This window comes from Nonomuraea rhodomycinica, assembly GCF_013363995.1.
Lineage (GTDB): Bacteria > Actinomycetota > Actinomycetes > Streptosporangiales > Streptosporangiaceae > Nonomuraea > Nonomuraea rhodomycinica.
Genome location: NZ_JABWGO010000008.1, coordinates 344302 through 401972, shown reverse-complemented (window position 1 = coordinate 401972; position 57671 = coordinate 344302). Strand labels below are relative to the sequence as shown.

54 protein-coding genes (2 of these 54 only partly in view) are annotated in these 57671 nt (G+C 74.2%); 28 read left to right on the top strand and 26 right to left on the bottom strand.

From position 1 onward, the window contains the following. Positions 1-23, top strand: the final stretch of a protein-coding gene (locus HT134_RS29945) for a sulfite exporter TauE/SafE family protein (RefSeq protein ID WP_175603785.1). 760 nt of this gene lie to the left of the window's left edge; 23 of the gene's 783 nt are visible here — the last part of the coding sequence; its start codon lies beyond the left edge, outside the window; the stop codon is at positions 21-23. Positions 24-70: 47 nt separating this feature from the next. On the opposite strand, the gene HT134_RS29940 is transcribed toward HT134_RS29945, so the two are convergent. From HT134_RS29940 to HT134_RS29930, 3 genes are all read right to left on the bottom strand, one after another. Continuing rightward, positions 71-250, bottom strand: coding sequence for a hypothetical protein (locus HT134_RS29940; protein WP_217708523.1), 180 nt, complete (start codon positions 248-250; stop codon positions 71-73). 39 nt (positions 251-289) lie between these two features. Beyond that, positions 290-955, bottom strand: coding sequence for an SDR family oxidoreductase (locus HT134_RS29935; RefSeq protein ID WP_312888543.1), 666 nt, complete (start codon positions 953-955; stop codon positions 290-292). 75 nt (positions 956-1030) lie between these two features. Then, a complete protein-coding gene (locus tag HT134_RS29930; protein WP_175603782.1) occupies positions 1031-1501 on the bottom strand; it encodes an ATP-binding protein in 471 nt (156 codons plus the stop codon). 133 nt (positions 1502-1634) lie between these two features. Between HT134_RS29930 and HT134_RS29925 the strand changes: the two genes are divergently transcribed. Together HT134_RS29925 and HT134_RS29920 are read left to right on the top strand one after the other, a co-directional pair. After that, a complete protein-coding gene (locus HT134_RS29925) occupies positions 1635-2525 on the top strand; it encodes a Sco1979 family transcriptional regulator (protein WP_312888542.1) in 891 nt (296 codons plus the stop codon). A 113-nt stretch (positions 2526-2638) separates the two neighbouring features. Beyond that, positions 2639-2872, top strand: coding sequence for a DUF397 domain-containing protein (locus HT134_RS29920; RefSeq protein WP_175603780.1), 234 nt, complete (start codon positions 2639-2641; stop codon positions 2870-2872). 225 nt (positions 2873-3097) lie between these two features. On the opposite strand, the gene HT134_RS29915 is transcribed toward HT134_RS29920, so the two are convergent. The 4 genes from HT134_RS29915 to HT134_RS29900 all read right to left on the bottom strand — a co-directional run bounded on the left by HT134_RS29915 (position 3098) and on the right by HT134_RS29900 (position 6726). Beyond that, on the bottom strand, positions 3098-3409 hold the full coding sequence (locus HT134_RS29915; protein WP_101784355.1) for a WhiB family transcriptional regulator: 312 nt from the start codon (positions 3407-3409) through the stop codon (positions 3098-3100). 101 nt (positions 3410-3510) lie between these two features. After that, the gene (locus tag HT134_RS29910) at positions 3511-4380 is read right to left on the bottom strand and encodes a sucrase ferredoxin (protein ID WP_312888541.1); all 870 of its coding nucleotides are present in this window, start codon (positions 4378-4380) and stop codon (positions 3511-3513) included. Between the two features lie 170 nt (positions 4381-4550). Further along, entirely contained in the window at positions 4551-6149 is a 1599-nt protein-coding gene (locus HT134_RS29905) for a glycerol-3-phosphate dehydrogenase/oxidase (protein WP_175603849.1), read from the bottom strand. After that, on the bottom strand, positions 6136-6726 hold the full coding sequence (locus tag HT134_RS29900; RefSeq protein WP_175603778.1) for a TetR/AcrR family transcriptional regulator: 591 nt from the start codon (positions 6724-6726) through the stop codon (positions 6136-6138). The genes HT134_RS29905 and HT134_RS29900 overlap by 14 nt, the downstream gene beginning before the upstream one ends. Before the next feature lie 16 nt (positions 6727-6742). Between HT134_RS29900 and HT134_RS29895 the strand changes: the two genes are divergently transcribed. Continuing rightward, positions 6743-8332 carry an FAD-binding oxidoreductase gene (locus tag HT134_RS29895; RefSeq protein ID WP_246365763.1) on the top strand — a complete coding sequence of 530 codons (1590 nt, stop codon included), beginning with the start codon at positions 6743-6745 and terminating at the stop codon, positions 8330-8332. Between the two features lie 3 nt (positions 8333-8335). On the opposite strand, the gene HT134_RS29890 is transcribed toward HT134_RS29895, so the two are convergent. Beyond that, positions 8336-8749: a tetratricopeptide repeat protein gene (locus HT134_RS29890; protein WP_175603777.1), complete on the bottom strand. Its 414-nt coding sequence runs from the start codon at positions 8747-8749 to the stop codon at positions 8336-8338. Positions 8750-8870: 121 nt separating this feature from the next. Between HT134_RS29890 and HT134_RS29885 the strand changes: the two genes are divergently transcribed. Continuing rightward, a complete protein-coding gene (locus HT134_RS29885; protein ID WP_175603776.1) occupies positions 8871-10379 on the top strand; it encodes a metallophosphoesterase family protein in 1509 nt (502 codons plus the stop codon). Positions 10380-10399: 20 nt separating this feature from the next. Beyond that, positions 10400-11968, top strand: coding sequence for a bifunctional 3'-5' exonuclease/DNA polymerase (locus HT134_RS29880; protein WP_175603775.1), 1569 nt, complete (start codon positions 10400-10402; stop codon positions 11966-11968). 55 nt (positions 11969-12023) lie between these two features. On the opposite strand, the gene HT134_RS29875 is transcribed toward HT134_RS29880, so the two are convergent. From HT134_RS29875 to HT134_RS47820, 6 genes are all read right to left on the bottom strand, one after another. Next, positions 12024-13190 (bottom strand): MFS transporter, encoded by a 1167-nt coding sequence (locus HT134_RS29875; protein WP_312888539.1) that lies wholly within the window; start codon positions 13188-13190, stop codon positions 12024-12026. Between the two features lie 225 nt (positions 13191-13415). After that, on the bottom strand, positions 13416-14249 hold the full coding sequence (locus HT134_RS29870) for an MOSC domain-containing protein (protein ID WP_175603774.1): 834 nt from the start codon (positions 14247-14249) through the stop codon (positions 13416-13418). 109 nt (positions 14250-14358) lie between these two features. Continuing rightward, positions 14359-16623: a serine/threonine-protein kinase gene (locus HT134_RS29865; protein ID WP_246365760.1), complete on the bottom strand. Its 2265-nt coding sequence runs from the start codon at positions 16621-16623 to the stop codon at positions 14359-14361. A gap of 208 nt (positions 16624-16831) precedes the next feature. Next, positions 16832-18229, bottom strand: a complete 1398-nt coding sequence (locus HT134_RS29860; RefSeq protein WP_175603772.1) for a YlbE family protein — start codon at positions 18227-18229, stop codon at positions 16832-16834. After that, positions 18226-19641, bottom strand: coding sequence for an AllF/FdrA family protein (locus HT134_RS29855; RefSeq protein ID WP_312888538.1), 1416 nt, complete (start codon positions 19639-19641; stop codon positions 18226-18228). Before HT134_RS29855 ends, HT134_RS29860 begins: the two co-directional genes overlap by 4 nt. Then, a complete protein-coding gene (locus HT134_RS47820; RefSeq protein WP_175603771.1) occupies positions 19638-20516 on the bottom strand; it encodes an oxamate carbamoyltransferase subunit AllH family protein in 879 nt (292 codons plus the stop codon). The genes HT134_RS29855 and HT134_RS47820 overlap by 4 nt, the downstream gene beginning before the upstream one ends. 131 nt (positions 20517-20647) lie before the next feature. Here HT134_RS47820 and HT134_RS29845 point away from each other — a divergent pair, with 131 nt between their 5' ends. From HT134_RS29845 to HT134_RS29810, 8 genes are all read left to right on the top strand, one after another. Beyond that, the gene (locus HT134_RS29845) at positions 20648-22330 is read left to right on the top strand and encodes a PucR family transcriptional regulator (RefSeq protein WP_175603770.1); all 1683 of its coding nucleotides are present in this window, start codon (positions 20648-20650) and stop codon (positions 22328-22330) included. 40 nt (positions 22331-22370) lie between these two features. Next, positions 22371-22574 carry an RNA-binding S4 domain-containing protein gene (locus HT134_RS29840; RefSeq protein ID WP_312888537.1) on the top strand — a complete coding sequence of 68 codons (204 nt, stop codon included), beginning with the start codon at positions 22371-22373 and terminating at the stop codon, positions 22572-22574. A gap of 139 nt (positions 22575-22713) precedes the next feature. After that, entirely contained in the window at positions 22714-24099 is a 1386-nt protein-coding gene (locus HT134_RS29835) for a uracil-xanthine permease family protein (protein ID WP_175603768.1), read from the top strand. Further along, entirely contained in the window at positions 24096-24971 is an 876-nt protein-coding gene (locus HT134_RS47815; protein WP_175603767.1) for an FAD binding domain-containing protein, read from the top strand. Before HT134_RS29835 ends, HT134_RS47815 begins: the two co-directional genes overlap by 4 nt. Before the next feature lie 91 nt (positions 24972-25062). After that, positions 25063-25653: a (2Fe-2S)-binding protein gene (locus HT134_RS29825; protein ID WP_312888536.1), complete on the top strand. Its 591-nt coding sequence runs from the start codon at positions 25063-25065 to the stop codon at positions 25651-25653. Beyond that, the gene (gene cutA, locus HT134_RS29820) at positions 25650-28013 is read left to right on the top strand and encodes an aerobic carbon-monoxide dehydrogenase large subunit (RefSeq protein ID WP_175603766.1); all 2364 of its coding nucleotides are present in this window, start codon (positions 25650-25652) and stop codon (positions 28011-28013) included. The genes HT134_RS29825 and cutA overlap by 4 nt, the downstream gene beginning before the upstream one ends. A gap of 117 nt (positions 28014-28130) precedes the next feature. Further along, a complete protein-coding gene (locus tag HT134_RS29815) occupies positions 28131-29273 on the top strand; it encodes a leucine-rich repeat domain-containing protein (protein ID WP_175603765.1) in 1143 nt (380 codons plus the stop codon). Between the two features lie 97 nt (positions 29274-29370). Continuing rightward, a complete protein-coding gene (locus HT134_RS29810) occupies positions 29371-29853 on the top strand; it encodes a hypothetical protein (RefSeq protein ID WP_175603764.1) in 483 nt (160 codons plus the stop codon). Positions 29854-29955: 102 nt separating this feature from the next. On the opposite strand, the gene cydB is transcribed toward HT134_RS29810, so the two are convergent. Both cydB and HT134_RS29800 read right to left on the bottom strand, forming a co-directional pair. Next, positions 29956-30852: a cytochrome d ubiquinol oxidase subunit II gene (gene cydB, locus HT134_RS29805; RefSeq protein WP_175603763.1), complete on the bottom strand. Its 897-nt coding sequence runs from the start codon at positions 30850-30852 to the stop codon at positions 29956-29958. A 10-nt stretch (positions 30853-30862) separates the two neighbouring features. Next, a complete protein-coding gene (locus HT134_RS29800; RefSeq protein ID WP_175603762.1) occupies positions 30863-32209 on the bottom strand; it encodes a cytochrome ubiquinol oxidase subunit I in 1347 nt (448 codons plus the stop codon). Between the two features lie 268 nt (positions 32210-32477). Between HT134_RS29800 and HT134_RS29795 the strand changes: the two genes are divergently transcribed. The 3 genes from HT134_RS29795 (at position 32478) to HT134_RS29785 (ending at position 34944) form a co-directional block, all read left to right on the top strand. Beyond that, entirely contained in the window at positions 32478-33197 is a 720-nt protein-coding gene (locus tag HT134_RS29795) for an SRPBCC family protein (RefSeq protein ID WP_175603761.1), read from the top strand. A gap of 151 nt (positions 33198-33348) precedes the next feature. Continuing rightward, entirely contained in the window at positions 33349-34197 is an 849-nt protein-coding gene (locus tag HT134_RS29790; RefSeq protein ID WP_312888535.1) for a hypothetical protein, read from the top strand. A gap of 78 nt (positions 34198-34275) precedes the next feature. Next, a complete protein-coding gene (locus HT134_RS29785) occupies positions 34276-34944 on the top strand; it encodes a DsbA family oxidoreductase (RefSeq protein WP_175603759.1) in 669 nt (222 codons plus the stop codon). A gap of 10 nt (positions 34945-34954) precedes the next feature. Here the strand turns inward: HT134_RS29785 and HT134_RS29780 are convergent, their stop codons facing one another. Further along, positions 34955-35590 carry a thymidine kinase gene (locus HT134_RS29780; protein WP_312888534.1) on the bottom strand — a complete coding sequence of 212 codons (636 nt, stop codon included), beginning with the start codon at positions 35588-35590 and terminating at the stop codon, positions 34955-34957. 112 nt (positions 35591-35702) lie between these two features. Here HT134_RS29780 and HT134_RS29775 point away from each other — a divergent pair, with 112 nt between their 5' ends. The 3 genes from HT134_RS29775 to HT134_RS29765 are packed head-to-tail and all read left to right on the top strand — an operon-like array spanning position 35703 to position 40058. Then, positions 35703-37706: a hydantoinase/oxoprolinase family protein gene (locus HT134_RS29775; protein WP_175603757.1), complete on the top strand. Its 2004-nt coding sequence runs from the start codon at positions 35703-35705 to the stop codon at positions 37704-37706. Beyond that, positions 37699-39507 carry a hydantoinase B/oxoprolinase family protein gene (locus HT134_RS29770; protein WP_312888533.1) on the top strand — a complete coding sequence of 603 codons (1809 nt, stop codon included), beginning with the start codon at positions 37699-37701 and terminating at the stop codon, positions 39505-39507. Before HT134_RS29775 ends, HT134_RS29770 begins: the two co-directional genes overlap by 8 nt. After that, positions 39504-40058, top strand: a complete 555-nt coding sequence (locus HT134_RS29765) for an NUDIX domain-containing protein (RefSeq protein ID WP_312888532.1) — start codon at positions 39504-39506, stop codon at positions 40056-40058. The genes HT134_RS29770 and HT134_RS29765 overlap by 4 nt, the downstream gene beginning before the upstream one ends. 33 nt (positions 40059-40091) lie before the next feature. Here the strand turns inward: HT134_RS29765 and HT134_RS29760 are convergent, their stop codons facing one another. Beyond that, the gene (locus tag HT134_RS29760; RefSeq protein WP_312888531.1) at positions 40092-40622 is read right to left on the bottom strand and encodes a uridine kinase family protein; all 531 of its coding nucleotides are present in this window, start codon (positions 40620-40622) and stop codon (positions 40092-40094) included. Positions 40623-40698: 76 nt separating this feature from the next. Between HT134_RS29760 and HT134_RS29755 the strand changes: the two genes are divergently transcribed. Then, positions 40699-41886, top strand: a complete 1188-nt coding sequence (locus HT134_RS29755; RefSeq protein WP_175603754.1) for a CaiB/BaiF CoA transferase family protein — start codon at positions 40699-40701, stop codon at positions 41884-41886. Positions 41887-41956: 70 nt separating this feature from the next. Further along, positions 41957-43447, top strand: a complete 1491-nt coding sequence (locus HT134_RS29750; protein ID WP_175603753.1) for a carboxyl transferase domain-containing protein — start codon at positions 41957-41959, stop codon at positions 43445-43447. A gap of 22 nt (positions 43448-43469) precedes the next feature. On the opposite strand, the gene HT134_RS29745 is transcribed toward HT134_RS29750, so the two are convergent. Genes HT134_RS29745 through HT134_RS29725 form a run of 5 tightly spaced genes read right to left on the bottom strand, consistent with a single transcriptional unit; the run spans position 43470 to position 47832 of the window. Next, positions 43470-43865, bottom strand: a complete 396-nt coding sequence (locus HT134_RS29745) for a UCP033725 family protein (protein WP_175603752.1) — start codon at positions 43863-43865, stop codon at positions 43470-43472. Continuing rightward, the gene (locus HT134_RS29740) at positions 43862-44308 is read right to left on the bottom strand and encodes a hypothetical protein (RefSeq protein WP_312888530.1); all 447 of its coding nucleotides are present in this window, start codon (positions 44306-44308) and stop codon (positions 43862-43864) included. The genes HT134_RS29745 and HT134_RS29740 overlap by 4 nt, the downstream gene beginning before the upstream one ends. 9 nt (positions 44309-44317) lie before the next feature. After that, positions 44318-45115 carry a carbon-nitrogen hydrolase family protein gene (locus HT134_RS29735; protein ID WP_175603751.1) on the bottom strand — a complete coding sequence of 266 codons (798 nt, stop codon included), beginning with the start codon at positions 45113-45115 and terminating at the stop codon, positions 44318-44320. Continuing rightward, entirely contained in the window at positions 45075-46037 is a 963-nt protein-coding gene (locus HT134_RS47810; RefSeq protein ID WP_175603750.1) for a DUF418 domain-containing protein, read from the bottom strand. The genes HT134_RS29735 and HT134_RS47810 overlap by 41 nt, the downstream gene beginning before the upstream one ends. A gap of 25 nt (positions 46038-46062) precedes the next feature. Then, on the bottom strand, positions 46063-47832 hold the full coding sequence (locus HT134_RS29725) for an alpha/beta hydrolase (protein ID WP_175603749.1): 1770 nt from the start codon (positions 47830-47832) through the stop codon (positions 46063-46065). Positions 47833-47890: 58 nt separating this feature from the next. Between HT134_RS29725 and HT134_RS29720 the strand changes: the two genes are divergently transcribed. Next, positions 47891-49057 carry a pyridoxal phosphate-dependent aminotransferase gene (locus HT134_RS29720; protein WP_175603748.1) on the top strand — a complete coding sequence of 389 codons (1167 nt, stop codon included), beginning with the start codon at positions 47891-47893 and terminating at the stop codon, positions 49055-49057. Between the two features lie 6 nt (positions 49058-49063). Here HT134_RS29720 and HT134_RS29715 read toward each other — a convergent pair whose 3' ends face one another. Next, complete coding sequence (locus HT134_RS29715; protein WP_175603747.1) at positions 49064-50233, bottom strand: FUSC family protein; 1170 nt, start codon at positions 50231-50233, stop codon at positions 49064-49066. Between the two features lie 160 nt (positions 50234-50393). Here HT134_RS29715 and HT134_RS29710 point away from each other — a divergent pair, with 160 nt between their 5' ends. Further along, complete coding sequence (locus tag HT134_RS29710) at positions 50394-50933, top strand: TetR/AcrR family transcriptional regulator (RefSeq protein ID WP_175603746.1); 540 nt, start codon at positions 50394-50396, stop codon at positions 50931-50933. Between the two features lie 125 nt (positions 50934-51058). Here HT134_RS29710 and HT134_RS29705 read toward each other — a convergent pair whose 3' ends face one another. Further along, positions 51059-51727, bottom strand: coding sequence for an alpha/beta fold hydrolase (locus HT134_RS29705; protein ID WP_175603745.1), 669 nt, complete (start codon positions 51725-51727; stop codon positions 51059-51061). 226 nt (positions 51728-51953) lie between these two features. Here HT134_RS29705 and bar point away from each other — a divergent pair, with 226 nt between their 5' ends. Continuing rightward, complete coding sequence (gene bar / locus HT134_RS29700; protein ID WP_175603744.1) at positions 51954-53048, top strand: barbiturase; 1095 nt, start codon at positions 51954-51956, stop codon at positions 53046-53048. 615 nt (positions 53049-53663) lie between these two features. Here bar and HT134_RS29695 read toward each other — a convergent pair. After that, complete coding sequence (locus HT134_RS29695; RefSeq protein WP_246365756.1) at positions 53664-54374, bottom strand: B3/B4 domain-containing protein; 711 nt, start codon at positions 54372-54374, stop codon at positions 53664-53666. An 881-nt stretch (positions 54375-55255) separates the two neighbouring features. On the opposite strand from HT134_RS29695, the gene HT134_RS29690 reads away from it, so the two are divergent. The 3 genes from HT134_RS29690 to aroC form a co-directional block, all read left to right on the top strand. After that, a complete protein-coding gene (locus tag HT134_RS29690) occupies positions 55256-55798 on the top strand; it encodes an SseB family protein (RefSeq protein WP_175603743.1) in 543 nt (180 codons plus the stop codon). A gap of 278 nt (positions 55799-56076) precedes the next feature. After that, positions 56077-56922: a prepilin peptidase gene (locus tag HT134_RS47805; protein ID WP_175603742.1), complete on the top strand. Its 846-nt coding sequence runs from the start codon at positions 56077-56079 to the stop codon at positions 56920-56922. A gap of 44 nt (positions 56923-56966) precedes the next feature. Continuing rightward, on the top strand, positions 56967-57671 hold the 5' portion of the coding sequence (gene aroC, locus HT134_RS29680) for a chorismate synthase (protein WP_217708522.1). The gene runs 477 nt beyond the window's last position; the window shows 705 of its 1182 coding nt (coding positions 1-705); the start codon lies at positions 56967-56969; its stop codon lies beyond the right edge, outside the window.

Below are 57671 nucleotides of genomic sequence, written 5' to 3'. Positions count from 1 at the left end.
ACCCGGCCGCCCTGAGCACCTGAACAGGCCCGGCGGCGAGGCTCGACGCGCCGGACGCCGACGAGTCGCGTCAGAAGCCGCTGAGCCGCCGCATCCGGGGGCGATCGCGGAGTTGAGCTGGAGCAGGAACGATCAGCAGGATGCTGACGTACGTGATGCTCGCCAGCAGCATCGCGCCGAGCAGCAGCAGCTCCAGCCAGTAGACGGCCAGCGTGGTGCCGCCCTCCCAGACGGGTCTCTGGTGGTGCACGGCCTCCAGCACCGGCAAAACGGGTGTAGAGGGCGGGCATCAGGCGGGCTGGCCGGTGGGACGCACCACGACGGTGTTCACGTCCACGCCCTCCGGCTGGGCCAGCGCCCAGGCGACGGCGTCGGCGATGTTGCCGGCGGTGAGCAGCGGCCCGTCGGGGCGGCCGTCCGGCCAGAACGCGGTGTCCACCCGGCCGGGCGCGATCAGCGTCACGCCGACGCCGTCGCCGGTCACCAGCAGGCGGGTGTTCTCGGCGAGCGCGGTCACCGCCCACTTCGTCACCGAGTACATGTTGCCCGGCGCGTGGCGGAAGCCGGCGACGCTGCCGATCAGCACGATCCGGCCGCGGGTCTCGCGCAGCGCGGGCAGCGCGGCCTTCACCAGCAGAGCGGGGCCGAGGACGTTGGTGAGCACCATGTCGCGCAGCCGGTCCGGGTCCGTCTCGGTGAACGGGCCGTGGGTGGAGAAACCGGCGTTGGCGACGACGTGGTCGAGCCTGCCGTACTCCTTGACGGTCGCCTCCACGGCGTCCCGCACGGAGTCGTGATCGGTGGCGTCGCCGGGCAGCCGCAGCACGCCGGGCACCTGGGCCAGCCTGCTCTCGTCGCGGCCGGTGACGGCGACCGCCTGCCCGTCGGCGACCAGCCGTCGCGCGAGCGCGAGCCCGATGCCGCTCGACCCACCCGTGATCAATGTCGTCTTCACCGGGCACACAGTAGGGGCACCACCCCCGAGGGGCCAATAAATGCTCTTATGGCAGGTCAGAAGTAATGCGATCCCTTACGCGGCGAGGACGGCCCAGACGACTTTGCGCCGGGTGCTGGAGACCACCCAGCCCCACGTGGTGCAGATCGCCTCGACCAGCCGTAACCCGCGCCCGAACTCCGCGAACAGGTCGGGACGGACCGCGACCGGCGCGGCCGGGCTGCGGTCGGTGACCACGCAGGCCAGCTCGGTGCCGTAGGCCAGCAGCCGCAGCTCGTCGATGCCGCCGCCGTGCCGCATCGCGTTGGTGACGAGTTCGGAGACCACGAGCTGCGCCTCGAACGCCACGCCGTCCGAGCCCCAGCCGGCCAGCGTGCGGTCGACGAAGCGCCGCGCCGAGGAGACGCACGCCGGCTCGACCAGCCCGTGGAAGGGGAAGACCGCGTCGCACGGCGTCGGCAGCCCGCCCAGCAGGACGGACGCCAGCCACTCCGGCGGCCGGGCCCCCGCGGCGGCGGCTTGTGGCCGTGCGTCGAAAGTCGTCATCGTGGCCCCCGATGCGCGGTCTGTTAAGTGATCCACAGCCATCTTTACGGGATGCGCTTTCCGATGCAAGACTTTTCGTCGTTTACGGATGCAAATCGCATCTGCACGTGCAGATGATCTAGGAGTGGACGGCGTGAGCGCACCGAGCGCGGAGGGAAGGGTCGTCGGCTTCACGCCGGGGAGCCCGACGGTCCTGCGGATCCTGCTGGGCACCCAGCTGCGCAGGCTCCGCACGGAGAAGGGTATCTCGCGCGACGACGCGGGATACGCGATTCGCGCTTCTCACGCCAAGATCAGCCGCCTGGAGCTCGGGCAGGTCAGCTTCAAGGAGCGCGACGTGGCCGACCTGCTCACCCTGTACGGCGTCACCGACGAGGCCGAGCGGGCCCCGCTGCTGGGACTCGCCCGGCAGGCCAACGCCCCCGGATGGTGGCACAAGTACGGCGACCTGCTGCCCTCCTGGTTCGAGGTGTACATCGGCCTGGAGGGCGCGGCCTCGGTCATCAGGACGTACGAGAACCAGTTCGTCCCCGGCCTGCTCCAGGCGCCCGGCTACGCCCGCGCGGTGATCCGGCTGGCGCACGAGGCGGCCCCGGAGGAGGAGATCGAGCGGCGGGTGCGGCTGCGCACCACGCGGCAGCGCCGGCTGGAGGGCGCGGGCGCGCTCACCCTGTGGGCGGTGATCGACGAGGCGGTCGTGCGGCGCGCGCTCGGCGGCCCCGAGGTGATGCGCGAGCAGATCGACCACCTGCTGGAGATGACCGCCCTGCGCAACGTGACCGTGCAGGTGATGCCGTTCGAGCGGGGCGGGCACGCGGCGGCCGGCGGGCCGTTCAGCATCCTGCGCTTCCCCGAGCGCGACCTGCCCGACGTCGTCTACATGGAGCAGCTCACCAGCGCCCTCTACCTGGACAAGCCCGCCGAGTCGGAGAACTACACGCGGGTGATGGACCGGCTCAGCATCCAGGCCGAGTCGCCGGCGCGGAGCAGGCGTTTCCTGGAGGGGCTCCGCTCGTCGCTGTGACCCACTCCATACGGGGGAATTTGGCCATCAGGGGAGTGGCCGGCCGCGCGCTGCCGTAATCTCAGCTCGCAAAGCACGGATGCACGTGCATTTGCAAGCGAGGAGCTTCTTCCATGCATGGGTTCCGCAACGGAACGCCCGCCGGCCGTCTTCCCGTCGTGTGGCGGAAGAGCAAGCGGAGCAACCCCAACGGCAACTGCGTCGAGGTGGCCACCCTTCCGACCGGGGAGATCGCGATGCGCAACTCGCGCTTCCCCGACGATCCCGCGCTCGTCTACACGCGCGCCGAGATCACCGCGTTCGTCCTGGGGGCCAAGGACGGGGAGTTCGATGACCTGATCGTCTGATCGCGGCGGCTGATCCGCTCGAAACGGGGGTTTCCGGAGACGACGAGAGCCCGGCGCCGAGGGAAGGCGCCGGGCTCTTTCGCGTGCTCGGGTTGAGAAGCCTGCCTGATCATGCAGTTGTCCCGACCGGGTTCGCCGGGGTCCGGCGGGGGGCCGGGCCCCGGTTCATCGGGACAACTGCGGGATCACGCGGTGCTCGTGGCGCGCTCGCGGCGGCCGGGCGGGTCAGGCGGCGGAGATGCCGGCGCTGGCGGCGCGGCGCATGCGACGGCGACGCTCGGAAGCGCGCTCGTCCTCGTTGAGGCCGCCCCACGTTCCGTACTTCTCCGGGCGGGACAGCGCGTAGTCCAGGCACTCGGTGCGGACCGGACACTGCGCGCAGATCGCCTTGGCCTTCCGCTCGCGTACGTCACGCTCGGGCTGGCGCTCCCCGTCGGGGCCGAAGAAGAGTACGAGGTCCTCACCCCGGCACGCGGCATCATCCTGCCAACCCCAGCTGGGGCGCGGGCGGGCGAGCTGCCGACGTACCTGAGACATGAGAAAACCACCTTCGTGAGAGGTATTTCGGTAATTGAGCCGCATTGGACGCTTTCGGCGTCACTGTTCCAACGCAAGGAGGGGCCGTGATGTTCCCACAGTCAGGTGAGCGCCGGCGTGGCGTACCGCACAGGCGAGAGCCTGTCCAGCGAAACCAGCCGGTAGGTGGTGATCGTCTCGGCGCAAACCGTGCCGCACGGCGCTCGGAACGCCGAGGGCGTGACCACAACCCGGAGCCGGACGTCGCCGCAGCGCACGATGGCGTCGGTGACGTCGCCGTCCAACCTGGAGGATTCCACGGCCACTGCGCCGACAGAGCACTCTCCCGTATGGGCTCGGGCGAAGTGCTCGACGGCTTGCAATGGCTCAGGGATGCCTGCGCGTCCCCGGTAGCGGTCGAGAATGATCTCGCCCGACCGGTACGCGTTCGCCGCTGCGATCGCAGCAGCCTGAGACATGCTGCCGTAGAAAATTCCGTGTGGCAAGCACACGAGGTTGGCGGCGTAGCGATCGCCGCCAACGTGTGACGTTTCCCATACTCTGTCCGGCCAAACCTCTGCCAGGTCACGAGCGAGGGGTAGTCCAATGCGGGCGCAGCACGCATTGCGCTTGGCGTGCGTGCAGACCAGAAATACCGGCTCGTCTTCAAGTATGCAGGACTCCGGGACCACTCCGGCCACCAGCGCGTCCAGGTCAAGATCGTCCGGACCTGCGACGACGCCCGAGGCCAGCCACGGTTCGGGGCCCGCGCCGTAGGCGACTAGCACACGCAGGCCCTGCCCCGCCTGGCGGGTCCGGCGGCCGGGGCGGCGGATCAGCTGGGGCCGTACGCCGCGTTCCAGGGCCCGCTCGACGAGCCGCGCGACGTCGTCCGGGAGCTCCAGATTTTCCAGGTGGGAGGGCCAGGCCCCGGAGTACTCGACGAGCAGCCACAGCCGGGCTCCCACGGTGGCGCTGGCCAAGGTGGGCACGGTGCCGGTGTGGCATCCGTCCGGATGTTCGCAGCCCCTGGCCAACGCTCCCCCTCCGCGCCTGTACGAGATTAGGTAAGACTAACCTAACGGTAAGACGGGGCGGATGCGGGGATTCCGCCCGACGTGTCCGCGCGGCGAGTCGGACACCCCCGCGCCGGCCCGCGACGTCAGGCGCCCGGCAGGTCCCCGGCGGCGGCGCGGGCCAGCATGGCGCGGGCGGCGGGCAGCGCGGCGGCCCGGTCGGCCGCGACCAGGCCGACGCGGGTGCGCCGGTCCAGCAGGTCGGCCTCGTCCAGGGCGCCCTCGTGCAGCGCCGACCAGAGCAGCTCGCCCGCCGTGACGCCCGCCCCCACCTCCTCGGGGTACGCGCGGACGAGCGGCAGCACGGCGGCCGCCTCCGCGCCGTAACGCTCCACCAGCCGCGCCGGCGGCCCGCCCTCGGCGCCGAGCGCCCCCCGCGCGGGCGGACCGTTCCCGGCGCCGGACGCCTCCCGCGCCGCCGTCGCGCCGACGAGCGGGAGGCGGGCCGTGCGGCACGGCCCCGCGCCGAGTCCGGCGGCCGACACGGCGCGGTCCACCGCGTCCTGCGCCATCCGCCGGTACGTGGTGAGCTTGCCGCCCACCACCGTGACCACCGCGTCGCCCCGATCGCCCCACCGGCCCCTCTGGCCCCCGAGGACCGCGTGGCGGCGCGAGAGGTCGGCCGTGCCGCCTTCGCCCGCCAGCAGCGGTCTCAGGCCCGCGTAGGCCCCTGCCACCGCCTCCCGGGGCAGCGGGACGTCCAGCACCGCGTTGAGAACGGCGAGCAGCGCCCTGATGTCCTCCTCGGGCGCCTCCGGCACGTCCGGAACGGGCCCGTCCACTGGCTCGTCCGTCAGCCCCGCGTACGCGCGCCCGTCGGGCTGGGGGAGCAGCAGCGCGAACCGGTTGCCCGCACCCGGGATCGGCAGGTGCAGCCCCGCCGTGAGCCCCGGCAGCGTCCCCGGCGCGAACACCAGGTGCGTGCCCCGCGACGGCCGCAGCCGCACCCGGGGGTCCAGGCCGCCCGCCCACACGCCGGTCGCGTTGACCACGACCCTGGCGCGGATCTCGAACTCCTCCCCGGTCAGCTCGTCGCGCGCCCGGGCGCCCCGCCCGGTCAGCTCCAGGACGCGGCACCGGGTCAGGATCCGCGCGCCGTGCGCGGCGGCCGTGCGGGCGAGGGCCACCACCAGCCGGGCGTCGTCGAGCAGCCGCCCGTCCCACGACAGCAGACCGCCGCGCAGGCCGTCCGGGCTGAGGAACGGCGCGAGCCGGCGCGTCCGGGCGGCGTCGAGCCGCGAGGGGCCGGGCAGCAGGGGCCGCGGGGTGCGCGCGGCGGCGCGCAACGCGTCGCCGAGCCGGTAGCCCGCCATGACCATGGCCTCCTGGGCCCGGGAGACGTCCCCGGTCAGCGGCAGCACGTACGGGTGCGCCCGCACCAGGTGCGGCGCCGTGTGCCGCAGCAGGACGCCGCGCTCCACGGCGCTCTCGTGGGCGATGCCCACCTCGCCCTTGGCCAGGTAGCGCAGCCCGCCGTGGATCAGCTTGGAACTCCACCGGGACGTGCCGAAGGCGAGGTCGTGCGCGTCCGCCGCGACCACGGACAGGCCGCGCGAGGCGGCGTCCAGGGCGGCGCCCGCGCCGGTCGCGCCGAGGCCCACGACGAGCACGTCGGCCGTCTCCTCGGCGCTGCGCGTCAGCTCCGCGCGCCTCCTGGAGGCGTTGAGCGAGCTACGGGCGTCGATCGAGCCGCCCCCGAGGCCGTCCCTCAGGCCGTCCTTCGAGCTGTCCTTCGAGCTGTCCAAGGTATCCCTCCAGCAGGGCCGCGAGCTCGGCGTCGAGGTCGTCCAGGGTGACCCCGCCGTCGCCGCCGGGGCCGGTCATCGCGGGCGCCGAGATCAGGAACGACTGCGCCACCAGCAGCACCGCCCGCGCCGCGCGCGGGTCGCCGGTGACGCGTTCGAGCAGGGTCAGGACGGCGTCGTGGGTGGCGCCCCTGCGGTGCAGCAGGTACGGCAGGAGCAGCTCCGGGTCCGCCTCGACGATCTTGACCCAGAGCGGGTGGGAGCGCAGCCGCCGCACCCCCTCCACCACGGCGGCCACCGGGTCGGACAGGTCGAGGTCCTCCACCGCGCGCAGCCACTCGCGCGTCATCAGGTCGGCGACCAGTGAGCGCACGTCCGGCCAGCGCCGGTAGAGCGTCATGCGCGAGACCCCGGCCCGGCGGGCCACGTCGGTGAGCGTGGTCCGCCGCACCCCGTAGGCCAGCACGCAGTCACGCGCCGCGTCCAGAACGCCGTCATTGTGACGAATCAACGTCATGTGTCACAGTGTAGACATGTCCGCTGAACCCATGCTCTGGTCCGGATGGGGAGACCCCGCTCTCGCCCGCGAGCTGCCCGAACCGGTCCGCGGCCTGCTGCGCGACCTGCTCGGCGTGCGCGGGCCCGGCGCGCCGGCCGTGCCGCTGGAGTCCGTACGGCTGCCCGGGACCGCGCTCGACGGCCGCGTGCTGGCGGCCCTGGCCGGGATCACCGGAGCCGGGCACGTGCTCACCTCCCACGAGGCGCGCGTCCGCCACACGCGCGGCAAGTCCACGCCCGACCTGCTGCGCATGCGCGCCGGCGACGCGCTCGACGCCCCCGACGCGGTCGTGCTGCCCGGCTCCCACGCCGAGGTGGCGGCGCTGCTGGAGCTGTGCTCGCGAGAGCGCGTGGCCGTCGTCCCGTTCGGCGGCGGCACCTCGGTCGTGGGCGGCCTGACGCCCGACCGCTCGCCCGGTCCCGGGGGAGCGGCGTTCACGGGGGTCGTCGCGCTGGACCTGTCCCGGATGAACCGGCTCGTCGGGTTCGACGCCGAGTCGCGCGTCGCCGAGCTGGAGCCCGGCCTGCGCGCCCCGGAGGCGGAGCGGCTGCTCGCCGCCCACGGGATGACGCTCGGCCACTTCCCCCAGTCGTTCGAGTACGCCACGCTCGGCGGCTTCGCGGCGGCCCGGTCCAGCGGGCAGGCGTCCGCCGGGTACGGCCGCTTCGACGACATGGTGGTCGGCCTCACCGCGGCCACCCCGACCGGCACGCTGGAGCTCGGCCGCGCCCCCCGCTCCGCCGCCGGGCCCGACCTGCGCCAGCTCCTGCTCGGCTCCGAGGGCGCCCTCGGCGTCATCACCTCGCTGCGCCTGCGCGTCCGCCCCGTGCCCGCCGAGAAGGTCTACGAGGGCTGGCGCTTCCCGACGTTCCGCGAGGGCGCCGCCGCGCTGCGGGCGCTCGCCCAGGACGGGCCGGCGCCCACGGTGCTGCGGCTGTCGGACGAGACCGAGACCATGGTCGGCCTGGCCCGCCCGGACGCCCTGGGAGGCGGCGGCGCCGGATGCCTGGTGATCGCCGGCTACGAGGGCGCGTCCGTCGCCGCCGCCCGGTCCGGGGCCGGCGCGGTGCTCGCGCGCCACGGCGGCGAACCCCTCGGCGAGGAGCCCGGACGGGCCTGGGAGCGGGGCCGCTTCTCCGCGCCGTACCTGCGCGACTCGCTGCTGGCCGCCGGCGCGACCGTGGAGACGCTGGAGACCGCCTGCTTCTGGTCGGGGCTGCCCCGCCTGTACGACGCGGTGCGGCTGGCGCTGCTCGGCGCGCTCGGCTCGCCGCTGGTGATGTGCCACATCTCGCACGTGTACGAGACGGGCGCGTCGCTGTACTTCACCGTGGTGACCGCGCAGGACGGCGACCCGGTGGAGCAGTGGGCGAAGGCCAAGCGGGCCACCCTGGAGGCGATCGCCGGCGCGGGCGGCACCGTGTCGCACCACCACGGCGTCGGCCGCGACCACCGGGACGCGTACGCGGAGGAGCTGGGGCCGGTGGGGGTCGAGGCGCTGCGCGCGGTGAAGGCGCGGCTGGACCCGCGGGGCGTGCTCAACCCCGGCGTGCTGGTCCCCTGACGGTCACGGGGGCGGCTCGGCGGCGGCCTCGGCCTCGCGCGCCGCCGCCGCGGCCTCGCTGTAGCGGTGCAGCGCCTCGTACGTCTCGGTCAGCGTCGCCAGGCACATCACCAGCGCCGGGCCGCCGAGCGGCCGGGCCAGCGCGACGGCCTCCAGTGCGTGCGGTAACGCCTCGTCCGGCTGCCCGCGCCCGAGCAGCACCCGGGCCAGCGCGCGCAGCGCGCGCACCAGCAGCGGCGTGTGCGTGAGCGGATCCAGGCCGGCCAGCGCGCGGCTGCGCTCGACCGCCTCCCTGACGCCCCGGACCCGCGCCCGGCTCCTGCGCCGGCGCGTGTGCGCGTACGCCAGTAACCCCTCGACGGCGGCCACCTCCGAGGTGTCGCGCCGGGTCGTATCGTCCGGACCGTTCCGGGCCATGGCAGCCCCTCCCGCGGCCGACAACCGCTTGCTTGGGGCGTGAGGCTACACAGGGGAACCTTCCGTGTCGAGAGCGGCACGGAGCGTTCGGGATGCGCGCCGGAAAGATCACGGTAAAGATATGGTCATGGTGGAAGCGGCGGCCGAACGCGGAAAGCAGCTCTCGTCCCGGGTGTCCGAAGAAGGGGCGGGCTGGACCTGTGCCCGGATCGGCACGTTCGACCGGCTGCGCCCGAAGACCAAGGGCTTCACCTGGCTCGATCCCCGCACCCTCTGGCGCTCCCGCAACGAGATCCTGGCCGGACTGTTCGGCGACCCGTCGCCCGAGGTCCGCGAGCGCTGGGTGAGCGGACAGCTCGACGGCGGCGCCGACCCCGGCTTCCGGATCCGGCCCGGCCTCGGCGGCTCCTACGACTTCCTGCTGCTCGGCGACACCGGCGAGGGCGACGCCTCCCAGTACGCGGTCGTGCCGGGCCTGCTGCGCGTCGGCCGGGGGACGGCGTTCGCGGTGGTGGCGAGCGACGTCATCTACCCGGCCGGATCGGGCAACGAGTACGGGGACAAGTTCTTCCGCCCGTACCAGGACTACGACGCCCCCATCTACGCGATCCCCGGCAACCACGACTGGTACGACGGGCTCGGCGGCTTCATGCGGGTCTTCTGCGACGCGCCCCCGCTCAAGCCCCGCCCGGTCACCGGACGGCTGCGCGGGCTGCTGTGGCGCCGGCCCGAGACCATCGACGAACCCCGCCTGGCCGAGGCCCGCAAGCTGCGCGCGCGCCCCTCCCAGCAGGCCGCCGGCCCGGCCGCGCAGCCGGGACCGTACTGGGCGATCGAGAGCGACAGCCTGCTCGTCGTGGGCGTCGACACGGGCATCAGGGGCCTCATCGACCGGCGGCAGACCGCCTGGTTACGCGAGGTGTCGCTGGACCCCCGGCCCAAGATCCTGGTCACGGGCAAGCCCATCTACACCCGCAACGTGTACAAGCCCTCACCGCTGGAGGAGGGCGGGACCATCGACGACATCGTGCGCGACCCCCGCCACCGCTACGTGGCCGCCATCGGCGGCGACGTCCACAACTACCAGCGCTACCCCGTCCGGGTCGGCGACCGGGTCATCCAGTACGTCGTCTCCGGCGGCGGCGGCGCCTTCATGCACGCCACCCACACCATCGACCGGGTGGACGTCGCCGGCGTCCACGAGGACGACTTCAAGTGCTACCCGCTGCGCGGCGACTCCCTGTCGTTCTACAGCCAGCTCTACGCCCGGCGGCTCGGCATGAAGTGGCTCTACCTCACGCCCGCCGAGGCGGCCTGCGTCATGTCGGAGCGCATCGGCGGCACGCCCGTACGGCCGGTCGCGTCACCGGTGCGGATGACGGCGCGGATCAGATGGGCGGCGCGGCTGCTGGGGGGCTGGCCGTGGCCGCTGCGGCTGCCGGTCGACCGGGTCTTCCACCGCTACCTGTCGGAGCTGTCCGACTGGGACACGCCCCCGTTCTTCAAGCAGTTCCTCCACCTCTCCGTCACCCCGGACACACTCACCCTCCGCTGCTTCGCCGCCACCGGCTGCCTGGACCAGGAGCTGGAGCCGCCGCTGGAGGACGAGGTGCGGATCGCTTTGTCGTAGGCGCCTGGCACGCTGGGGGCGTGTACGTGGTGGTTGCGGGGGACGAGGTGCTCCCCCTGGGGTCTTCCGGTGTCACGGCCTGCGCCGATCTCGCGGCGGCCGTCCGGGAGATGGAGCGCGAGCAGCCCCGCTGGGTGTGGGCCGACACCCGCGACGACTACGTGCCCCTGCTGCGCGCCGGCGTGCGCGTCTCCCGCTGCCACGACCTCGCCCTCACCGAGGGCCTGCTGCTCGGCTTCGAGGGCCGGCACGGCGAGCCCCGCTCCGTCCGCGCCGCCCACGCCCGCCTGCGCGGCCTGCCGGTGCCCGACGAGCGGCCCAGCGAGCCGGACACCCTGTTCGCCCCCGAGCCGCCGCCCGCGGCCATGGTGGCCGAGGTGCTGGCCGACCAGCGGCGCCGCATCGAGGCGCTGCCCGACCCCGGCCGCTTCCGGCTGCTCGTCGCGGCCGAGTCCGCCGGGGCGCTCATCGCGGCCGAGATGGGCCACGACGGCATGCCGTGGCGGCGCGATGTGCACGACGCGCTCCTCGCCGACCTGCTCGGCCCGCGGCCCGTGCACGGCATGCGGCCGGCCCGGCTCCAGGCGCTGGCCGACGAGGTGTCGGCCGCCTTCGGCCACCCCGTCAACCCCGACTCGGTGCAGCAGCTCGTCAAGGCGTTCAAGGGGGCGGGCGTCGCGCTGAAGAGCACCCGCTCCTGGGAGCTCAAGCAGGTCGACCACCCCGCCGTCGCGCCCCTGCTCGCCTACAAGGAGCTGGCCCGCCTGCACAGCTTCCACGGCTGGACGTGGGCCGACCAGTGGGTCCGCGACGGCCGGTTCCGGCCCGAGTACGTGGTGGGCGGCGTGGTGTCCGGACGCTGGGCCACCTCGGGCGGCGGGGCGCTGCAGATCCCCAAGGTGATGCGGCGGGTGGTCGTGGCCGACGACGGCTGGACCCTCGTCGTGGCCGACGCCGCCCAGCTGGAGCCGCGCGTGCTCGCCGCGATGGCCGGCGACGTCGGCCTGGCCAGGGCGGCGGGCGAGATCGACCTGTACTCCGCGCTGGCCCAGGCGTTCGGCGGCGACCGCGGCCACGCCAAGATCGCGATGCTGTCCGCCATGTACGGCGGCACCAGCGGCGACGCCCCCAAGCTGCTGGCCATGATGCGCCAGCGCTTCCCCCGCGCCTACCAGTTCGTGGAGGACGCCGCCAAGGCGGGGGAGGAGGGGCGGCTGGTGCGCTCCTGGCTGGGCCGCACCTGCCCGCCGCCGTCCGAGCGGTGGCGCGGGCTCGTCTCGGGCCCCGAGGGCGGCCGGGCCGCGCGCGACCGCGGCCGCTTCACCCGCAACTTCGTCGTGCAGGCCACGGCCGCCGAGTGGGCGCTGGCCCTCATGGCGGTGCTGCGGGGGCTGCTGCCCGACCCGGCCAGGCTGGTGTTCTTCCAGCACGACGAGGTCATGGTCCACTGCCCCCTGGAGCAGGCGCCGCGGGTGGCCGAGGCGGTGTCCGCGGCGGCGGAGGAGGCGACGCGGCTGATGTTCGGCCGCACGCCGGTGCGCTTCCCCATGGAGGCGGTGGCGGTCTCCTCCTACGCCGACGCCAAGTGATTCCTTGCGCGTCGTCCCCGCGCCGTGGGCGCGCGCGTGGCTCCTGCCGAGGCTCTTACGCCGTCGGCGCGTGGCGTCTGCTGAGGAGCAGCCAGAGGGCGGCCAGCGTCACCATCAGCCCCACCACCAGCCCCAGCACCCCGTACGACAGCCCGCCCACGATCGCGCCCGCCACGACGGTGCCGGTGGCGCCGCAGACGTTCATCAGCAGGTCCGACAGGCCCTGCACGGCGGGCCGGCGCTCCACCGGCACCGACTCGCTGAGCAGCGCCGACCCGGCGACCAGCCCGCACGACCAGCCGAGCCCGAGCAGCACCAGCGCCGTGGTGACCTGCCACACGCGGTGGCCGGCCGTCCCCGCCAGGCACGCGGCGCTCAGCAGCAGCGCCATGCCGAGCAGCAGCACCGGCACCTTGCCCGCCTTGTCGGACAGCCAGCCGACCACGGGCGACAGGACGTACATGCCGGCGATGTGCAGGCTGATCACCAGGCCGATGACGTCGAGGGCCGAGCCGTCGTGGTGGAGCTTCACCGGGGTCATCGACATCACCGAGACCATCGCGGTGTGGCTGACCGCGACCATGACGAGCGCCCGCCGGGCCATCGGCGTGGAGCGCAGCGTCTGCCACGCCGGGCCGATCGTCCGCACACGGCCGGCGGGCACGGGGCGGGCGCCGTCGCGCTCGCGGGCCAGCTCGAGCGGGTCGGGGCGCAGCCCGGCCGCCACGATGACCAGCGCCCCAGCGAACGCCAGGGCCGCGAACGCGAACGGCCCGGCCTTGTCCACCAGGCCCAGGTCGATGCCGATCCGGTCGGTGGGCTCGGCCAGGTTCGGCCCGGCGACGGAGCCCACGGTGGCCGCCCACACCACCAGCGACAGGTGGCGGGCGGCGTGCCCCTGGGGCGACAGGTCGGTCGCGGAGTAGCGGGCCGCGAGGTTGCCGGCGCTGCCGCCGCCGACCAGGACCAGGCCGGCGAGCAGGAGCGGCCAGCTGCGGACGGAGATGGCGGCGACGGACAGCAGGCAGCCGGCCAGCGCCGCCACGTACGCCAGCGACAGGCCCGCCCGCCGTCCGCCGCGCGCGGCGGCCTTGGCCGCGGGGAGCGCCAGCAGCGCCGCCCCGAGCACGGTGGCGGTGCCCGCGAAGCCGCTGATGACCGTCGAGCCGGACAGCTCGTCCACCACCACCGAGCTCAGCGCGAGGCCGACCGCGACGCCCACGCCGCCGACGATCTGCGCGCCCGACAGGACGGCCAGGGTGCGACGCTGAATTCGGCGAATATCCTCATCGGAGGAAATGGATGATGATTTTGTGGGGGCGCTGGTCACCCGTGAAGTCTCCCATAGCCCGCAAGATCCTCCCAAAGAGGACAAGGCGCCTTTCCCGCCCGGCCGGCCCCATTCCGTGTCGGCGTGACATCAGCCCGCGGTTTCCGGAGGAGTGGATCAGAGCACGGTGACCGGGTCGCCCTGGGTCAGGACGCCGGGGCCGTCCGGGATGAGGTTGACGCCGAACCAGACCTTCCCGTCCCACTTGCGGTGCCGGGCGAGCGTGCGCGTGGGCTCCTTGCCCTTGGCCAGCGTCACCGGGTCGATCGTCGGCAGCACGCAGCGGTCGCAGCCCTTGCTGACCCGGAAGCCCACCTCGCCGATCCGCACCCGCTTCCAGGTGTCCTCGTCGAACGGCTCCGCCACGCCGTCGATCACCACGTTGGGCCGGAAGCGGCGCATCGACAGCGGCGGCCGGGGCTCCTCGCCCCGCTCGGCGGCCGTCTCGGCGACCCAGGCGTTGAGCCGGTCGAGGGAGGCGGTGGTGGTGAGCAGCAGCGGGTAGGCGTCCGCGAGGCTCACGCGGTCCTCGGGCCGGCTGTAGAGGGGATCGACGGCACGGCCTCGCGGGTCGTCCTGCCAGGCCAGCCGGGCCGGCTCCCCGAGCAGCCCCGACAGCCACGCCGCCGCCTCGTCGCCGCAGTCGGCCAGGTCCAGGACCTCCCTGGGGTAGGCCACCGTGATCCTGCGCGGCTCGCGCGGGACGACGCGCAGGGGCGCCTCGTGCGGCCCGGTCAGCGTCAGCGCGCCGCCCGCCGCCGGGTCCCCGTCGAGCTCGGCCACACAGGCGAGCAGCCGCGCGTGCGTACGCGCCGTCAGCAGCTTGCCGTCCCCGCCGACCACGACGAAACGCCGGTCGCCGGCGAGCCCCCACGGCTCCACCTCGGCCCGGCGCACCTCGTGGCCGCTCGTGGACTTCACCGGGTAGAAATGGATGCTCGCCAGCCTCATGCGTGGACCGTACCGCACGGCCCACGGCACCCCGCGCGGCGCCCGGGGCGTCGGGCGGAGCGCCTTCGCGGGGCACCACGGCGTCGGGGCGGAGCCTCTCCCCGGGGCGTCAGGAGGTCGGGCGGAAGGTCTCCAGGAAGACCTTGCGGGTCTGGGCCTGGTCGTCCCAGTTCAGCTCCGGCATGTCGAAGGTGATCTTGAACGCGGTCTTGTCGTCGATCGTGACGTACCGGGTCAGCGCGTGCATCGGGACGCCGTTGGAGCGCGCGTAGGTGTACTCCCAGTCCGCGGCCTTCCACGTGCGGAACGGCGTCGCCTGGAGCTGCACCTGGATGTAGCCCTCGACGCCGCCGTCCGCCTCGGCCCGGCCCAGCTCGGCCAGGCCGCCGTCCTGCTGCGGCGCGACCGGCTCGACCGCGATCCGCATGCCCGAGTCCTTCGGCCCCGCGAACGTCGTCCCGTCGCCGGACGTGGCCGCCTTCCAGGCGGCGGGCACGGCGGCCTTGAAGCCGGGCGGCGTGTGCTCCTTGTAGCCCTCCGGCACGGCCGCCACCTGGAGCGGCGCCGCCGTGGCGGCGGGCTCCGAGGTCGTCCCCGAGGTCGCGGACGTCGCCGGCGCCGGGGGAGCGGAGCCGGAGCCGGACGCGAGCACCACGGTGGCCGTCACGACGGCGCCCACGGCGGCCACCGAGGCGAGGACGAGGCGGGCTGTCGGCCGGCCGTCGCGCAGCCACGGGCCATCGTCGTCGCTCGGCCGCCGCCGGCCCTTCCCCGGGCGCGCGCCGTCGCGGGGCGGCGCGGACGGGCGGCGCCGCCGTACGTCCGCCGACAGGTCGCGGGAGTGTTCGCGCAGGTGGTCCTCGGAGGCCAGCGGCCAGGGGGTGGCGCGGCTGTCGGTGGTCAGCGGCAGGATGGGCTGCGGCCCCCGGCGGGGGCCGGACAGGGCGTTCGGGCCCGGGTGGTCGCCGAAGAGAGCGGCGGCGTCCAGGCGCTCGTCCGTGCCCGCGGCGGCCCGCAGCCGCCCCGCGAGGCTCGACGGATCGCCGGCCCCGGCGACTCCCGCGTCCCCGCGGGCTCCGGTGGCTCCCGCGCCTCCGCCCGTTCCGGCGAGTCCTGCGACTCGGCCGGTCCCGGTGGCTCCCGCGGGGCCGCCGGTGGGGAAGGAGGGCCCCGAGAGGCCGGGTCTCCCGGAGAGCACGTCAGCGCCGAAAGCTCCTGAGGTCCCGGAAGTCTCCGGCGTGCGCACGGCATGCGGTCCCGACGTGCCGCCGAAGGCGTCGAACCCCTGGGGCGGCGCCGGGATCCGTTCGGTGCGGTGGCCCCCCGACGCGCCGCCCGGCGTGTCGGGGCCCCCCGCGTACGGCCCCGCCACGTCGCCCATGCCCGGGTCGTACGGCACGCGCACCGGCCCCGACGGCGTCTCGACGATGCGCGACGGCATCGGCCCGGACGGCGGGTCGAGCGACGGCATCGGCCCGGACGGCGGGTCGAGCGACGGCGGCCCGGCCGGCGTCGGGTCGGGCGGCGCGGGCAGGGGCGACGACGGCGCCTCCGGGTTGCGCGGCCGGACGGAGCCGTTGGCCAGCAGGATGTGTTCGAGGGCGTCGGTGACCTGTGCGGCGGTGAGCCGCTCGGCCGGGTTCTTGCGCAGCAGCCCCTCGATGACGGGCAGCAGCGCCCCGGCGCGCTGCGGCCGGACCGGGTTCTGCGTGAGCACCGCGCCGAGCACGGCGATCGCGTCCGGCCCCTCGTACGGCGGGCGTCCCTCGACGGCCGCGTACAGCGTCGCGCCGAACGACCACAGGTCGGCCGCGGCCGTGATGGCCTGGCCCGACAGCCGCTCCGGCGGCACGTAGGCGGGCGAGCCCATGAGCAGCCCCGTCTGCGTGATCGTGACATCGCCCTCGATGGCGGCGATGCCGAAGTCGGTGAGCACCACCCGGTCGGCGGTGAGCAGCACGTTGCCCGGCTTGACGTCGCGGTGCAGGATGCCCGCCGCGTGGGCGTGCCGCAGCGCGTCGAGCACCCGGATGCCGATCTCCGCCGCCTGCGCCACCGGCAGGGGGCCGCTCTGCCGTACGGCCTGCTCCAGCGACCACGCGCGGAACAGCTCCATGACGATCCAGGGCCGGCCGTCCTCCTCGACCACGTCGTGGACGGTCACGATGCCCGGATGCGTCAGCCGCGCGGCCGAGCGGGCCTCGCGCAGCATGCGCCGGTACGCCACCTGCTTGCCCGCGTGGTCGAGCCCGAACGGCAGGATCAGCTCCTTGACCGCCACGTCACGGTCGAGCAGCACGTCGTGCGCCTGCCACACCATGCCCATGCCGCCCCGGCCCACCGGCGACATCAACCTGTAGCGCCGGCCGATCAAGCGTCCCTGGCTCCGTGACACGTCCCCCTGTGTGCCGGGCCCGCCGAGCAAGCGGTCGGCTGCCATTTCCGCCCCCAATGTCTCCCGCCTCATCGGTCACATGCGTCGCGCCACGCTTCCAGATTATGAGGTTCGACACGATATAGGCACGCCATTCCGGAACGGAAGCAGCATCAAGTCCTGACAAATCCCATTACGTCCGGAAATATCACTGATCAAATGGATCAAGCGCTGATTCTGCCAGGGCCAGCAAAGCGCTCGTGAACGCCTCCACCGGCGGGCTCACCAGCCCCGCCCCGACCTGCCCCGTGCCCGCCACGCGCCCGGCGATGCCGGTGTTGACGACCGGCAGCAGCCCCGTCCGCGCCACCAAGGTGACGTCGATCCCGACCGGCGTCCCGCGGAAGCCGAGCGCCGGGATCTGGTACGCCGGGTGCTCGGCGAGCGTGATCTCGTACATGGACCGGGTCGCCGCCACGGCGTCGGCCACCTCGCCGCCCACGAAGCGCACGATGGCCGGGGCCGCCGCCATCGCGAACCCGCCCAGCCCCGCCGTCTCGGTGATCGTGGAGTCGCCGATGTCGGGGTTCGCGTCGGCCGGCCCGTACGCGCCGAGGTAGAGCCCGTCCGGCACCCCCGCCGGCCCCGTGAACCACCGCTCGCCCAGCCCCGACACCTGTACGCCGAAGTCGGTGCCGTTGCGCGCCATGGCCACGACCAGCGACGAACCCGGCACGTCGCGGGCCGCGTCGGCCGAGACCTTGGCGGCGGCCATGGCGGCGTTGAGGAAGAAGTGGTCGTTGCCGCCGACGAAGCGCAGCACCTCGGCGGCGTGCCCCGGCGCCGCGTTCACCACGTACGGCGCCAGCTCGCGCAGCAGCAGGGAGGTGGCCGCGCGGTTGCGGTTGTGCAGCTCGTCGCCCATCTGCAGCGCCTGCGCGGCCAGCGCCCGCAGGTCGATCGGCCCGGCCAGCTCCACCGCCGCCGACAGGACCGGCCCCAGCACGTGGTCCATCCAGCCGAGCCGGTCCAGCACCTCCGGGCCGTACGCGCCGTAGCGCAGCACCCGGCCGAGCCCCTCGTTCAGCGAGCAGTACGCGACGCCGCCGTGGACGTCGTCGCGCACCTCGAACATCCACATCGACGGGCTCACCACGCCCGCCATCGGCCCGACGGTCCGGTGGTGATGGCACGGCTCCAGCCGCACCACGCCGGACTCCAGCCGGGCGCGGGCGTCCTCCTCGTCGATCGCGTACCCCTCCAGCAGCATGGCGCCGACGAGCGCGCCGCGCATCGGCCCCGACGCGCGTTCCCAGTCGAGGGGCGGGCCGGCGTGCAGGAACATCGGCTGCGGCAGGTGCAGCAGCTCCGAGGCGCGGCGCACGCCGACCAGCAGCGGGCGGGACGACGTCAGCCGGTCCACGGCCCGCTCGTTGGCGGCGCGCCGGCGCGGGTCGGCCAGGACCCGCGCGAGGGCGCCGGCGGTGCCGGGCAGCGGCGGCCGCCAGTCCACGGGGGTGGTGGGAACGGCCTGGGCCTCCAGGGCCTCGCGCAGCAGGTCCACGCCTGCTGTGACCACGTGGGGCGGGCCGGAGAGCAGGGTCATCGCAGGTCCCTCGCGTACCGGGCGGCCTGGGCGTTGGACACGAAGACGGACGCGCCGGCCTCGCGGAAGGCGGCGGCCTGCCGGTGCAGGTCCTGCGGGTCGCCCTCGGTGCCGACGAGCGCGACGACCACGGCGGCGGCGGGGCAGCGGGCCACGGCGGGCGCCAGCGACGCGGCCGGGTCCGGGTCGGCGCCGTGGCCGAGGACGACGTCGAGCAGCGCCACCTCGTCCGGGCCGACGCGGGCGAGCGCGTCCAGGCGCAGCGCCGGGTCGATCAGGGGATGGGCGCGGCCCCGCGTGTAGGCGTCGTCGCCGAAGTCGACGAACTCCTTCCCCTCCGCGACGGCGGGGGCCCCTCCTGCGATGGCGGCGGCCTCGGCGCACAGGGTTCCGCCCGCGTACAGGCCCCTGACCGCGCCCGGCCTCGGCGGGCGGCGCGCGGGAGCGGGCCAGGAGGGCCAGCCGGGCACGGGCGCGCCGAGCGCGCGCAGCGCCCGTTCAGCCGCCTCGGTCAGGTCGTCGCGCCCCGTCAGCGCGGACACGACGGGTGTGCGCAGCGACTCCACCACCTCCTGCACGGCCCGCGCCACCTCCGGGTCCGGCGGCTTGGACACCAGCACGACCAGCTCGGTCGCCGGGTCCTCGTCGAGCAGCCGCAGCGCCCGTACCGCCGACAGCCCGCCCACCTCGCGCGACAGGTCCCTGCCGCCGACGCCGAGCACATGACTCACGCCCGCGCCGGCCAGGTCCAGCAGCGAGGTCACCTGCTGCGCCCCGGTGCCCGACGCGGCGACCACGCCCACCGGGCCCGGCCGCAGGACGTTGGCGAAGCCCAGGCCCACCCCCGCGATCACGGCCGTGCCGCAGTCGGGGCCCATGACGAGCACGCCGCGCTCGGCGGCCAGCCGCTTGAGCAGCACCTCCTGCCGTACGGGGACGCCGTCACTGAAGATCATCACGTCGAGGCCCGCCTCGATGGCGTCCACCGCCTCCGGCAGGACGTGCTCGCCGGGCAGCGAGATCAGCGCCACCCCGGCGTCCTCGCCCGCCCGCGCGGCGGCCGAGCGGGTGGTGCGCGGGGCCGGCCCCTCCGCCCCCGCCATGCCGTACGCGGAGGAACCGGACGGGCCACGCGCGGACGACACGGCCGCCAGGAGCCGGTCCAGCTCCCGCTCGGCCGCCGCGACGTCCCGGCCGCGCAGCGCGACGAGCAGGTCGGCGGGCCCGGCCGGGGGAGGGTCGAAGCCGAGGTCGCGGGCCATGGCCAGGTTCAGCTCGGTGGCCATGGCGACCAGCGCCACGTCCATGCCGGGCAGGTCGGACAGCGCCCGGCTGACGCGCATGAGCGTCACGGAGTCGTGGTACACCCCGGCCCGCACCACGACCGCCGCCTCACCGGCCGCCGGGCTCACGCGCACTCCCGGGACGGGAAGGACCGCCGCGAGGGGCGGCAGGACAGGACCGAGCGGACGCCGATCGCGATCCCCTGGGCGAGGTCCGACCCCGACGTGTGGCCGAGGCCGTGCAGGCGGCGCAGGGCCGGCTCCAGCGGCCCCCGGCCCGCCAGGGCCCGCAGCACCGCGGCCACCTCCGGGCTGGCCTGTCCCAGCGCCGCGCAGTGCAGCAGCGTCGCCGACAGCGGCGTGGTGCGGGCGCGGGCGTCGTAGGTGACCGTGGCCGCGAGCCAGTCCGCCAGCCACACCGCCCGGCCGGCGCCCGTGGCCGCGCCGAGCAGCCGCAACGTCACCATCAGCCCGGCCAGCACGTCGTCACCGCTGGGCGTCAGCCCCGGGCCGAGCCCGACCAGCCGCTCGGCCGCCGTCAGCACGTCCAGCAGCCTCCCGCTCGCGCACCCGGACGCCAGCAGCTCCACCGCCGGCTCACCCGCCAGCGCGGGCTCCCCGGGCGTCAGGCCGGCCGCCGCCTCCCGCAGCCCGGCCGGGTCCGCCGCGCCCAGCGGCGGCGCCGGATCCCACCAGCGCGACGCGCGCAGGCGCAGCCGTCCCAGGCGCACGGCGCCGTCGCCCACGGACGCGTCGTCACCCACCGTGAGCCGCGGCGGCTCGCCCGCGAGCAGCACCGCGTTCGGCAGCCGGGTCGCGCCCGGCGCGAGCAGCGCGATGACCGACGGCTCCCGGTCCGTCCTGACCTGGAGGTAGGCCCCGGCGGGGAAGGCGGCGAGCACGCGGGCCGCGCGGCGCGGCGCGTCGAGCAGCGGCCGGACCGCCGTGCTCGCGGCACCGGTCGCGTGGACGTGCGGCCGCCTCGGGCGTGTACCGACGGTCACCGGACCTCCTCACCGCCTCTGGGCCTTGACGGTAGATCGATCGTTCAATCACGCCGTACGGAGAAATTTGCCAACAGTGCGCGAGAAGGTTGGCTCTTCCTGACAGACGCGTCCCGGGTCACAATCACCCCATGGAACCCCCCGTCCGCCCGGCCAGCACGGGAACGATCATCCATGGTCTGTCCGTCGGGGAGGTGCTCGGCGTCTCGACGCTCGCCCAAGCCCGGCTGATCGCGGGCAGGAGCGGCCTCGGCCGGATCGTGCAGCGCCTGAACGTCATGGAGGTGCCCGACGTCCTCGCCTGGGTCAAGCCGCACGAACTGCTCCTCACCACCGGCTACCCGCTGCGCAACACCCCCCAGTCGCTCGGCCGGCTGGTCGCCGACCTCGACGAGCGCGGGCTGTCGGCGCTGGCCATCAAGCTCGGCCGGTACGTGGACGAGCTGCCGGAGGAGATGGTGGAGCAGGCCGACCGGCTGGGGTTCCCGCTGATCCAGCTCCCCGACGACGTCGGCTTCGACGACATCCTCAACCAGGTGCTGACCGACATCCTCAACCGGCAGGCGGCCGTGCTCGCGCGGGGCGAGGAGGCGCACCGGGCGCTGGTCCAGGTGGTGCTGGCCGGCGGCGGGCTCGACGAGGTGACGGACGGGGTGGCGGGGCTGCTCGACGTGGCCGTGGCGGCGGTGGACGGCGCCGGCCGCGTGCTGGCGACTGCCGGGCCGCCGGGCGACGTGACGGTCCTGCGCGAGTCGATCGCCTCCGACGGCCCCGCCGTCCCGCCGCAGACCGTCCCGCCGCAGACCGTCCCGCCGCAGACCGTCCCGCCGCAGACCGTCCCACCGCACACCGTCCCGCCGGTGGACGCGCAGGCCGGGGGACGGGACTTCGTCTCGGTGCCCGTCGTCGCCGGGGGTCACCACCACGGCCGGATCGTCGCCTACAGCCCGTCGGGCGCCATCCGCGACACCGACGTCGGCATCCTGGAGCGCGCCGCCACCGTCGCCGCGCTCGTCGTCATCCGCCAGGAGGCGGTCAACGCCGTCGAGAGCAAGTACCGCGCCGACTTCCTGCGCGACGTCCTCACCGGCCGCGCCGGCACGGCCGAGCGGGTCGTCGCGCGCGCCCGGGCGTTCGGCTGGGACCTCGAACGGCCGGTCACCGTGCTGGTGGCCGAGCTCGACCCGGACAGCGACGAGCGCACCGCCCAGGACCGCCTGGTCACGAGCTGGACGGCGGCGACCCGCCGCCACGACGCGCGCGGCGCCGTCGCCGGGTTCTCCCACGAGGTGGTCGCCGTGCTCGACGCCAGGGTGGACGCGGCCCGGGTCGCCAAGGACGCGGCCTCTGCCTTCTCCGACACGCCGCCGGCCACGTTCTCCACCGGCACCTCCCGGCCGTCGCCCGGCGTCGCGACGCTGCCCGAGGCGTACGCCCAGGCCCTGAAGGCGGCGCGCGTCGGCCGCCAGCTCCACGGGCCCGGCGCGGTCGCCCACTTCGACCAGCTCGGCGTCTACCGGCTGCTCTCGCTGGTGAACGACACGGAGGAGCTGCACGCGTTCGTCCGCGAGACCCTGGGCCCGCTGGCCACCGACGACGACGCCGAGAACGCCGACCTGCGCCGGACGCTCCAGGCGCTCCTGGAGACCAACCTCAACGTGGCCGAGACGGCGCGCCGGCTGCACTTCCACTACAACACGCTGCGCTATCGCATCGGCAAGCTGGAGCGCCTGCTGGGCAACTTCACCGACGACCCGCACCTGCGGCTCAACCTCACGCTGGCGCTGCACGTCCTGCGGATGCGCGGCATCTAGCCGCGCCCCGGCCCGGGGGCGCCGTCTAGGCTTGGGTGCCGTGGAATTCGAACTGCGCTCCGAGTACATCCCGCTGTGCGACCTGCTGAAGTACTGCGGCATCACCGAGACGGGCGGCATGGCCAAGCACCTGGTGGCCGAAGGCATGGTGCTGGTGGACGGCGAGGTGGAGCTGCGCAAGACCGCCAAGATCCGGTCGGGTCAGGTGGTGAGCGGCGAGGGCTTCACCATCCAGGTGCGCTGAACCGCCTGCCGCACGGGAACTGACCTCGCCGTTCAGGTGCGACGGCGTGAGTGCGGGGAATGCTGGTGCTGGACGTGAATTTGGCAGATCATGCCCGTGTGCGGCCGCTGCCCGACGGCCCGGCTGAAGAGGGGCTTCCATGGTTTTTGGCTGGACCAAACACGGCGACGGCAAGCATCTGGCTCCCGGCGAGGTGGTCAGGCCGGACGAACGGCTGACCTGGCCGCGCATGATCGGCTTCGGTGCGCAGCACGTCGTGGCCATGTTCGGCGCCACCTTCGTCTTCCCCCTGGTCATGGGGCTCGACCCGAACATCGCGATCATGATGTCCGGCGTCGCGACGATCCTGTTCCTGCTGATCGTCAAGGGCCGCATCCCCAGTTACCTCGGCACCAGCGCCTCGTTCGTGGGCGGCGTGCTCGCGATCCGCGCGATCGCCGGCGGCGACACGGCCGGGGCCGACGCCGTGGTCACGGGCGCCATCCTCGTCGCGGGCCTCGTGCTCGCCCTGGCCGGGCTCGCGGTGCACTTCCTCGGCGTCCAGGTCATCCACAAGATGTTCCCGCCCGTCGTCACCGGCGGCGTCGTCATGCTCATCGGGTTCGGGCTGGCGTACGTGGTGGCCGACGTGTACTGGCCGCAGGACCAGTGGATGGCGCTGGTCACGATGCTGGTGACGTTCGTGCTCGTGGTGGCGTTCAAGGGGTTCGTCGGCCGGATCGGCATCCTCGTCGGCCTGGTGATCGGGTTCGTGCTGTCGTGGGCCGCCGACAAGGTGTTCGGCCAGGTGCCCGCCTACACCGACGGCGCGATCCACCTCGCCCCCCACTACCGGGTGGACCTCGGCAAGGTCGCCTCGGCGCCGTGGGTCGGGCTGCCGGACTTCCACCTGCCCGACATCCGCTTCTCCGCCGCGCTCCTCGTGCTGCCCGCCGTCATCGCGCTGATCGCCGAGAACATCGGCCACGTCAAGGCCGTGGGCGAGATGACCGGTGTCGACGTCGACCCGTACGTGGGCCGGGCCATCGCCGCCGACGGCCTGACCACCGCGGTCGCCAGCGCGGTCGGCGGCTCGCCCACCACCACCTACGCCGAGAACATCGGCGTCATGGCCGCCACCAAGGTCTACTCCACGGCCGCCTACTACATCGCGGGCGTCATCGCGATCCTGTTCGGGCTGAGCCCGAAGTTCGGGGCGCTGGTGTCGGCCACGCCGTCCGGCGTGCTGGGCGGCGTCACGGTCATCCTGTACGGCATGATCGGACTCCTCGGCGCCAAGATCTGGGTCGAGAACCGGGTCGACTTCTCCGATCCGCTCAACATGGTGCCCATCGGCGCCGGCATCATCCTGGCGGTCGGGCCGGTGAAGTTCCTGATCAGCTCCGACTTCCGGCTGGAGGGCATCGCGCTCGGCACCATCGTGCTGGTGGCCGGGTACCACCTGCTGCGGGTGATCTCCGGTCGCCCGGTGCCCGTGCCGGCGCGGCCCGGTGCGGAGGGCGACGACGGGAGGGACGCCGGGTGAAGCCGCCGCCGTTCACCTACCACGCCCCCCGCGACCTGCGCGCGGCGCTGGACCTGCTGGCCGAGGTGGACGGCAAGGTGCTCGCCGGAGGCCAGAGCCTGATCCCGCTGCTCAACATGCGGCTGGCCGCCCCCGCCCACGTCGTCGACGTCAACCGCCTGCCGGGTCTGTCCGGGATCGAGGCGGGCCCCGGGGGTGTGACCGTGGGGGCGCTGGCGCGGCAGGCGGAGGTGGCGCGCGCGGGCGTCCACCCGCTGCTCGGGCAGGCGCTGCGGCTCGTCGCCCACCCGGTCATCCGCAACCGCGGCACCGTCGTGGGCAGCCTGGTGCATGCCGACCCGGCCGCCGAGCTGCCGGCCGTGCTGGCGGTGCTGGGAGGGTCGGTACGGCTGGCCCGCCGCGCCCCCGGCGGCTCCGGGGAGCCGGCCGTGCGGGAGGTGGCGGCGGACGCGTTCTTCGCCGGCCCGCTGGAGTCGGCCGCCGAGCCGGGGGAGCTGGCCGTGTCGGCGTTCTTCCCGGCGCTGCCCCCGAGGTCGGGGTCGGCGTTCGAGGAGGTGGCCCGGCGGCACGGCGACTACGCGCTGGCCGGCGTCTGCGCCGTCGTGACCCTGGACGAGGACCTGCACGTCGCCGCGGCCCGCGTCGCCTGCGTGGGGGTCGGCCCGGTGCCGGTCGTGGCCGACGTGAGCGAGGTGTGCGGGCGGCGGCCCGCCGCCACGGTCCCGTGGGAGGCGGTCACCGAGGCCGTCCGGCGGGCCGTGGAGCCGGAGGACGACATCCACGCGAGCGCCGCGTACCGGCTGCACCTGGTGGGTGTCCTCGCCGAGCGGGCCCTGCGGGAGGCGGCGGCCCGCGCGGCCGCCCCGCCGTGAGCGGCGGGCGAGGGGCCGTGAGCGGGAGGCGAGCAGGGGAGTACGGGCGGCGCGACGGTGAGCGCGCCGCGAGGCGCGGGTGAGGAGAGCGGTGGAGCACGAGATCACGCTGGTCGTGAACGGCACCGCCCGCCGGGCGCGGGTGCCGGGGCGGCGGCTGCTGTCCGACTGCCTGCGCCACGACCTGGGCCTGACCGGCACCCATGTGGGCTGCGAGCACGGCGTCTGCGGCTGCTGCACGGTGCTGCTCGACGGCGAGCCGGTGCGCTCGTGCCTGACGCTCGCGGTGACGGTGGACGGCCGGGAGATCACCACGGTGGAGGGGCTGGCCGGGCCGGACGGGCTGTCGCCGGTGCAGCGGGCGTTCGAGGAGTGCCACGCCCTCCAGTGCGGCTTCTGCACGCCCGGCTTCCTCTGCACGGTCACCGCGCTGCTGCGCGACAACCCCGCCCCGGCCGAGGACGAGGTGCTGGAGGGCATCTCGGGCAATCTGTGCCGCTGCACCGGCTACCAGAACATCGTCAAGGCCGTCCACCGCGCCGCCGACCTGCTCGCCGAGGAGCGGCGGTCCTCCGCCGGGCGGCCACCCTCCGCCGGAGAGCCGCCGCGGGACGGGAAGCCGCCGGGAGACGGAGAGCCGCCGAGGGCCGGAGAGGGGCCGAGGGCCGGGGAGGCGTCATGAGCACCAGGTTGTTCGGCGAGCCGGTGCGCCGGCGCGAGGACCGGCGGCTGCTCACCGGCCGCGGCCGCTACGTCGACGACCTGGGCCCGGACGCCCTGGCCGCCGCGTTCGTCCGCTCCCCGCACGCCCGCGCCCGCATCCGCGACATCGACGTCTCCGCCGCCCTCGACGTCGAGGGCCTGGTCGCCGTCTACACCTGGGAGGACCTGCCCGAGCGCGTCGGACGGCCCCTGCCGCTGCTCATCCCGCACCCCGCGCTCACCCACGGCCGCACCGCGTACCCGCTGGCCCGCGACGTGGTCCGGCACGTCGGCGAGCCGGTCGTCATGGTGGTCGCCGCCGACCGCTACCTCGCCGAGGACGCCTGCGCCCTCATCCACGTCGACTACGAGCCGCTCAAGCCGGTCGTCGGCCTGGAGGAGGCGGCGCACGGCGCCCGGCTCGTCCACGACGACGTGCCCGGCAACGTGGGCGCCCGCCTCCTCCAGGAGGTGCCGGGCCGCGACGGCAGGAGCGCCCGCGAGGCCATCGAGGAGGCGCCGCACACGCTGGCCTTCCGGCTGGACATCGAGCGCAGCGCCAGCATGCCGCTGGAGGGCCGCGGCGTCCACGCCCGCTGGGACGGCACCGACCTGCGCGTCCACTCCAGCACCCAGACCTCGACCAGCGTCCGGATGGCCGTGGCCGCCGCGCTCGGCCTGCCGCTGCCGCACGTGGAGGTCGTCGCGCCGGACGTCGGCGGCGGGTTCGGCGTGAAGATCGTCCACCCGTGGCCGGAGGAGATCCTGGTGCCGTGGGCCGCGATGACGCTCGGCCGCGAGGTCAAGTGGAGCGAGGACCGGCGCGAGCACTTCATCTCCTCGGCGCACGAGCGGGCGCAGGTGCAGTACGTACGGGTCGGCTTCGACGACGACGGGCGGGTGCTCGGGCTGGACGTGACGATCCTGCACGACCACGGCGCCTACACGCCGTACGGGATCATCGTGCCGATCATCACCTCCACCCAGCTTCTCGGCCCGTACAAGATCGGCGCCTACCGGGTCGAGTTCTCCTCGATCTACACCAACACCGTGCAGGTCACGCCGTACCGGGGGGCGGGCCGGCCGCAGGGCGTGTTCTGCATGGAACGCACCATGGACAAGATCGCCCGCCATCTCGGCAAGGACCGCACCGAGGTGCGCCGGGCCAACTTCATCGAGCCCGACGAGTTCCCGTACGACCAGGGCATGACCTTCCAGGACGGCCGGCCGCTCATCTACGACAGCGGCGACTACCCGCGGATGCTGGCCATGCTCAAGGAGCTGATCGGCTGGGAGGCGTTCGAGCGTCGGCCCGGGCGCGGCATCGGCGTCGGCTGCTACGTCGAGGGCACCGGCGTCGGCCCGTACGAGGGCGGCCACGTGCAGGTCACCTCCGACGGCTGCGTCCACGTCTCCACCGGCCTCACCTCGCAGGGGCAGGGGCACGAGACCGTGTTCGCGCAGATCGCCGCGAGCGAGCTGGGCGTGCCCATCGAGCGGATCTCGGTGGTGACCGGCGACACGCGCCGGTTCGGCTACGCGGTCGGCACGTTCGCCTCGCGGGCGGCCGTCGTCAGCGGCAACGCCATCGCGCTGGCCTGCCGCAAGGTGCGGGCCAAGGCGCTGCGCATCGCGGCCGACGCGCTGGAGGCCGACCCGGCCGACCTGGAGATCACCGACGGGACGGTCCACGTCGTGGGCGCGCCGTCGGCGTCGATCCCGCTGGCCACGGTCGCCGTGCTGGCCAACCCGCTGCGCTACGCCTTCGACGAGGAGGCCGCGCGGGCCACCCAGTTCGCGGGCTCGTCCGCGCCCGACCGGCCGCCGGTCGCCGAGGGCGACGAGCCGGGGCTGGAGGGGCGCGACTACTACTCGCCGATCCGCTCCACGTTCGCCGCCGGCATGCACGCGGCGATCGTCGAGACCGACCCGCTCACGGCCGAGGTGCGGGTGGTCAGGTACGCGGTGATCCACGACTGCGGGCGGCTGGTCAACCCGATGATCGTCGAGGGGCAGATCCACGGCGGCGTCGCGCAGGGCGTCGGCGGGGCGCTGTACGAGCGCATGGTGTACGACGGTGACGGGCAACTGCTCAACGCCTCGTTCATGGACTTCCTCATGCCGTACGCCACGGAGGTCCCGCGTATCGAGACCGGGCACCTGGAGACGCCGTCGCCGCTGAACCCCCTGGGTGTGAAGGGCGCGGGGGAGGCGGGGGTCATCCCGGTGTCGGCGGTCATCGCCTCGGCCGTCGAGGACGCCGAGGGCTTCCCCGTGGACCGGATGCCGATCTCCCCGTCGGAGCTGTTCGACCTGCGACGCCGGCACGCGGAGGGCTGACGGCGGCACGCGCACGGCTGACGGCGGCGCGCGGACGGCCGACGGTCACGCGCGGGGCGCCGCGGGGGCGCCCGGCCGCGCGAGACGACGGGAGCCGGCGTGAGATGATCGGCCACCATGGCGACACAGGCCGGGCACGACACACCCGCACGGGACGGTGGCAGCACGGGGAAGAGCCCCCTGGCGGGGCCGGACGACGACGGCGCGCCGACGGGGCTGCGCGCGCCCGGGGCGGGGCTGACCGAGATCCCCGCCACGGCCGGCGACCTGGCCGGGGCGCGCGTGATCGACCTGGCGTGGAACGAGCTGTCCGAGCTGCCCGGCTGGATCGGCGGCCTGACCGGCCTGCGCGAGCTGAGGCTCGACGGCAACCGGCTGACCTCCGTGCCCGACCTGACCGGCCTGGCCGGGCTGCGCGCGCTGCACCTCGACGGCAACCGGCTGAGCGCCGTCCCGGACTGCCCGCCCGGCCTGGAGACGCTGTTCCTGTACGGCAACGCCGTCGAGGCCCTCCCCGAACGGTTCGGCGGGCGGCTGCGGCACCTGTCGGCGGGCGGGAACCGGCTGACCGCCCTCCCGGCGGGCCTGTGGGAGGAGACCGGGCTGGAGTCGCTCAACGTGGCCGAGAACCGGCTCACCGAGATCCCGCCCGCGATCGGCCGGCTGACCCGGCTGCGCATGCTGGACCTCGGCCACAACCACCTCACCTCGCTGCCGTCCGAGCTGGGCGACCTGCCCCTGACCGACTACCTCTACCTGAGCGACAACCGGCTCACCGAGGCGCCCGCCTGGCTCGGCCGGCTCGACCGCCTCGCCTACCTGGGCCTCACCGACAACCTGCTGACCCGGCTGCCCGAGGAGATCGGCGGGATGGCGGCGCTGGTCGAGCTGCGGCTGTACGGCAACCGGCTGGCGGAGCTGCCCCGCTCCATCGGACGGCTGGGCCGGCTGCGGGAGCTGCACCTGCGCGGCAACCGGCTGACCGCCCTGCCCGCGACGATCGGCGACCTCGCCGGGCTGCGCCATCTCGACCTGCGCGACAACCGCCTCACGGGGCTGCCCGAGGAGCTCGGGCGGCTCGACCGGCTCGCCACGCTCGACCTGCGCAACAACCGGCTGAGGCGGCTGCCGGACGGCCTGGCCACGCTGCCCGCGCTGGAGAAGCTCGACCTGCGCTGGAACAAGCTGGACCCGGAGGGCGACGGCGAGCCCGAGCCGCTGCGCCGGCTGAGGGAACGCGGCTGCGTCGTCCTGAGGTGACCCGGCCGCACCACCGTCACGTCCTCATCGCGAAGCAGGGGCGATTTCGGGGCGGAACCGGCTGAACCACCCCCGCAAACGGTGCGTATCTCGGCACATGACGACACTTCCACGTCTGGCCGCCTCTGCGCTGCTGGTCGGACTCGTCGCCGCCTGCTCGTCCGGCGGGGCCGGGGCCGGCGGCGGCCAGTTCGCCGCCGGCGTCCAGCAGGGCGGCGCCAAGGCCGCCGCGCCCGCGAAGATCTACACGGTGGAGCAGCTCGCGGCCAAGGTCGGCTGCAAGCCCAAGATGCAGGTCGACGCCGCCGACATCCGCACCGGCTACTGCAAGACCAAGGTCGGCGAGTTCTTCGTCAACACCTTCAGCACCGAGGAGGGCAAGGACGAGTGGATGGACCGGGCGCCTGAGTACAACCCGCACCTGGTCGGGCCCCGGTGGACCGTGCTGTCCAGCCTCAAGGTGCTGCGCGCGCTCCAGAAGCCGCTCAACGGCGACCTGCACCTCAAGGACCACCGCACCAAGTCGCCGACGCCGTCGCCGCCCGCGGCGGACGACGGCGGCGACACCGGCGGCTACTGACGGCGGTTACCGACGGCGGCTACCAACGGCGCTCCGGGTGGCCGCGACGCGCGCGGCCACCGGCGGGGCGGCCACCGGCGGGGCGTCCACCGGCCGCGAGGGTCAGCGCGGCAGGGCGACCCGCTTGCGGAACACCCAGTACGTCCACGCCTGGTAGGCGAGCACGAACGGCAGCGTGATGAGGCCGATCCAGGTCAGCATGGTCAGGGTGTAGGGGGCGGAGGCGGCCTCGGCCAGCGTGAGGCCGGGCAGCGGCGCCTCCTTGAGGCGCAGGAACACCGCCGCCGAGGTCAGCGCGATGCCCGCGGCCGTGGCGGTGAACGCCCAGCCCTCGCGCCGCCGCCAGATCAGCGCGGCCGCCGCCGCCAGCGCCGCCATGGCCGCCAGCGCCGGCACCGTGGCCGCGCCGGACACCGAGGCCAGCGTGGACAGAGCCACCACGGCCAGCGGCAGCGCCGCCGCGCCCGTCGCCAGCGCCGCCACGCGGGCCCGCCGGCGCACCCGGCCCTCGGTGCGCAGCGCCAGGAAGACCGCGCCGTGCAGCAGGCTCAGCGCCAGCGTGAACGCCCCGCCGAGCAGCGCCGGGAGCGCGCCGTCGAGCAGCAGGTCGGCGAAGATCGCGCCCCACAGGAACGCCGGCAGCGCGCTGCCCACCACGATGCCGAGGTCGCACCACGCCGGGTTGGCGACCTTGCCGCGCCACTCCAGCCCGACGCCGCGCACGATGAGCCCGGCCAGCACGAGCACCACCGGCAGGTAGAAGGAGCTGAGCAGCCCGGAGTACCAGGCGGGGAAGGCGGCGAACATCGCCCCCACCGCCGTGATCAGCCACACCTCGTTGCCGTCCCACACGGGGCCGATGGTCTGCAGGCTCTGCCGCTGCTCGTCGTCGTCGCCGCCCACGAACGGCGCCAGCATGCCGACCCCGAAGTCGAAGCCCTCCAGCACGAAGTAGCCGGTCCACAGGAAGGCGATGACCAGGAACCACAGGTCGATCACGGTCTTCTCCTCAGTACATCAGGGACGGTTCGAGCCGCTCGGCCGGGACCTCGGCGGGCGCGGGCTCCTCGGGGCCCTTGCGGACGTGCCGCACGAGCAGCACGGCCTCGGCCACGGCGAGCCCGCCGTACAGGAGGGTGAACAGCGTCAGCGACAGGGCGACCTCGGTGAGGCTCACGCCGGGCGAGACGCTGGCGGCGGTCAGCAGCTCGCCCGCGACCGTCCACGGCTGGCGGCCGACCTCGCTCAGCAGCCAGCCCGCGATCACCGCGAGCAGCGGCAGGGGCAGCGCCAGCACGAACAGCCGGGCCAGGAGCCGGGGCATCGGCCGGCGGCGCCGGGTCAGCCACAGGCCGAGCACCGACAGCCCCACGGTGCTCAGGCCGAAGGCGAGCATCACCCGGTAGGACCAGAACACCACGCTCTGGTCGGGACGGTAGTCGCCGGGGCCGAACCGCTCCTCCAGCCTGCGCTGGATGTCCTCGGTGCCCTGGACGGTCGCGTCGAGGTCGCCGGTCGACAGGAAGCTGAGCACCTTGGGGATCTCGATCCCTGGCACGAGGGTGAACCCGGCGCCCGCGGTGTCACGCTCCAGGCCCTCGGCGGAGGCCAGCTTCATCGGCTGCTGCTCGTAGGCGAGCTTGCCGGACAGGTCGCCGCTGCCGGCCACGACGAGCCCGGCCACCGCGGTCATGACCAGCGCGGCCCGCGCGGCGCCGCGCCACATGCCGTCGCGGGTGCGCAGCAGCCACCAGCAGCTCACCGCCAGCACGAAGCCGCCCGCCACGATGAACGCCGCCCCGATCACGTGCGGCACCTGGGCCAGCGCGGTGGAGTTGGTCAGCACGGCCCACAGGTCGGTCATCCGGGCCCGGCCGTCGACCACCTCGTAGCCCACCGGGTGCTTCATCCAGGCGTTGGCCGCGAGGATGAAGTACGCCGACAGGTTGGAGCCGATGGCGGCGGCCCAGATGCACGCCAGGTGCACCCGCTTGGGCAGCCGGTCCCAGCCGAAGATCCACAGTCCCAGGAACGTGGACTCCATGAAGAACGCCAGCAGCGCCTCCATGGCCAGCGGCGCGCCGAACACGTCACCGACGAAGGTGGAGTACTCACTCCAGTTCATCCCGAACTGGAACTCCTGCACGATGCCGGTCACCACGCCCATGGCGAAGTTGATCAGGAAGAGCTTCCCGAAGAACTTGGTCAGCCGGAGGTAGTGCTCCTTGCCCGTGCGGTGCCACGCGGTCTGCAGCCCGGCCACGAACACGCCCAGGCCGATCGTCAGCGGCACGAACAGAAAGTGGTAGACGGTGGTCACCCCGAACTGCCACCGCGCTAGGTCTAGTGCGTCCATCTTCCCCTCGCCGGTCCCGGCGCTCTACAAGCCGTAGTACATCTACTTCAAGTAGTACTACAGGCCGTAGAGCAACGTGCTGCGATCTTCGTCACAGCGCGCTCACTCCTCGGTGTCCAGTGAGGATGTCGCAGCGGGCGGGGGCTTCGCGTCAGCCCGTGGGCTGATTCCCGGCTAAGCCCCGCGACGGACCCCGGGACGCGACGCGTACCGCTCTCTGGCAGGTGTTGCCCTTATCCCGGGGCGGGTCCGTGCTTAGGGTGGCGATGTGAAGGTCGCAGGTAGCGCCGTGATCGGCGTCGACAGAGATCGGGTGTGGGCCGCGCTGCGGGACCCGGCGGTGCTGGTGCGCACCATCCCGGGCTGCGAGCGGCTGGAGGAGAGCGGGCCCGACACGTACCGGATGACGGTGAACGCGGGCGTGGCCTCGGTCAGGGGCGTCTACCAGGGCGAGGTGGCGCTCGCCGACCCGCTCGCGCCGGAGAGCTTCGTGCTGCGGGCGCGCGGCCAGGGCGCGCCGGGGACCGTCGACGCCACGGTGCAGGTACGGCTGAGCGAGGTGGACGGGGGCACCCGGGTCGACTACGACGCCGACGCCGTGGTGGGCGGCATGATCGGCGGGGTCGGGCAGCGGATGCTGGGCGCGGTGGCGCGCCGCACGGCGGGGGAGTTCTTCTCCGCGGTGGACCGGCTGCTCAGCGGACCCGCGCAGCCGTCCGCCGCGCAGCCGTCCGCCGCCGTGCCCGTGGGGGCGCCCGGCGCGGGCGGGGCGGAGGCCGGCTCGGGCGCTGTCGCGGTGGCCGCGCCGGGGACGGCGGTCCGCGAGCGGCCGGCCGTCCACGAGCGGCCCGCGGGGGAGCGCGCCCCCTCGGTCCGCACGGAGACGCGGCCGTGGGTGATGCTGGCCTCGTTCGGGACGGGGGCCGGGGTGGCGCTGACGGGCGTCGCGGTGGGCTGGCTCCTCGCCCGCTCGGGCCGCCGCCACTGAACGGGCGGGCGTGGGGGCCCGCGGGAAAGCGGCGGGTGCGGGGCCTGCGGGTATGGGGGTTTCGGCTCTCGCGGAAAAGGATCTCCGGGCGTAGCGTGGCGGTATGCGGCAGGCACATGCTGAAGACGCGCGGACCGAGGCCAGAAGAGTCGTGAGCACCCTGTTGGGCACCGAACGCCCCACGGCCGAGGCGCTGGTCGGCGACGCCCGCGCCGAGCTCGGCGACGAGCGCGCCGGCCGCTGTCTCGACCTGGCGCTGGGCGCCGGCCTGACGCGGCGGTCGGCCGAGCTGGCCGCCATCGCCGCGCTGCTGGTCGGCACGCGCGACCTGGGCGCGCAGTGGTGGGGACGCCCGCGCGGCGGCAAGCTCCCGGCGCCGGACGAGGTGCTCGGCACGGCCGTGGCGATCGAGCCGTGGACCGACCTGACCGCCCTGGAGATGCTGGCCGCCTGGATGGCGGACGACGCCGCCGACGCGCTGTGGGGCTCACCCGTCGCCGAGGTGGACCTGAACTCGTGGCAGGCCGAGGATCGGTTCGACCTCCCCGGCGGGGTGCGGCCGGGAGATCGGCTGGTCGTGCACTTCGACGCCGGCGGGCGGCTGGACGCGGTGGTCACGCGCCGGCCCGACGACGAGCTGGGCTCCAACCTCGACTTCCAGTCGCTGCGCTACTCCCGTCCGGCCGAGGCGCAGTGGAGCTGGGGCGTGGCCGCCGGGCTGGGGCCGCACCGGCTGCCCGGCGAGGACCCCGACCCGTACGCCCGGGAGGTGGACGGGGACGCGGCCGAGATCCTGCGCGACTGGGCCGTGCGGCACGGGGCCACGCTGGAGCAGGTGGGCGAGCCGTGGCGGACGGTCGGCGAGGTGGTGGCGGCCATCGAGCGGGCCGACTGGATGTGGCGCAGCGGCGAGTGGTTCGGCTGGTGGCGCGGGGCGTCGGCGCTGGTGGACGACTCGGCGTACCTGCCGTTCCGGCTGGAGGAGCTGGCCTCCGGCTGAGCGGCTCCCGGCACGGCGGTGCCGGTCATTTCCGATTTTTCCGGAATGACCGCCGTCGCGGGGCGGTTGGCGATGTGCATGAAGGTGGAAATATTCTCCGACGTCGTCTGCCCGTGGTGCTACATCGGCCACACCCGCTTCGCCCGCGCGGCCGAGCGCTTCCGTGCCCGCGGCGGCACGCTGGAGATCACGATGCGGCCGTTCCAGCTCAACCCCGACGCCCCCGCCGAGGGCGAGCCGCTGCTGGACGCGCTGGCGCGCAAGTTCGGCCCGAACGCCGCCCAGATGACCGGCCGGGTCACGGAGGTGGCCGCCGGCGACGGCCTGGAGCTGCGCTTCGACGACGCGGTCAGCGCCAACACCTTCGAGGCCCACCGGCTGGTCGAGCTGGCCACCCGCCAGGGCCGCGGCGAGGAGATGGCCGAGCTGCTGTTCCGCGCCCACTTCACCGACGGGCTGAACGTCGGCGACCCCGACGTGCTCGCCAAGCTGGCCGCCGAGGCCGGGGTGCGGGACACCGGCGAGGGCGCCGACGAGGTGCGCGAGCAGCTCTCCCGGGCCGCGGGGCTCGGGATCAGCGGGGTCCCCCTCTTCCTGTTCGAGGGCACGTTCGCCGTGTCGGGAGCACAGCCGGAGGAGACGTTCGACGCCGCCATCGCCGAGGTGGCCGAGCGGACCGGGCAGACCCCCGTCACGCTGCTCGCCGCCCCCGCGGACGGCTGCGACGACGGCTTCTGCGCCGTCTGAGGACGAGCCCCTACGCGGTGCCCTCGCCCAGCAGGCCCGAGCGGTGGTGGCGGCGGCAGAGCACCTGGTAGCGGACCGGCGAGCGGTCCGTGTCGCCGATCACCACCTGCTCGCCCGTCCTCACCAGCTCGCCGCCCACGATCCGCCCGTTGAGCAGGCCCGGCCGCCCGCACCAGCACAGCACCTCGACCTGGAGCCGGCACACCTCGTCGGCCAGCTCGAACAGCCGCTGCGCCGCCGGGAACATCACCGACCGGAAGTCCGAGGCCAGCCCGAACGCGTACACGTCCACCCCGTGGTCGTCCACCAGGTCGGCGAGCTGCTCGATCTGCGCGACCGTGTAGAAGCACGCCTCGTCGCAGATGAGATAGTCGACGGAGTCGTGCGCGGTGACCAGCGCGACGAGGTCCAGGGAGTCCTCGACCTCGATCGCCTCCAGGCCGAGCCCTATCCTGCTGGTGACCTGGGGGCCGCCGGACCGGTCGTGCTTGGTGAGCACGAGGCCGCGCCTGCCCTGGCGGCTGTGGTTGTAGTTCATCTGCAGGGCCAGCGTGGACTTGCCGCAGTCCATGGGGCCGAAGAAGAACTTGAGCACCGCGTCGCGGGCACCAGGGGGAACGGGGGACAAGGCAGACAGGTCGGTCACGGGGTGCCACCTTAGCGGGCTTGGCGTGCTCCCTGACCTCATGGGAGATTTCTCCCCTGAACCTCAGGAGGAAGCGTGGTCACAGACAGGGGCCGGTCGGCGCGGGGCCGGCATGCGTAACGTGCGCATCGGCGTCGACACCGGCGGGACCTTCACCGACGTCGTGGCGGTGGACGAGGACACCGGTGAGATCGTCACCACGAAGACGCCCTCCACCCCGGCCAACCCGGCCGACGGCTTCGTCACGGGCGTGCGCAAGCTCGGCGAGCTGGACGTGACCTCGGTCGTCCACGGCACCACGGTGGCCACCAACCAGCTCCTGGAGGAGCGCGTCGAGGGGCTCGGGTTCATCACGACCGAGGGCTTCGAGTTCGTCCTGGAGATCGGCCGGCAGAGCGTCCCCGACGGCTACGGCAACTCCTACTTCTGGGTCAAGCCGCCGCGCATCGTCCCCGTGCACCTGGTGCGGACCGTCGGCGGCCGGCTCGACCACACGGGCGCCGAGGTGCGCCCCTTCGCCGAGGACCAGGCCGTCGAGGCGGCCCGCTGGTTCCGGGCCCGCGGCGTCACCGCCATCGGCGTCTGCTTCCTGCACTCCTACGCCAACCCGGAGCACGAGCGGCGCATGCGCGACGTGCTGGCCCGCGAGCATCCCGACGCGGTCGTGTCGATCTCCAGCGACGTGCTGCGCGAGTACCGCGAGTACGAGCGATCGGTCACCACCCTCGTGGACGCCGCGGTCAAGCCGGTCATGCGCCGCTACCTCGCCGAGCTGTCGCAGCGCCTCGGCATGCCGTTCTCCGTGATGAAGTCGAACGGCGGCGTGCTGTCGGCCCGCGAGGTCGTCAACCAGCCGATCACCACCGTGCTGTCGGGGCCGGCCGCGGGCGCGCTCGGCGCCGCGATGCTGGCCGCCAACGCCGGGCACCCGTCGGTGATCACGCTGGACGGCGGCGGCACCTCCACGGACGTCGCCGTGGTGATCGACGGCGAGCCGTCCGTCACCACCGAGGGCACGGTCGGCCGCTTCCCGGTCAAGATCCCCATGATCGACATCGTGACCGTCGGCGCGGGCGGCGGCTCGATCGCGTGGATCTCGCCCGAGGGCACGCTGAAGGTCGGCCCCCGGTCGGCCGGCGCCGACCCCGGGCCGCTGTGCTACGGCCGGGGCGGCACGGAGGTGACGGTCACCGACGCGCACGTCTTCCTCGGCCGCGTCCCGCCGCACCTGCTCGGCGGCGAGATCCCGCTCGACGCGGACGCGGCGCGGGCCGGCGTCGAGGCCCTGGCCGGCAAGCTCGGCCTCAGCCCCGAGCGCACCGCCACGGGCATCCTGGAGATCAGCGCCTTCAACCAGAGCAACGCGATCCGGCAGATCACGGTCAAGCGCGGGCTGGACGTGCGCGACTTCCCGCTCGTGACGTTCGGCGGGTCGGGTCCGCTGCTGGCCTGCCGGCTCATCGACATCCTGGGCCTGCCCGCCGTGGTGGTGCCGCCGGAGCCGGGCAACGTCTCCGCGTTCGGGCTGCTCACGGTGGACGTCAAGAACGACTACGTGCGCACGTACGTGACCCGCGACCTGTCGCTCCAGGCCGCGGCGCGGATCTTCGGCGAGCTGGCGGAGGAGGCGGCGCGGGCCCTGGAACGCGAGGGGTTCGACGAGCCGGTCCACGCCCGCAGCGCCGACCTGCGCTACCACGGCCAGGCGTACGAGGTGCGCGTCCCGGCCCCGCCGGGCCCGATCGACGAGGCGTGGCGCGCGCAGGTGGTCGAGCGCTTCCACGACGCCCACGAGCGCCTGTACGGCTACGCCTACCGCGACGACCCGCGCCAGGGCGTCGAATGGGTCAACCTCCGGGTGTCCGGCATCGGGCCGATCGCCCGGCCGCCGATCCGGCGCCGGCCGTACCCGCGGACCGAGGCGGTGAGCGCGACGCGGAAGGTGCGCTTCGAGGAGGAGCACGACACGCCGATCCTCCAGCGGGCCGCGCTGGAGGCCGGGGCCGTGGTCGAGGGTCCGGCGGTGATCGAGGAGTACGGCTCGACCATTCCCGTCCATCCGGGGTTCACCGCGACGGTGGACGCTTTCGGCAATGTGGAGGTGCGGCGTGGCTGACCCGATCCTCGTCGAGATCGTCGAGGGCACGCTCGCGTCGGTGGAGAGGGAGGTCGAGACCGCGATCGCCCGGACCGCCCGCTCGCCGATGATCCGCGACGCCCACGACTTCCGCGCGGGCATCCACGACGCGCGGCTGCGCAAGCTGACCGGGCGCTCCTACAGCGCGCTCGTCCAGCCGGTCGTGCGCGACTTCCCGGTGGAGACGATGCGGCCCGGCGACGTCTACTTCCACAACGACGTCTACCTGTCCGAGGGCGGCATCGGCCACCTGCCCGACCTGTGCGTGACCGTCCCGGTCTTCCACGAGGACGAGGTGGTGGCGTTCGTGCAGGCGTTCGGCCACCACGACGACATCGGCGGCTCCGTGCCCGGCTCGATGCCCTCCCACGCGCGCAGCGTGTACGAGGAGGGGCTGATGGTCCCGCCGATCAAGCTGCGCGACCAGGGCGTGCCGAACGAGGCCGCGCTGCGCATCATGACCCGCAACTCGCGCATGCCCGACTCGCTGGCCGGCGACCTCGACGCCGAGTGCTCGGCCTGCCTCATGGGCGCGCGCCGCCTGGGCGAGCTGTTCGACCGGTACGGCCGGGCCGCCGTCGAGGAGTGCTTCGACGCGATCATCGACAAGACGACCGAGACGTTCCGCCGGGAGCTGCTGTCGAAGATCCCGGAGGGCGTGTACGTGTGGGAGGACTACGCCGAGCACGACGGCGTGGACGAGCCCCGCCTGCACACCCAGCGGATCACGCTGACGGTGGACCACGCCGCGCGGTCCCCGCTGACGATCGACTTCACCGGCACCTCGCCGCAGGCCAAGGGGCCGATCAACCACGCGGGCGACTACGCCGACGGCGTCTTCCTCAAGAAGTGGCTCGCGCCGGTGCTGCGCAACCTCGCCGACACGCCGGAGCGGATGGCCGAGCTGGACGTCAACGAGGGCGTCGTCCCCCTCATCACGATGATCTTCCCGGAGAAGGGCACGCTGCTGACGCCGGTGTTCCCCGCCCCGACCAACGCCCGCACGTTCGTCATCCTGCGCCTGCTCGGCGTGCTGGCCGGGGTGCTGGCCAAGGCCACGGGGGGCCGCATGCCGGCCGACCAGGAGACGATCCGCTACACCGGCGTGCACGGCGTCGACGCCGACGGCGTGCCGTACCTCATGCGCGAGGTGCTGGGCGGCGGCTCCGGCGGCCGCTGGTACGCCGACGGGGAGGACACCGTCCACGTGGTGCCCGACTCGCGCAACATCCCGGTCGAGTTCGCCGAGGCGCGCTGGCCGTTCCGGGTCGAGCGGCTGGCGCTGGCCTGCGACTCGGGCGGGCCCGGCCTGTTCCGGGGCGGGCTCGGCTACGACAAGCACATCCGGATGCTGCGCGACGCCTCGTACATGTCGATCGCCGACCGGTCGATCTTGTCGTGCTGGGGCGTCAACGGCGGGCTGGCCGGGCGGCCGTTCCGGGTGGAGATCGCCGGCAAGGAGATGGACGGCCTGGTGGACGACCACCCGGTGCAGGCCGGCGAGGTGATCCGCATCCGCACGACGGGGGGCGGCGGCTGGGGCTCGCCGTACGACCGCGACCCGCGGGCGGTGGCGGCGGACGTGCGCGACGGCAAGGTGTCGATCGCCGGCGCGCTGGGCGACTACGGTGTGGTGCTGGACGGCGACCGCATCGACGAGGAGGGCACGGCTCAGTTGCGCGCGAACCTGCGGCCTCCGGCGGGCCGCTTCTTCGATCGCGGTCCCGGATACGCGCGGCTGTCCGGCGGCCGCACCCACGCGGAGGTGGACGACCTGTGACCGGCGCCGAGGGCTCCACGATCCGGCAGATCACCACCAAGATCGTCTACTCCAACCCGTGGATGACGGTCCGCGAGGACGAGGTGGAGCGGCCCGACGGCTCGCGCGGCCTGTACGCCTACATCGACAAGCCGGACTACGTGCTGGTCATGCCCTGGGAGAACGGCGGCTTCCACCTCGTCGAGGAGTACCGCTACCCGGTGCGCCGGCGCACGTGGAGCTTCCCGCAGGGCTCGGCGCAGGCGAGCACGCTGGAGGAGGAGGCCCGGCTGGAGCTGGCGGAGGAGACGGGGCTGCGGGCCGCGCACTGGCGCCGGCTCGGCGCGCTGGACAACGCCCACGGCGTGGCCACCCAGCAGATGCACGCCTACCTCGCGACCGGCCTCGAACCGGGGCCGCCGCGCCGGGAGCACACCGAGCAGGACATGCGCCAGCGGTGGGTGAGCCGGGCGGAGTTCGAGAAGATGGTCCGCGCGGGCGAGGTCACCGACTCGGGGTCGGTGGCGGCGTACACGCTGCTGCTCATGAGCGGCGAGCTCCCCGACTCCTGATCTACTTTGTAAAGGCGCCGGCCCGGACGCCGCTCACGTGCGGTGGACGAGGTCGGCGCGCTCGCGGGTGCCGTCCTCGGCGAACCACGCCTGCTCGGCCTTGAACCAGGCGTGCCACGCCTGCTCCAGGCCGGGACCGTCGCGGCGGAGCACCCGCCGCAGCCGTACGTCCGGCGGCGCCTCGACCCAGACGGTGAACGCGATGAGCCGCGCGGCGGAGCGGCGCGCCGTTCCGACGCCCTCGATCACGAGCGCGGGGGCGACGGGCACGGTGACGGTCTCGGCGTAGGCGCCGCGCGCCCAGTCGTAGCGGCGGTACGCGCCGGGCCGCCCGGCGGCCAGCGGGCGCAGCACGCTCTCCTCCAGGGCGGCGAACCAGGGGCCCGGCCCCTCCTCCCACGGCACGGGGAAGTCGTCGCTGTGGACGACCTGGCAGCCGAGCGCGGCGGCGAGCCGGTCGGCGTACGTGGTCTTGCCCGACCCGGCGGGGCCGTCGACGGCGACCAGCCGGACCGGCCCGCACGACGGTTCGAGCGCCCGGATGCGGCGGGCCAGGGATTGCACCCACCCAGGGTAGGTGAGGTGGGGTGGATGGGGGGAGAATGACGGTTCACCCCCGGAACGTGTGCTGGAGGATGACGTGCTCGGACCGCTCGACGACATCGTGGTCCTGGACCTGTCCAGGGCCCTGGCGGGTCCGCACGCGGCGCAGATGCTGGGTGACCTGGGCGCCAAGGTGATCAAGGTCGAGCATCCGGAGGGCGGGGACGAGTCGCGGCACTGGGGTCCGCCCTTCGTCGGCCCTGATCACGATATTTCGACCTATTTCCTGGCGGCGAACCGGAACAAGGAGTCCATCACCGTCAATCTGAAGTCGGCGGAGGGCAAGCGGCTCGTCGAGCGCCTCGTCCGGCAGAGCGACGTGCTGGTGGAGAACTTCCGCACCGGCGTGCTGGACCGGCTCGGCTTCCCGGTGGAGCGGCTGCACGAGCTGAACCCGCGCCTGGTCGTCCTGTCGATCACCGGGTTCGGGCACGACGGGCCGGAGGGCGGCCGGCCGGGCTACGACCAGATCGCCCAGGGTGAGGCGGGCCTGATGTCGCTGACCGGCCCGTCGCCGGACGAGCCGTACCGGGTGGGCGCGTCGATCGCCGACCTGCTGGCCGGCATCCACGGCGCGTACGGCGTGGCGGCGGCCCTGTACGAGCGGGAGCGCACCGGCAGGGGCCGGGTGGTGCGCACCTCCCTGCTGGCGGCGGTGACCGGGGTGCACTCCTACCACGGCACGGCCTGGACGGTCGGCGGCACGGTGCCGGCGGCGGGCGGCAACCACCACGCCTCCATCACCCCGTACGGCTCGTTCCGCTGCGCGGACGGCATGCTGCAGATCGCGGCGGCGAACGAGGGCCAGTGGCGCAAGGTGGCCGCGCTGCTGGGCATCGACCCGAACCAGCCGCGGTACGCCTCCAACCGGGAGCGGCGGGCCCACCGCGACGAGCTGGTGGCGGACATGGAGCAGGCGCTGGCCGCCCACGACCGGGGGCACTGGCTGGCGCTGCTGGCCGAGGCGGGGGTGCCGGCGGGGGCGATCAGGTCGCTGGACGAGGTCTACACCTGGGACCAGACCCGCTCGCAGGGCCTGGTGGTGGAGGTGGAGCATCCGGTGCTGGGCCGCATCGAGCTGCCGGGCCCGCCGCTGCGCTTCGAGTGGCCGGCGTCAGGCGGGCCGGAGCAGGGAGAACGCGGCGAGGCGCGGCACACGGCGCCGCCGCTGCTGGGCCAGGACGACGCGGCGGTGCTCGCCTGGCTCGAAGATCGCGAGAGATGACGGCCGCGCCGGGGCACCGGCCGGCCCGTTCGTGCGTCAACATTGCAGCAGTGCTTGACACGAAGGAGCCATGGTGAGCCGTCCGGACGCGCGCACGCTGATCGACACGGTCCTCGACAAGGGGTCGTGGACGTCGTGGGACGTGCCGCCGGTCGATCCGGCAGCCCCGGGGTCGTCGTACGCCGAGGAGCTGGCCGCCGCGCGGGCCAAGTCCGGCTACGACGAGTCGGTGATCACCGGTGAGGGGCTGCTGGACGGGCGGCGGGTCGCGGTGGTGGCGAGCGAGTTCTCGTTCATGGCGGGCTCGATCGGGGTGGCGGCGGCCGAGCGGATCACCACGGCGGTGGAGCGGGCGGCGCGGGAGCGGCTGCCGCTGCTGGCGGCGCCGGCCTCGGGCGGCACCCGGATGCAGGAGGGCGCGGTCGCGTTCGTGCAGATGGTGAAGATCACCGCTGCGGTGCAGGCGCACCGGGCGGCGGGGCTGCCGCACGTGGTGTACCTGCGGCATCCGACGACGGGCGGGGTGTTCGCCTCGTGGGGGTCGCTGGGGCACGTGACGGCGGCCGAGCCGGGGGCGCTGATCGGGTTCCTCGGGCCGAGGGTGTTCGAGGCGCTGCACGGCTACCCGTTCCCGGAGGGGGTGCAGCTCGCGGAGAACCTGTTCCGGCACGGGCTGGTGGACGCGGTGGTGCCGGCGGAGGACGCGCGGGAGATGGCGGCGCGGGCGTTGTCGGTGCTGTGCGCCGACACGTCGCGGCTGCGGCCGGGGGAGCCGCCGGAGGAGGACCTGCGTCCGGTGGAGGCGTGGGAGGCGATCAGCAGGTCGCGCCGGGACGACCGGCCGGGCGTGCGGTCGCTGCTGAAGCTGGCGGCGCGGGACGTGACGCCGTTGAACGGCACGGGCGCGGGGGAGAACGATCCGGGGCTGCTGCTGGCGCTGGCCAGGTTCGGCGAGGCGCCGGCGGTGGTGCTGGGGCAGGACCGGCGCAGCCAGCGGTCCAGCGCGCCGCTCGGCCCGGCGGGGCTGCGGATCGCGCGGCGCGGCATGCGGCTGGCGGCGGAGCTGGGGCTGCCGCTGGTGACGGTGATCGACACGGCGGGGGCGGCGCTGTCGAAGGCGGCCGAGGAGGGCGGCCTGGCGGGGGAGATCGCGCGCTGCCTGGCGGACATGGTGTCGCTGGACGCGCCGACGGTGTGCCTGCTGCTGGGGGAGGGGGCGGGGGGTGCGGCGCTGGCGCTGCTGCCGGCCGACCGGGTGCTGTGCGCGCAGCACGCGTGGCTGTCGCCGCTGCCGCCGGAGGGCGCCTCGGCGATCCTCTACCGGTCGGTCGACTTCGCCCCGGAGATCGCGCAGGCGCAGGGGGTGCGGGCGACGGACCTGCGCCGTGCGGGGATCGTGGACCGGGTGATCCCGGAGCGGCCGGACGCGGCCTACGAGCATCGGGCGTTCTGCGAGCGGGTGGGGCGGGCGCTGGAGCACGAGATCGCCGGGCTGCTGCCGCAGCCCGTGGGGGACCGGCTGGCGACCCGGCTGGCCCGCTACCGCAACCTGGGGCTCTGACGCTGGGGGACGGCGGGAGGGGTCAGGGCACCGGGATGCGTTCCACGCGGATGGAGAAGACCTCCTCGCGGGGCACCACGACCTCGTAGGCGCCGTGGTCGACCATCCAGTAGCCGAGGGCCTCGGCCTTCATGCCGCTGTGGCCGAGGTAGGCGATGTGCAGGCCGTCGTCGTCCTCGTCGAGCACGACGCACGGCTCGCCGCCGAACGCGCCGACGGTGCGGATGAGGACGAGCCACTCCAGCTCGTCGCGGCGGACCTCGCGCCGCCAGTAGCCGGAGGCCGCCTCGAAGCCGTCGAGTTCGTCCTCGCTGAACAGGACGACCTGGTCGCTTTCGGGGCCGAGGGCGGCGGGCAGGGTGTGCTCGCCGAAGCGGGCGATGAACCCCGACGCCACGGGGGTGAGCTCGTCGTTCATGCGGCGGGCCGCCAGGTGAGTCCGTCGTAGACGGCGAACGGGCGTTCGCCGTCGTCGGTGAGGTGCACGATCTCGGCGCCGGCGGGGATCGGCATGGGGATGGTGTGGAACTGCGGCACCACGTGGTGGGTCGAGGTGGTGAACCCGTTGCCGGCGAACGGCGGCACGTCGCTCCAGTCGCCGCCCATGTGCGGTCCGTACGGGACGACGTAGGTGTCGACGTCTCGCGCGTGCCACCGCATCACGTACAGCTCGGGCACGTCGGCGGTGAGCTCGGACCCGTCGAAGGACAGGTCGAGCCCGAGGTAGAGGTCGCGGGGCGTGGTCAGCCGCGCGCAGTCCTGCACGCGGTAGACGTACCCGGAGATCACCGTGCGCTTGCCCGACAGATAGGGGACGAGCAGACGCGGTGGGACCACCTTCTGCATGTGCGTTCTGCTCACCCGTTCATTTTACGATCTGTTGACCCCTAGAACGCGATGTTCGAGGCAGGGGAGTGTGGCGCGTGCGGCGGCGGTGGTCTCGGGGTCGATCGTGACGAGCTGGACGCGGGGGGCGGTGCCGAGGTCGGCGCGGGCGACGCCGAGGGGGTCGACGAGCATGCTGCGGCCGACGCCGAACCCGTCGGACGACTCGGCGGGGTTGGGCGCCTGGCCGACGGCGACGGTCCACATGGTGTTCTCCAGGGCGCGGGCGCGGACCAGGGTGACCCAGTGCTCTTCCTTGAGCGGGCCGGAGCCCCAGGCGGCGATGACGGCGAACAGGTCGGCGCCGCGGTCGACCAGCGCCCTGGTCAGCTCGGGGAAGCGCAGGTCGTAGCAGGTGACCAGGCCGACGCGCAGCCCGGCCAGCTCGGTGACGACCGGTTCGGAGCCGGGGGCGACCAGTTCGGACTCGCGGGCGCCGAAGGAGTCGAACAGGTGGATCTTGCGGTAGGCGGCCGTGAGCCGGCCGTCGGCGTCGATCGCCACGGCGGTGTTGTGGACGCGGTCGCCGGCGCCGCCGGGCTCGAACACCCCGGCGATCACGGCGGTGCCGTGCTCGCGGGCGGCCTCGGCCAGGCCGGTGACGAACGGCCCGTCGAGCGGTTCGGCCAGCTCGGTGATCCGCCTGCCGTAGCGGGTGAGCGTGGCCTCCGGGAAGACGGCCAGGTCGGCGCCCTCGGCGCGGGCCAGCGCCTCGCGTACCCGCTTGAGGTTGGCTCCCGGGTCAGGGGAGACGGGGATCTGGCACAGCGCGATGGTGGTCACGGCCCGACTCTAACCGGTTGGGCACCAGTCGGGCCCAGGTCAGGCACCGCCAGACCCACTCCAGCGGGCCGTACCGGTGGCGGGCGAGCCACCAGCGGCCGAACAGCGCCTGGGCGGTGACGGTGAGGGCGGCGACGGCGACGACCGACCAGCGGGTGGGGTCGGCGTGGACCAGCGGAGAGGTGAGGACGACGACGGCGGTGCCGGTGAGGTAGTTGGTGAGCGCCATCCGGCCGAGCGGCTCCAGCACGCCGGACAGGCGAGCGCCGGGCCGGGTGCGCAGGGCCAGCAGGACTCCGGTGGAGAGGGCGGCGGCGCCGGTGAGCGCGGCGACGGTGTAGACGGTCCAGACGCGGGGGTCGCGGGGGGCGGCCCAGCCGTCTCTGGTCGCCCAGGCCAGGACGAGCAGCGCGGAGGCGAGGGCGCTGACCGCGAAGAAGGGCAGGAGCAGCCGCGCGGGCGGCCGCAGCTGCATGAGGGCCATGCCGAGCACGAACATGCCGGGGATGAGCAGGACGCCGCCGCCCGCCCACACGCCCCAGCCGGTCACTCCCGCGGCGAGCAGCAGCAGCGGGATCCCGGCGGACAGGAACGAGGCGGGCAGCAGCAGGACGACGCCGTAGAAGGCGTAGTCGGTCAGCACCTCGCCCTCGTAGAAGGTGTGCTGGGCGAGGCCGAGGCAGAACAGCCAGAGCAGGCGGGCCAGCAGCCTCAGCCGGCCGGCGCGCCGGAGGAAGAGCACGAAGCTCATGCCGAACAGCAGCGAGAAGATCGGGTAGAAGCGGCTCTGGAACAGGGCCTCGATCGTGGTGTCGATCCCGGTGCGCGGCTGGTGGGGGCCGTGCTGCCAGGTGTTGACGAGCATGATCCCGGCCACCGCGAAGCCGCGGAGGGCGTCGAGGGCGCGGATGCGGGGGGTCACGGCGGCCAGGACAACTCACCTCATGTCACAGGAACCAGGCGAACCACCATACGAGGAATCCCGCTCCGGTGAGGGCCGCTCCGGCCCGCCACCAGGTCCGGCGCAGGGCGAGGTCGGCGAGCGTGAGCGCCACCGCCCCGGCAGCGAGCCAGCCGTACGCCGTGACGACCGACGGCAGGCCGACGGCGAGCGCGGTCTCGTTCTCGCTGACCAGCCCGTACGCGGCCTGGACGAGCAGGCCGGCCGCGGCGGCGCCGGCCAGGCCGGCGAACGCGGCGAGGGCCCGGCCGCGCAGCGCGCCCGCGACGAGCTGGACCAGCGCGACGAGCGCGAACAGGGCGAGCGGGGCGGCGAGCCAGGGGGAGCGGGAGATCACGTACGGGGAGCCGGTCACGTGCAGGTCGCCGGCCGCCAGCCGGGGCGGCACGCCGCCGGGTGCCGCGCAGTCGCCGCCCGTGGCGGGGGAGGCGGCGGTGGGGGCTTCGACGAAGGCGGCCATCAGCCGGCGGGCGCACGGGTTGGACAGGAACACCGCGTGCCCGGTGCCGTCGAACTCCGCGAAACGGGCGCCCGGCAGCGCCTCGGCGGCCGGGCGGCTGGTGCGGGGCGGGGTGGTGGGGTCGTACCGGCCGCCCACCACGAGGACGGGGGCCTTGGCGGTGGCGGCCGACGGCTGGGCGGCGGGCAGCTTCCAGGCGTCGCAGACGGCCTTGTCCATCTCCACGGTGAACAGCCGCGACGGGGCGGCGAAGGTGTTGGCGGGGATCTCGTCCTGGCACTGCACCGCCTCGTACAGGCCCAGCTCGTGGGAGACGAGCCCGTCGCCGACGGCGTCGGCGAGGGGCCGCAGCGGCTCGTCGCGCCCGGCGGCGAGCGCGGCGACCAGCGGCGCCGAGACGGCGATCACGCCGGTCTCGTGCAGCGCCTCGGCCATGACGGTCGCCACGTCGTCGCCGTCGAGGCGGGCCACGACCTCGGTGCCGCGCAGCGGGTCCACGGTGGTGACGCGCGCGGGCGCGGCGTCCAGCCGCCTGGCTGCGGCGGCGAAGCGGTCCTTCAGGCCGAGGCGGGCGAGGGTGTCGTCGAGGTTGCGCCGGGCGTCGTCGTACCAGGCCACGCTCTGCGGGAGGAACGAGTCGAGCAGCACGGAGCGCGTGCCGGCGGGGTCGGCCGCGGCGGCGTCCACCATGACACGGGTGGAGTAGCTGACGCCGAACAGGTTCCAGGAGGGGTAGCCGAGCGCCGAGCGCAGGGCGACGACGTCGGCGGCGATCTCCTTGGTGGTGTAGCCGCGCAGGTCGACGCCCTGCTGTTCGAGCCGGGCGCGGCACCTCGCGGCGGCCCCGGCGGTGTCGTCGGCGGCGGTGGTGAGCCGGTCGAGCACGGCCTGCGCCAGCTCGGGGCAGCCGAGCCGCGGCCAGGAGTACCTGCCGCCGCGCTGCTCGACCGTCACCACGTCGCGGTCGGGGAACATCTGGCTGAGGAAGCCGGTGAGCTGCAACGACGCCGAGCCGGGGCCGCCGCTCATGTAGACGACGGGGTCCGGCCTGCGGGCGGGGGCGGTGGAGCGGTGGACGGCGTACCCGACCTTGATCGTGCGGCCGGGCGCGTCGCGGCGCTGCGGCACCACGAGGGACCCGCACGTGGTGCCCGGCGGCACGGCGACCGGGCACGGCCCCGCCTCCAGCGCGGCGCTGGGGCCGGGCGGGAGCGTGGGCGTGGCGGTGGGGGTGGGCGCGGGGGGCGCCGGGGGCGTGACGGTCAGGGCGAGGGCGAGCAGGACCCGGGTGATCACGTGGTCGAGACTAGAGCAGCCGCCGGGCGAGCGGGGGTTCGCGGACTAAGGTGGTCACGTGACGGAACCACTGGTCTCGCGGATGCGCGCGTTCGGGACGACGATCTTCGCCGAGATGAGCGCGCTGGCGCTGCGCACCGGCTCGATCAACCTGGGGCAGGGCTTCCCGGACACCGACGGGCCGGCGGCGATGCTGGAGGAGGCGGTGCGGGCGATCAGGTCCGGCGCCAACCAGTACCCTCCAGGGCCGGGCGTGCCGGAGCTGCGCCGGGCGGTCTCCGAGCACCGGGCCGCCCGTTACGGGCTGGACTACGCCGCCGACGGCGAGGTGCTGGTGACGGTCGGCGCGACCGAGGCGATCGCGGCCACGATCATGGCGCTGTGCGAGCCGGGTGACGAGGTGATCGCGTTCGAGCCGTACTACGACTCCTACGCCGCCTCGATCGCGCTGGCGCAGGCGCGGCTGGCCGCGGTGACGCTGCGCCCCGTCGAGGGCCGGTTCACCTTCGACCCGGAGGAGCTGCGCGCCGCCGTCACCCCGCGGACCCGGGCGATCCTGGTCAACTCGCCGCACAACCCGACGGGCACCGTGTTCACCCGCGAGGAGCTGACGGTCATCGCGGAGCTGTGCCGGGAGCGCGGGCTGGTGGCGATCACCGACGAGGTGTACGAGCATCTGACGTTCGACGGGGTGGAGCACGTGCCGCTGGCGACGCTGCCCGGCATGCGCGAGCGCACGGTGATGATCTCCTCGGCGGGCAAGACGTTCTCCGTCACCGGCTGGAAGACGGGCTGGGTGTGCGCGCCCGCCGAGCTGGTGCGGGCGGTCTCGACGGTCAAGCAGTTCCTGACGTTCACGGCGAGCGCGCCGTGGCAGCTCGCGGTGGCCCACGGCCTGCGTCAGGAGTCGGCGTGGGTGGAGGAGCTGCGCGTCGGGCTGCAGGACAAGCGCGACCGGCTGATGGAGGGGCTGGCGGCGGCCGGGTTCGGGGTGCTGCGGCCCTCGGGCACGTACTTCGTGCAGACCGACATCCGGCCGCTGGGCTTCACCGACGGGCTGGAGCTGACGCGCCGGCTGCCGGAGCTGGCGGGGGTGGTGGCGATCCCGACGCAGGTGTTCTACGACCATCCGGAGCGGGGCCGCCACTTCGTGCGGTTCGCGTTCTGCAAGAAGGAAGAGGTCATCGACGAGGCGGTGGCCCGGCTCAAGCGCCTGTCGGGCTGAGCCCGCTCACCCCCGGGGGCGCTCCTCGCGGTCGGGAGCGGGGCGGCTCTGCCGGCCGGTGTCCGGCCGGCCGGTCTCCGGCCGGCCGGTGTCCTGGCGGCCGGTGTCCTGCCGGTCGTCGTGGCCGGGGGCCTCGACCGGGGCCAGGGCGGCCCCGGCGGCCTCGGGGTCGGCGCCGGTGGCCAGCATCAGGTCCACCACGATCGAGCGGACCTGCGCCAGGATGACGTCGGCCGAGAACCCGAGCCGCTCCGGCCGCTGGCGCCCGGCGGTCGCGGTGAGGGCCTGCCGGGCCAGCGCGGGGTCGCGGCCCGCCGCCAGCTCCAGTTGGAGCAGCAGCGCGGCCTCCGACACCTCGCGCAGGGAGGCGGCCAGCGAGACCGGCGGGGGGCTGTCCTCGCCCAGCGACACCAGGGTGCGGCGGGCCAGCACGCGGGCGTTGCGCAGCGCGTGGTCCATGGGCACGGCGGCCTTCTGGTAGCGGGCCAGCCGGGCGCGGCGGTGCCAGTGCAGGGGCGAGATCAGCGCGATCTCCTTGCTGGTGGTCAGCGCCTGCTGGAAGTCCTCGATGGCCGACTGGGTGCGGCGTCCCTCGGCCAGCGCCTCGGCGGCCAGGTCGGCGTCGTGGTTCTCGATGGCGTCGGCGGCCCGTTCCAGGACCGTGGACAGCGCGTCGAGCACCGCTGAGGCGTGCTTGGCGGCGAGCGTGAACGGGCTGATCGGCAGCAGCGCCACCGCGGCGACGGCGATGAGCCCTCCGGTGAGCGCGTCGAGCATCCGGTCCAGGCCGCCTCCGCCGGCTCCGGGCAGGAGCGTGGCGACGAGCACCGCCGAGGAGCCGGCCTGGCCCACGAACAGCGGCCCGCCGTTCAGCAGCAGCGCCGTGCCCATGGCGAGGGCGACGACCAGGGCGATCTGCCACGGCCCGGTGCCGATCCAGGCGACCAGCAGGTCGCCCACGCCGACCCCGAGGCTGACGCCGACCACCAGCTCGATGACGCGGCGCAGCCGCTGTCCCAGGCCGACGCCGAGGCAGATGAGGACGGAGATGGGCGCGAAGAACGGCCGGGGATGGCCGAGCAGGTGGACGGCCGCCGTCCAGGCCAGTCCGGCGCCGACGGCCGACTGGGCGATCGCGGGCCCCATCAGCCCGAACGACGCCAGCCTCTCCCGCATGTGATCGCCGAGCCTCGTTGCCACTCCTCCACCCTGGCGGATCTTTATGACATTACGGTCACACCACGCACCGTAGAAGATACCCCTCCGTAACTCCCGGACTCGGCGGCCGTCCCCGCCGCCGGATCCGCGGGCGCCGGGAGCGCCTTATCGTCGAGGCGTGGAACCAAGGAGCCGGGAGGGCACGCGCAGGCGCATCCTCGACGCGGCCTGCCGCCTGTTCGCCGAGCACGGGTACGACGAGGTGACCATGCGCATGCTCGGCGCCGCGGCGAACGCCAACATCGCCCTCATCAACCGGTATTTCGGCTCCAAGCGGGAGCTGTTCGCCGAGGTGCTGGCGCAGCAGGGGCGCTTTCCCGGCGTCCTGGACGAGGGTGACGACCTGGCCGTGCGGCTGGCCGAGTACGTCGCCGACCGGCTGGCCGCCGAGGGCGACAGCCCGGTCATGGCCACGCTGGAGCGCTCGGCGTCCAGCCCGCAGATCCGCGAGCTGGCCCACGACCGGGTCCGCACGGCGGTCCTGGAGCCGCTGCTGGCCCGGCTCGGCGGGGAGGAGGCCGAGCTGCGGGCCTCGCTGGCGACGATGATCATCTTGGGGAGCGGGCGGTTCCGGTACCTGTTCGGCGCGATCTCGCCGGGCACGCGCGAGGAGACGGTGTCCCGGCTGACGCGGGTGTTCCGCGCCTGCCTGAGCTGAGGCGGCGGCGAACTGGGGCGTCCCCCCGGCGGGGAGCCCTGGAGGGAGTCCTGGCCGGGTGTTCACCCGGCCAGGAACCTGGTGGGGAGCCCGGCCGGGGTGTTCACCCGGCCAGCAAAGGGTGTTCACCCGGCCAGGAACGCGTCCACCGTGCGCTGGAAGTCGCGCCGCGCCGAGACGTGGATCAGGTGCCCGGCGTCGATCGTCGCCAGCCGCGCCCCCGGGATCAGCTCGGCCAGCAGCTCCGACCGGAACGGGCTCGCCGTCCCGCCCGACAGCACCAGCGTGGGCGCCGTGATCCGCCGCAGCCCGTCGCGCCAGGCCGGGTCGGGGTCGGTGAGCTGGGGCTCGGTCTGATGCATCATCCGCCAGTCGAACCCCGTCGAGTCGTCCTCCTCGATGGGTGCGCGCCCCTCCAGCGGGTACGGCTGCGGCGGGTCCTCCAGCACCAGCCGCCCGACCAGGCCGGGATGGCGCACGGCCAGCAGGTACGCGACGACGCCGCCCAGCGAGTGGCCGACCAGCACGGCCCGGTCGATCCCGAGGTGGCGCAGCAGCTCGGCGACGTCGTCGGCCATGTCGGCGAGGGCGTAGGAGCCGGGGTGCTCGCTGGCGCCGTGGCCGCGCAGGTCGGGGGCGATGACGTGGTGGCGGGCGGCGAAGTGCTGCGTGATGCCGTTCCAGTCGTTGTGGTCGGCGGTGCGCCCGTGCAGGAGCACCAGCGCGGGGGAGGCGGGGTCGCCCTCCTCGCGGAAGGACAGCTTGATCCCGTTGACGGCCGCTTCGCGTATCACAGCCGAGACCTTATCGCCCGGACACCCGGCAACCCCCACATGAGATGACATGTCAGACATTGGCAGAGATTGCCCATGAAGGGGATGCCGCGAGATGAGTAGCGTCTCCAGGGGCGGGCCGGCGGGTTTGGCCTGATGTTTGCGCGAGCCGGTGACGCGCCCGCCGGACGGCCGGGTATCTCGCCCCGGGAACCGACCCGGGCAGGGGTGGAGAAAGGGCGAACCAATGCCGGATCCGATCGAAGTGCGCAAGGTGCCGATCGAGAGCGTGACCGACGCCTCCGGCCTGGCACGGCTCATCGACGACGGCGTCATCGAGGCGCACCGCGTACTGGCCGTCATCGGCAAGACCGAGGGCAACGGCGGCGTCAACGACTACACCCGCATCCTGGCCGACCGCGCCTTCCGGGAGGTGCTGGCGGCCAAGGGCCATCCGGCGCCCGAGACGGTGCCCCTGGTGTGGTCCGGCGGCACCGACGGCATCCTCAGCCCGCACGCCACGATCTTCGCCACCCTCGACCCGGCCAGGGCCGTCCCGACGGACGAGCCGCGCGTGTCGGTCGGCGTCGCCATGAGCGACGTCATCCTGCCGGAGGACATCGGCCGGCCCGCCATGGTGGAGAAGGTCGCGGCCGGTGTCCGCGAGGCCATGAAGATCGCCGGCATCGACGACCCGCGCGACGTCCACTACGTCCAGACCAAGACCCCGCTGCTCACCCTGGCCACCATCACCGAGGCCAGGAGCCGCGGGCAGGACACGGCCATCGAGGAGACCGGCCCCTCCATGGACCTGTCCAACTCCACCACCGCGCTCGGCGTCGCCGTCGCCCTCGGCGAGATCGAGCCGCCCCGGGCCGACCAGATCCACAAGGACCTGTCCCTGTACTCCTCGGTCGCGTCGTGCTCCTCCGGGGTCGAGCTCGACCGGGCGCAGATCGTGCTGGTCGGCAACGTCCGGGGGATCGGCGGCCGCTACCGGATCGGCCACAGCGTCATGCGGGACGCCCTGGACGCCGACGGCATCTGGGCGGCCATCCGCGACTCGGGGCTGGAACTGCCCGACCGCCCGCACCCCTCCGACCTGGGCGACCGGCTGGTCAACGTCTTCATGAAGTGCGAGGCCGACCCCTCGGGCCGGGTGCGGGAACGGCGCAACATCATGCTGGACGACTCCGACGTCCACTGGCACCGGCAGATCAAGGCGGCCGTGGGCGGGGTGGCGGCCTCGGTGACGGGGGACCCTGCGGTGTTCGTGTCGGTCGCCGCCGTCCACCAGGGTCCCTCGGGCGGCGGCCCGGTGGCCGCCATCACCACCCACTGACCTCCCCGGCTCCCGGCCCCGTTCCCGGCCACGCTCCCGTGCCCGGCGCGCGTGCCCCGAACGCGGCGTCAGGGGGGCCGCGTGACCAGCGGATGCGTCAGGGCGGGCTGGAGGAGAGCGGATGTGCGGGTCGATGACGATCTGGCCCACCTCGACGCCGAGGTGGGCGAGCGCCGCGACGCACCGTACTCGGGCGCCTCCGCGCGGGTCGTCTTCAGGGCCGGGCACTTTCAGGTGGGATGCCTTCGGGCCGAGAGCCCTCAGGCCAGGCGTACCAAGCGCGCTCAGGGTCGAGCACCTCAGTCCGGGTGCCCGCGAATCCGGCGCGCTAAGGCGGGGTGTCCTCGGGCATGAGCGCCCGCACGCCGGGTGTCCGCAGGGAGCGTGTCCTCACTGCTGAGCGCCCCAGGGCTGAGCGCCCTCAGGGCTGACCGCCCTCAGGGCTGACCGCCTCAGTCCGGGTGCCCGCAGGCGGAGTGTCCTCAGGGCTGACCCCCCGAAGACCCGGGCCCGTAGGCCGGGCGTACTCAGGCTGAGCGCCCACAGGTCAGGAGCCGCTGGGCTCGGTGCATTGAAGAGTGAACCGGATTCCTTCGGCAGAATGAACTGGCGGCTTCAGAAAGTGAAGCGGCGGGCGGACGGTGTCAGCACGGTCGTCTTCGAGGCGGCGCCCCAGATGGCGTCCAGCTCGCCCGCGAGCGTCTCCGCGAGCCGGGCCACGTCGCGCGCCGCCGTCTCGTGCAGGGCCTCCGCGACCACGAGCACGGAACGCGTCGTGTCGCGAACGGCCGAAAGGCCGCTCTGCCGGTTCGTCCAGCGCCGGGCGTGGGCCCGGCCGGCGCCGTCGGCGAAGATCACCTCGCCGGGCGCGGGATGCTCGGTCTCGCCGGAGAAGGTCAGGTACGTCTCGTCGCCTCCGGCGTGCCGTACCTCCAGGAAGTCCGTGACGTGCTCGACGTCGAACACCGCCACCGGGATCGCGTACGCCACCGACACCGCGTTGCACAGGTCGATCAGCGGGTGGATGCTCGGCAGCGATCCCTCCTTGCGCAGACGCCGCAGCAGCGACTCAGAGGCGCAGCGGTACTGGGTCGGCTTGAGGCCCATCCGCCCGAACGCCCGCCGCCACGCCTGGATCTCCGGCAGCTCGCCCTCCGGCGAACCCTCCAGCCGCCCGGCGGCCGTCGCCGAGAACTCGGCCACCCGGGCGTCCACGGAGACGTCCGGCCGGATGCCCTCCGCGTACAGCACCGCCGGAGCCAGCTCCGGGAAGTCGCGCCAGATCGTGTCCGCGTGCTCGAACCGCATGGCCACCTCCAAGATCAAGAGAGTCCAGCCTACCGGGCGGCGCCCGCCGCCCACGTGGCCGACACCCGCACATCGCCGCCTACGCGGTCGACACTCGCTCACCGCTGTCTACATGGCAGACACCCGCTCACGGCCGTCCACGTGGTCGACACCCGCACATCGCCGTCTACGTGGTCGACACCCGCTCACGGCCGTCCATGCGGGCGGCACCCGCTCGCGGCCGTCCACGCGCCCGGCACCAGCTCACGGTCGTCTGCCCAGCACCCGCTCACCGCTGCCCACGCGGGCGACACCCGCTCATACGGCCGACACTGCCCATGCGGGCGACGCCCGCTCATCGCCGCAACTGGACCGGCGCGTTCGAGGGGGTGCTGCGTCGGGAGGGCGGTCGCGTTCAGGGGTGCGGTGCGTTCAGGGGGCGGCTGCGTTCATGAGGGCGGGTGTCCTGAGGAGTGCAGGCGTGTGGAGAAGGGGCGGGCATGTTCGGGATGGCGGGTGTATTGGGAGGCTCGGCGCAAGAGGAAAGGCGCGCGTGTTGGGTGGGGCGGGCGCGTTCGGGACACTGGGCGGTGGGCGGCGGCAGGCGTGTTCAGGGCGCTGCGCGGAGCACGGGCGGCGGCGGTCTCAGCGGGGCGGGCGGGAGACGCCGTCCCACCGGTCCCGCTCGTTGAGGGTCGGCCTGTGTGTTCAGAGGGTTGGGCGTCTTGGGACGGCGGGCGTGTTCGGGATGGTGGGCCCATTGGGGATGGCGGGCGGGTCGGCGGTCGTACTCGGGACGGTGGGCATGTTCGGGCGGTAGGAATGGTGAGGACGCCTGGGCGTGGTCGGGACGGTGGGCATCTTGGCGAGGGGCTGGGCGTGTTCGGGGGGTGGGGAAGGCGGCGGTAGTGTCGGGAGCTGTGCCGAGCATCCCGCAACCTCTCGACCCGGACGACGACGGCAGCGCCGCGCCCGCCCTGGCCGCCGCCCTCACCTCCTACCAGGAGGGGACGGCCGGTCCCGGCGACGTGCTGGCCGCGCTCACCGGGGCCCGGCTCCTCGTGCCCGTCGTGGCGCTGCTGACCGAGTCCGAGGTGGGCGAGCACGGGCTGCGGCAGGAGAAGGAGAGCGAGATGGCGCTGCCCAAGCTCGTCGGCAAGGACGGCAGGGAGGCGGTGCTGGCGTTCACGGGCACGGAGGCGCTGACGCGGTGGCGTCCGGACGCCCGGCCCGTGCAGTCGACCACCCCTCAGGTGTGTCAGGCGGCGGCCCATGAGCGGGCCGCGGCCGTGGTGGTGGACGTGGCGGGGCCGGTGCCGTTCGTGATCGAGGGCGAGGTTCTGGAGGCGCTGGCCGCGGTCGCCTCGGGCAGGCTGGACCAGGTACCGGGGGTGACGGTCGCCCGCATGCGGCCCGCTCCCGCGCCCCGGCGGCGCCGCTGGTTCTCCCGCAGAGCCACCTGACGGACCGATCTCCGCCTGCTGACGGACGGATCTCCGCCTGCTGACGAACCAAATTCCGCCTGCTGACGAACTGATCTCGGCCTGCTGACGACCGGTCTCCGCCTGGCGCGCCATCTTCGCCGAGGGCCGAACCGTGCTCCCTGTGGCCGTGCCGCTCCCCGCCCTCACCTGACGGGACGAGCTCCCGGGCGTCCCGCCGCGCGTGTCCCGTGTGGCCGGAGGGGGACGGGTGTGTGAAGAAGGCCGCGCGGAGCGGTGCGTCGGACTAGGGTCGCCCTGTGGCGGGAGTGGTGGCACTGGCGGCGCTGGTCGGGCTCCTCGCCGGCCCCTACGTCCGCACCCTGGCGAGCGGCTTCCGCCCCGCCCCCGACACCTCGCCTCCGGACACGCCCGCTGCGTCTCCAGACGTTCGTGCTGCGTCTCCGGACGTTCGTGCCGGGTCCCTGGACGCCCGTGCTGCATCCCCGGACGCGCGCGCCGCGTCACCAGAAGCTCCTGCCGCGCCTCCGGACACGCGCGCCATCTCCCCGGACACGCGCGCCATCTCCCCGGACACGCGCGCCATCTCCCCGGACACCCGCGCCGAAGCCAGGGAGGCGTTCGCGCGTACCCTGCGCACCCGGCCCTTCCCCGCCTGGCCGCCGTGCCTGGAGGTCGTCACCGCGGCCGTCGCCGCGCTGGTCACCTGGCGCGCCGGCCTGCCCTACCTCTACCTCGCCCTGGCCGGCACCGTCCTCGCCGTCATCGACTGGCGTACCTCACGGCTCCCGGACGCCATCACCCTGCCCTCGTACCCGCTGCTGGCGCTCAGCCTGCTCCCCACCGGCGAGCTGCCGCGCGCGCTGCTGGGCGCGGCGGCGCTCGCGGCCGTCTACGGCGCGCTGTGGCTGGCCAGGCCCGCCGCCATGGGTTTCGGCGACGTCAAGCTGGCCGGGCTCATCGGCATGGCCGCCGCCGCGCGGGGCTGGGAGGCGTGGGTCGTGGCCGCCGTCGCCGGGCAGCTCCTCGCCGCCCTGTACGCCCTCGCGCTGCTCCTGATGCGGCGGGCGAGCCGCGACACCCAGTTCCCGCTCGGACCCTTCCTGCTGCTCGGCGCTCTGGCCGCCGTATGTCTCGCCAGGTGAACGTTCGGCCATCCCACCGGCCGGGACATGGAAGACTTGTACGCATGTTGCGCTGGTTGACCGCCGGAGAGTCCCACGGGCCGGAGCTCGTTGCCATCATGGAGGGCCTGCCGGCCGGGGTCGAGGTGACCACGGCCGCCATCGACGAGGCGCTGCGCCGCCGCCGTCTCGGCTACGGCCGCGGCGCCCGGATGAAGTTCGAGCAGGACCAGGTGACGATCGTCGGCGGCGTCCGCCACGGCCGCACCATGGGCAGCCCGGTCGCGGTGCGCGTCGGCAACACCGAGTGGCCCAAGTGGGAGAAGGTCATGGCCGCCGACCCGGTCGACCCGGCCGAGCTGGAGGGGCTGGGGCGCAACGCCCCGCGCTCGCGGCCCCGGCCCGGCCACGCCGACCTGGCCGGCATGCAGAAGTACGGGTTCGACGACGCGCGGCAGGTCCTCGACCGGGCCAGCGCCCGCGAGACGGCGGCCCGGGTGGCGCTCGGCGAGGTGGCCCGGCGCTTCCTCAAGCAGGCGCTCGGCGTCGACATCGTCAGCCACGTCACCGAGATCGGCGGCGCGAGGACATCGGCCGACACCCTGCCCGGTCCGGGCGACCTGGCCCGGATCGACGCCGACCCGGTGCGCTGCTCCGACCCCGAGGGCAGCGCCGCCATGGTCGCCGTCATCGACCAGGCGCACAAGGACGGCGACACGCTCGGCGGCGTCGTCGAGGTGCTCGCCTACGGCCTGCCGCCGGGCCTGGGC

Coding starts and splice junctions, on each gene's coding strand:
- HT134_RS29930 (WP_175603782.1), bottom strand. CDS start 1,501: ATGACGACTTTCGACGCACGGCCACAAGCCGCCGCCGCGGGGGCCCGG.
- HT134_RS29920 (WP_175603780.1), top strand. CDS start 2,639: ATGCATGGGTTCCGCAACGGAACGCCCGCCGGCCGTCTTCCCGTCGTG.
- HT134_RS29915 (WP_101784355.1), bottom strand. CDS start 3,409: ATGTCTCAGGTACGTCGGCAGCTCGCCCGCCCGCGCCCCAGCTGGGGT.
- HT134_RS29900 (WP_175603778.1), bottom strand. CDS start 6,726: ATGACGTTGATTCGTCACAATGACGGCGTTCTGGACGCGGCGCGTGAC.
- HT134_RS29895 (WP_246365763.1), top strand. CDS start 6,743: ATGTCCGCTGAACCCATGCTCTGGTCCGGATGGGGAGACCCCGCTCTC.
- HT134_RS29890 (WP_175603777.1), bottom strand. CDS start 8,749: ATGGCCCGGAACGGTCCGGACGATACGACCCGGCGCGACACCTCGGAG.
- HT134_RS29885 (WP_175603776.1), top strand. CDS start 8,871: ATGGTCATGGTGGAAGCGGCGGCCGAACGCGGAAAGCAGCTCTCGTCC.
- HT134_RS29870 (WP_175603774.1), bottom strand. CDS start 14,249: ATGAGGCTGGCGAGCATCCATTTCTACCCGGTGAAGTCCACGAGCGGC.
- HT134_RS29860 (WP_175603772.1), bottom strand. CDS start 18,229: ATGACCCTGCTCTCCGGCCCGCCCCACGTGGTCACAGCAGGCGTGGAC.
- HT134_RS29845 (WP_175603770.1), top strand. CDS start 20,648: ATGGAACCCCCCGTCCGCCCGGCCAGCACGGGAACGATCATCCATGGT.
- HT134_RS29835 (WP_175603768.1), top strand. CDS start 22,714: ATGGTTTTTGGCTGGACCAAACACGGCGACGGCAAGCATCTGGCTCCC.
- cutA (WP_175603766.1), top strand. CDS start 25,650: ATGAGCACCAGGTTGTTCGGCGAGCCGGTGCGCCGGCGCGAGGACCGG.
- HT134_RS29815 (WP_175603765.1), top strand. CDS start 28,131: ATGGCGACACAGGCCGGGCACGACACACCCGCACGGGACGGTGGCAGC.
- HT134_RS29810 (WP_175603764.1), top strand. CDS start 29,371: ATGACGACACTTCCACGTCTGGCCGCCTCTGCGCTGCTGGTCGGACTC.
- HT134_RS29800 (WP_175603762.1), bottom strand. CDS start 32,209: ATGGACGCACTAGACCTAGCGCGGTGGCAGTTCGGGGTGACCACCGTC.
- HT134_RS29785 (WP_175603759.1), top strand. CDS start 34,276: ATGAAGGTGGAAATATTCTCCGACGTCGTCTGCCCGTGGTGCTACATC.
- HT134_RS29775 (WP_175603757.1), top strand. CDS start 35,703: ATGCGTAACGTGCGCATCGGCGTCGACACCGGCGGGACCTTCACCGAC.
- HT134_RS29750 (WP_175603753.1), top strand. CDS start 41,957: ATGGTGAGCCGTCCGGACGCGCGCACGCTGATCGACACGGTCCTCGAC.
- HT134_RS29745 (WP_175603752.1), bottom strand. CDS start 43,865: ATGAACGACGAGCTCACCCCCGTGGCGTCGGGGTTCATCGCCCGCTTC.
- HT134_RS29715 (WP_175603747.1), bottom strand. CDS start 50,233: ATGCGGGAGAGGCTGGCGTCGTTCGGGCTGATGGGGCCCGCGATCGCC.
- bar (WP_175603744.1), top strand. CDS start 51,954: ATGCCGGATCCGATCGAAGTGCGCAAGGTGCCGATCGAGAGCGTGACC.